Source organism: Pseudomonas sp. Sample_16, assembly GCF_004307665.1.
Taxonomy (GTDB): Bacteria; Pseudomonadota; Gammaproteobacteria; order Pseudomonadales; family Pseudomonadaceae; genus Aquipseudomonas.
This window is the reverse complement of the sequence record NZ_RCOB01000121.1, coordinates 1-43220: the sequence shown is the minus strand read 5'-3', so window position 1 is coordinate 43220 and position 43220 is coordinate 1. Positions and strand designations below refer to the sequence as shown.

The window sequence follows — 43220 nt, the reverse complement described above, 5'->3', positions numbered from 1 at the left end:
GCCGGTAACATTTTCGACCTGGTAGAAAAATTCGCCGGTTACGGCTTCAACAAATCCCACTCCGCCGCCTACGGCCTGGTGTCGTACCAGACCGCGTGGCTGAAAGCGCATTACCCGGCGCCATTCATGGCCGCGGTACTTTCGGCGGACATGCACAACACCGACAAGGTCGTGACCTTGATCGAAGAAGTGCGCACGATGAAGCTGCGCCTCGATGCGCCGGATGTGAACACCTCGGAGTTCAAGTTCACGGTGAACGACGAAGGCCGGATCATTTACGGTCTCGGCGCGATCAAGGGTGTGGGTGAAGGCCCGGTGGAGGCGATTACCGAAGCGCGTCAGCACGGCCCGTTCAAGGACCTGTTCGACTTCTGCGCCCGGGTTGACCTCAAGCGCATCAACAAGCGTACCCTCGACGGCTTGATTCGCAGCGGTGCGCTGGATCGTCTTGGCCCGTATTTCCATGATGAACAGAAAGCCTATCAGGCCAATATCGACCGCAATCGTGCGGTGCTGTTGACGGCCATGGAAGAAGCGATCAAGGCCGCCGAGCAAACCGCACGCACTCAGGACAGCGGTCACTCCGACCTGTTTGGCGGTCTGTTTGTCGAGGCAGACGCTGACGTCTACGCCAACCATCGCAAGGCCAAGGAGCTGACTCTCAAGGAACGCCTGAAAGGGGAGAAAGACACCCTCGGCCTGTACCTGACCGGCCACCCGATCGACGAATACGAAGGTGAAATCCGCCGTTTCGCCCGCCAGCGCATCATCGATCTGAAGCCGGCGCGCGACACCCAGACCGTCGCCGGGATGATCATCGCCTTGCGGGTGATGAAAAACAAAAAGGGCGACAAGATGGGCTTCATCACCCTCGACGACCGCTCTGGCCGGATTGAAGCCTCGCTGTTTTCCGAGGCGTTCCATGCTGCACAGTCGCTGTTGCAGACCGACGCGATGGTGGTGGTCGAAGGCGAGGTCAGCAACGACGACTTCTCCGGTGGCCTGAAGCTGCGGGTCAAGCGGGTGATGAGCATGGAAGATGCGCGCACCAACCTGGCCGAGAGCCTGCGTTTGAAACTGCACGCCAAGGATCTCAAGGGCGATCAGCTACGCTGGCTGGGTGAGCTGCTCAAACGTCACCGCGGCGCGTGCCCGATCACCATGGACTACACCAGTCCCGATGCGAAGGCCTTGCTGCAGTTCGGCGAAGGCTGGCGAATCGATCCGGCGGATGCGTTGATTCAAGCCCTGCGTGACCAGTTCGGGCGAGACAACGTCTTCCTCCAATACCGTTGACCGGCAGGTAATATCAGAACGCCTGCCCGCAACCTGAATTTTTAATCTCGACCTCAGCGCGCCTCTCCCTTAAGGTAGGGCGCGAATAGACAACCGGCCGGCCCAAGATCACTTGGGACTCGACCCAAGACGGACGCCTATGAACCCGAATTTTCTAGATTTCGAACAGCCGATCGCCGACCTGCAAGCCAAGATCGAAGAGTTGCGCTTGGTCGGTAATGACAATTCGCTGAATATCGGCGATGAGATCTCCCGCCTGCAGGACAAGAGCAAGACGCTGACCGAAGATATCTTTGGCAAGCTGACCAGCTGGCAGATCGCTCGTCTGGCGCGTCACCCGAAACGTCCTTACACCCTGGACTACATCGAACACATCTTCACCGAGTTCGACGAGTTGCACGGTGACCGCCACTTCTCCGACGACGCTGCAATCGTCGGCGGTATCGCTCGTCTGGACGACCAGCCGGTGATGATCATCGGCCACCAGAAAGGCCGTGAAGTGCGCGAGAAGGTTCGCCGCAACTTCGGTATGCCGCGTCCGGAAGGCTACCGCAAGGCTTGCCGCCTGATGGAGATGGCCGAACGCTTCAAGATGCCGATCCTGACCTTCATCGACACCCCGGGCGCCTACCCGGGCATCGACGCGGAAGAGCGCAACCAGAGCGAAGCGATCGCCTGGAACCTGCGCGTCATGGCACGCCTGAAAACCCCGATCATCGCCACTGTAATCGGTGAAGGTGGTTCCGGTGGCGCTCTGGCCATCGGCGTGTGCGATCAACTGAACATGCTGCAGTACTCGACCTACGCAGTGATCTCGCCGGAAGGTTGCGCTTCGATTCTGTGGAAAACCGCCGAGAAAGCGCCGGATGCCGCCGAAGCGATGGGTATCACCGCCGAGCGTCTCAAAGGCCTGGGCATCGTCGACAAGGTGATTGGCGAGCCTCTGGGTGGCGCCCACCGTGATCCGGCCGCTGCGGCTGCTTCGATCCGTGCCGAGCTGAGCTCGCAACTGGCAATGCTCAAGAAGCTTGATCACAAGGCGCTGCTCGACCGTCGTTACGAGCGCCTGATGAGCTACGGTCTGTAATCAGATCACGCTGTACCCATGTGGGAGCGAGCCTGCTCGCGATAAGGGTTTAACATTCAACAAATCTGTTGGCTGTTCTACCGCTATCGCGAGCAGGCTCGCTCCCACATTTGATTTGTGCAAAGGGACATATATGGATCGGCCCGGAATTGATTTGCCTTCCAGACTCTTGCTGAATCTGAAGCGCTGGCGCAACGCCTCCGCTTGGCGCATCGCCTTCTCTGGTGGTCTCGACTCCACCGTTTTGTTGCACCTTCTCGTACACCTCGCAAAAACCGAATCCCTGCCGGCGCTAAGCGCCATTCATGTTCATCACGGCCTTCAAGCTGTGGCTGATGCGTGGCCGGAGCATTGTCGGTCGGTTTGTGATGCCTTGGGTGTGCCACTACACGTCGTGCACGTACAGGTGCAACCCGGCGCCAGCCTGGAGCGTGCGGCCCGGGAGGCGCGCTATGCCGCCTTCAACCAGATCACTCAAGCCAATGAAATACTGCTGACCGCGCAACACCGCGATGATCAGGCGGAAACCCTGTTGTTCCGGTTGTTGCGTGGGGCAGGGGTGAGAGGGTTGTCGGGAATGCCGCGCCAGCGTGTATTGGGGAAAGGCCATCTACTGCGGCCATTGCTCGATGTCACGAGGGCCGGGCTGGAAGCCTATGCCAGCGAAAACCATTTGAGCTGGATCGAGGATCCTTCCAATCAGGATCGGCAGTACTCGCGCAACTACCTGCGCCATCAGGTGTTCCCGGTGCTGTCGGAGCGCTGGCCGCAAGCGATGGCGACCATGGCCCGCAGTGCTGCGCATCTGAGCGAGGCGCAGGGGTTACTCGATGATCTTGCGCAAATCGACTTGAGCCAGGCGATCACGCCAAGTGATTTCGATTGGCTGGGCTTGCCGTCTCTGGAGCTGGTAGCGCTGGAAAAACTATCCGCTGCCCGGCAACGCAACGCGCTCAGTCACTGGCTTGAGCCGCGGACAAGGTTGCCCGACAGTGACCATTGGTCGGGTTGGGACAATTTGCGTGATGCAGCGCACGATGCCCGACCGATCTGGCGCCTGGCGGATGGCGAATTGCATCGGGCGGGTGGGCGCCTGTGGTGGTTGTCGGGCATCTGGTTGAGGCCGGTGCCCGATGCCGGAAACTGGCCTGACCCCGCGCTGCCGTTGGCATTGCCCGGCAACGGCGTGCTCACGCTGACGGGGCAATTGCCCGATGGCCCTTTGCAGATCCGCTATCGTGAAGGTGGCGAAATCATGGAGTTACCGCACCGCGGTCATCGCGATCTCAAGCGTTTGCTCAATGAGCGGGGGGTGCCGCAGTTCGTGCGCGGCAGATTGCCGCTGCTGTTCAAGGGCGAGCAATTGCTGGCGGTGGCGAACCTTCAGGGCCTGGAGGGTGGCAAGGCAGGAGAATGGAAATTGCATTGGCAGCCGCCGATCGAAGATCAAGGTTTGAGCTGAAAGGGGCTTTCCGGTAGACTACGCTCCCTTCTTGATACAACTTCTGTGGATTCGCCTGAATTGCAGGAGTTGCCGATTACCAAGCAGTCTTTGCTGGGCGATTCCAAAAAATGTGTAGCGAGCAACGTACCGGTGTTTCATCTTCCGGTCTGTCCCAACGCGGCGGTTTTTTTGAAAGGTGCACTGTGATTAATGCAGGTGATCGGGGGCTTCGGCCTTCCTTCGCTTTCCCCGGCGGCTCGGACCGCTTTAACGCAGACTTCTAGGGTTTTTCATGACGCGCTACATATTCGTCACGGGCGGTGTTGTTTCTTCATTGGGGAAAGGCATTGCATCGGCATCATTGGCGGCCATCCTGGAGGCGCGGGGACTTAAGGTCACCATGCTGAAGCTGGACCCGTACATCAACGTCGACCCGGGCACCATGAGCCCGTTCCAGCACGGTGAAGTGTTCGTCACCCACGACGGCGCCGAGACCGACCTGGACCTGGGCCACTACGAGCGGTTCATCCGCACGACCATGACCCAGAACAACAACTTCACCACTGGCCGTGTCTACGAGCATGTGCTGCGCAAAGAGCGCCGTGGTGACTACCTGGGTGCAACCATCCAGGTGATTCCGCACATCACCGACGAAATCAAGCGCCGCATCATCAAGGGTGCAGGCGATGCCGACGTGGCAATGGTCGAGATCGGTGGCACCGTGGGTGACATCGAATCCCAACCGTTCCTCGAAGCCATCCGCCAGTTGCGTTTCGAAGTCGGCGCCAAGCGCGCGATGCTGATGCACCTGACACTGGTGCCGTACATCGCCACTGCCGGCGAAACCAAGACCAAGCCAACCCAGCACTCGGTCAAGGAACTGCGCTCCATCGGCCTGCAGCCTGACGTGCTGGTCTGCCGCTCCGATCACCCGATCGATGTCTCTTCCCGTCGCAAGATCGCGCAATTCACCAACGTTGAAGAACGTGCGGTGATCGCGCTGGAAGACGCCGACACCATCTACAAGATCCCGGGCATCCTGCACTCCCAGGGCCTGGACGATTTCGTCGTCGAGCGTTTCGGTCTGCAATGTGGCGGTGCCGATCTGTCCGAGTGGGAAGCCGTGGTCGACGCCAAGCTCAACCCTGAGCACGAAGTCACCATCGCCATGGTCGGCAAGTACATGGAGCTGCTCGATGCCTACAAGTCGCTGATCGAAGCGATGAGTCACGCCGGTATCAGCAACCGTACCAAGGTCAACCTGCGCTACATCGATTCCGAAGACATCGAAAACCAGGGCACCGCGCTGCTCGAAGGCGTCGACGCCATCCTGGTTCCGGGCGGCTTCGGCCTGCGTGGCGTGGAAGGCAAGATCACTGCCGTTCAATACGCTCGTGAAAACAAGGTTCCGTACCTGGGCATCTGCCTGGGCATGCAAGTGGCGGTGATCGAGTTCGCTCGTAACGTCATGGGCTGGAAAGACGCCAACTCCACCGAGTTCGATCGTGCAAGCGGTCACCCGGTCGTGGGTCTGATCACCGAGTGGGAAGACGCCACTGGCGCCGTCGAAACCCGTACCGAAGCTTCCGACCTGGGCGGCACCATGCGCCTCGGCGCGCAGGATTGCCTGCTGGAGCCGGGTTCGCTGGTTCACGGTTGCTACGGCAAGGACGTGATCGTCGAACGTCATCGTCATCGCTATGAAGTGAACAACAACCTGCTGCCGCAAATCATCGAAGCCGGCCTGAAAATCTCCGGTCGTTCCGGTGATGGCGCGCTGGTTGAAGTGGTTGAAGCACCGGATCATCCATGGTTCGTGGCTTGCCAGTTCCACCCGGAGTTCACCTCGACACCACGCGACGGTCACCCGTTGTTCAGCGGTTTCGTCAAGGCAGCGTTGGCTCAACACCAGAAGAAGGCGTAAACCGATGGCGCAGAAGATCATCCGCGTAGGCGATATCGAGATTGCCAACGACAAGCCAATGGTGCTGTTCGGTGGCATGAACGTGCTGGAAAGCCGTGACATGGCGATGCAGGTCTGCGAAGAGTACGTAAAGGTCACCGAAAAACTCGGTATCCCTTACGTGTTCAAGGCCAGCTTCGACAAGGCCAACCGTTCCTCCGTGACCTCTTACCGTGGCCCCGGCCTGGAAGAGGGCATGCGGATTTTCCAGGACATCAAGCAAGCCTTCGGCGTGCCGATCATCACCGACGTCCACGAGCCTGAGCAGGCCGCGGTCGTCGCTGAAGTCTGCGACATCATCCAGTTGCCGGCCTTCCTGTCGCGCCAGACCGACCTGGTGGTCGCAATGGCCAAAACGGGCGCCGTGATCAATATCAAGAAAGCCCAATTCCTCGCGCCACAGGAAATGAAACATATCCTGAACAAGTGCGTCGAAGCCGGTAACGATCAGTTGATCCTCTGCGAGCGTGGTTCGAGCTTCGGCTACAACAACCTGGTCGTCGACATGCTCGGCTTCGGCATCATGAAGCAGTTCGAGTACCCGGTGTTCTTCGACGTGACCCACGCGCTGCAAATGCCTGGTGGTCGCGCCGACTCCGCCGGCGGCCGTCGTGCCCAGGTCCTCGACCTGGCGAAAGCCGGCATGAGCCAGTCCCTGGCCGGCCTGTTCCTGGAAGCCCACCCGGACCCGGACAACGCCAAATGCGACGGCCCTTGTGCCTTGCGCCTGGACAAACTGGAGCCATTCCTGGCCCAGCTCAAAGCTCTGGACGAACTGGTTAAGAGTTTTCCGACGGTAGAAACCGCGTAATCCTCATTTCTCCGGTAAAGTACCGCACGAATTAACGCTCAGGCCCTCGGGCCTGAGCCTTATCGTCCGCAAGACTGCCCGCTGCACATCGCTTGCCGACGGTAAAAGATTTCCTCTAGCTGCGTCGTTTTCGTCAACTTTGGAGTGTTTACAACAATGGCTAAAATCGTCGACATCAAAGGTCGTGAAGTTCTCGACTCCCGTGGCAATCCCACCGTGGAAGCGGATGTGCTTCTCGATAACGGCATCATCGGCAGCGCTTGCGCGCCGTCCGGTGCTTCCACTGGCTCGCGTGAAGCGCTCGAGCTGCGTGATGGCGACAAGAGCCGTTACCTGGGCAAGGGCGTTCTCAAAGCCGTAGCCAACATCAACGGTCCGATCAAGGACCTGTTGAAAGGCATGGACCCAAGTGACCAGAAAGCCCTCGACCTGGCGATGATCAAGCTCGACGGTACTGAAAACAAGGCCACCCTGGGCGCCAACGCGATCCTCGCCGTTTCCCTGGCTGCGGCCAAGGCGGCAGCACAGGACCAGGACCTGCCGTTGTACGCCCACATCGCCAACCTGAACGGCACCCCGGGTGTCTACTCGATGCCGGTTCCGATGATGAACATCATCAACGGTGGCGAGCACGCCGATAACAACGTCGACATCCAGGAATTCATGGTTCAGCCGGTTGGCGCCAAGTCTTTCTCGGAAGGTCTGCGTATGGGCACCGAGATTTTCCACCACCTCAAAGCCGTACTGAAGGCCCGTGGCCTGAGCACTGCCGTCGGTGACGAAGGTGGTTTTGCACCGAACCTGGCTTCCAACGAAGACGCACTGAAAGTGATCTCCGAAGCTGTGGCCAACGCCGGCTACAAACTCGGCACCGACGTGACCCTGGCCCTGGACTGCGCGGCCAGCGAATTCTACGAAGACGGCAAGTACAACCTGTCCGGCGAAGGCCAGGTGTTCACCGCTGAAGGTTTCGCCGACTACCTCAAAGGCCTGACCGAGCGTTACCCGATCATCTCCATCGAAGATGGCTTGGACGAGTCCGACTGGGCTGGCTGGAAAATCCTCACCGACAAGATCGGCGAGAAGACCCAACTGGTAGGCGACGACCTGTTCGTGACCAATACCAAGATCCTGAAAGAAGGCATCGATAAAAAGATCGCCAACTCGATCCTGATCAAGTTCAACCAGATCGGCACCCTGACTGAAACCCTGGAAGCCATCCAGATGGCCAAGGCCGCCGGTTACACCGCCGTGATCTCGCACCGCTCGGGCGAAACCGAGGATTCGACCATTGCCGACCTGGCCGTGGGCACCTCGGCTGGCCAGATCAAGACCGGTTCCCTGTGCCGCTCCGACCGCGTGTCCAAGTACAACCAACTGCTGCGTATCGAAGAGCAGTTGAACGGCAAAGCCAAGTACAACGGCCGCAGCGAATTCCGCGGCTAAGTCGTACGGGTAAAAAAAGTCAGCGGATTGTGTCGGAAAAATCGCTACGGCGTGGTTTTTGCCACTAATCTGATGCCTTATCAGCACAAGCCTGGGTTTTCCAGGCTTCGTGCTATCAGTAGCTTCATGTTGTGGTGTGGCTGTCTTTTTTCACTGGATACCTGATATTCGATGCGCAGTCCCAATTGGTTGTTCCTCGTCTTGCTCCTGTTGCTGGCTGGCCTGCAGTACCGCCTGTGGGTGGGTAATGGCAGTCTGGCGCAAGTGGCCGAGCTGAAGCAGCAGATCGCGGATCAGCAAGCTGAGAATCAGGTGTTGCTTGAGCGCAATCGGGTGATGGACGCTGAAGTCAGCGAATTGAAAAAAGGCATGGAGACCGTTGAAGAGCGGGCTCGTCACGAGTTGGGCATGGTCAAGGACGGTGAAACCCTTTACCAGTTGGCCCAATGAACCCGACGTTACCGGCCTTCTGGGCCGTGATTCCTGCCGCGGGCATCGGTGCCCGTATGGCCGCGGACCGTCCCAAGCAATACTTGCAACTGGGCGGGCGCACAATTCTCGAACACAGCCTCGGCTGTTTCCTCGATCATCCATGCCTCAAAGGCCTGGTGGTCAGTCTTGCTGTCGATGATCCTTATTGGCCTAACCTGGCTTGTGCTGGCGATGCGCGTATAACGCGGGTCGAGGGCGGCGCCGAGCGTTCCGGTTCGGTACTCAATGCCCTGCTGCATCTGCATGCACAAGGTGCCGATGACGAAGATTGGGTGTTGGTTCACGATGCGGCGCGACCGAATCTCAGCCGTGACGATCTCGACAAATTGCTGGCAGAACTGGCTGACGATCCGGTAGGCGGGTTGCTGGCGGTTCCAGCGCGGGACACGCTCAAACGGGTCGATAAACACGGACGTGTCGTCGAAACCGTGGACCGCAGCGTGATCTGGCAAGCGTACACGCCGCAGATGTTTCGACTTGGTGCGTTGCATCGGGCGTTGGCAGACAGTCTGGTGGCGGATGCTGCGATCACTGATGAAGCGTCGGCTATGGAGTGGGCTGGTTCATCGCCACGCCTTGTCGAAGGGCGTTCCGACAATCTCAAGGTCACACGTCCCGAAGATCTTGAATGGTTGAGACAGCGCTGGGCCAATCGTCACTGATTGACTTGAATTCAGTATTGCCCCAATCGCCGGCAAGCCGGTCTCACTCCTACAAGGTTCATTGGTTTACACAAGATTTGTGTGTCTTCCCCGTCCACTGTAGGAGTGAGCCTGCTCGCGATTGCGGTAGTCCAGGCCCCCGATCTCTTGCTGGCACGCAGTTGAGCGTCTAGCTTCGGTACTCCGGCCTTTCAGCCAACCCTTCCTTCAAATAATCCACCAACTTGCGCACTTTCGGCGACAGATGCCGCTGCTGTGGATAAAGCGCCCACACTGCTGTGTTTGGCGGTTGATGCGCCTCTAGCAGAGAAATCAACGCACCGCTTTTCAGATGCTCCAGCACGTAGTAATCCGGCAACTGACACAACCCGACGCCTTGTAGCGCAGCATCCAATACCGCTTGCCCACTGTTGCAGCGCCAGTTTCCCTGCACCCGTTGCGAATATTCCCGCCCGTTCTGTTCCAGCTGCCACAGGTCAGAGCTGCCGATGAGGCAGTTGTGACGGCTCAGTTCCGACAAGCTGTGTGGGCGGCCGTACCGTTCAAGGTAGGACGGTGCGGCGCAGAGAAACATTCGCCGTGGTGCGAGGCGGGTGGCGACCAGTCTTGAGTCCTGCAAGCGTCCGAGGCGGATCGCCAGGTCGAGGCCTTCATGCACCAAATCGAGTTGGCGATTGCTCAATTCGATGTCAATCCGCAGTTGCGGATAAAGCCCCATGAAACGGGTAACCAGCGGCACGATAAAGCGTTCGCCGTAAGCCACCGCGCAGGTCATGCGCAACATGCCTTTGGGTTCGCTGGTCAGATCGCTGACCGCGCGCAACGCTTCTTCGCGTCCATCCTGCAGGCGTTGGCAATGTTGCAGAAAAGTCTGTCCGGCTTCGGTCAGTGTCACCCGCCGTGTACTGCGGTAAAGCAGTCGGGTTTGCACGCGCTCTTCAAGGCGTACGATCTGTCGACTGATGTGTGAGGAAGAAACGCCCAATCTCTCGGCGGCAGCGGTGAACTGGCTGCATTCAGCGACGGCGACGAATTCGTCGATGCCTTCCCAGCGGTTGTCGGACATCAAAGATTATCCCTGCATGGCAATAATGTTTTGCATTTGTCCTGATTATTCACCGTAAGGCGCTGTATTACACTCCTTGTCTCGTTTTTATTCACTGGAGCATCACCATGATCAAGTCGCGCGCTGCCGTTGCCTTCGAGGCCAAGAAACCTCTGGAGATCGTTGAGGTCGATGTCGCCATGCCCAAAGCCGGTGAAGTCTTGCTGCGCGTGGTGGCCTCGGGTGTCTGCCATACCGACGCCTACACGTTGTCGGGCGCTGATCCGGAAGGCATCTTTCCGTCGATCCTGGGTCACGAAGGCGGGGCGATTGTCGAAGCGATCGGCGAAGGTGTGACTTCCGTGGCGGTCGGCGACCATGTCATTCCGCTGTACACCCCGGAATGCCGCCAGTGCAAATTCTGCCTGTCGGGCAAGACCAACCTGTGTCAGGCGATTCGCGCAACCCAGGGCAAAGGCCTGATGCCTGACGGCACTTCGCGTTTCTCCTACAAGGGCGAAACGATTTTCCACTACATGGGCACCTCGACGTTTTCCGAGTACACCGTGCTGCCGGAAATCTCCGTCGCCAAAATTGCCAAGGAAGCGCCGCTGGAAAAAGTTTGCCTGCTGGGTTGCGGTGTCACCACCGGTATTGGTGCGGTGCTCAACACTGCCAAGGTGAAACCCGGTGATACCGTGGCCATTTTCGGCCTTGGCGGCATCGGTCTTTCTGCCATCATCGGTGCGGTGAAAGCCAAGGCTGGTCGGATCATTGCCATCGACATCAACCCGGCCAAATTCGAGATCGCCAAACAGCTGGGTGCAACCGATTGTGTAAACCCGAAAGACTTCGACCGTCCGATCCAGGAAGTCATCGTCGACATGACCGATGGCGGCGTCGACTTCTCGTTCGAGTGCATCGGCAATGTGCAACTGATGCGTGCTGCGCTTGAATGCTGCCACAAGGGTTGGGGCGAGTCGGTGATCATCGGTGTGGCCGGTGCCGGTCAGGAAATCGCCACCCGTCCGTTCCAATTGGTCACCGGCCGCGTCTGGCGCGGTTCGGCGTTCGGTGGCGTACGTGGCCGTACCGAGTTGCCAAGCTACGTGGAAATGGCTGAGACCGGCGAGATCCCGCTGGATACTTTCATCACCCACACCATGGGCCTGGAAGATATCAACAAGGCTTTCGACCTGATGCATGAAGGAAAAAGCATCCGCTCTGTCATCCATTTCTGAGGTCTGCCATGAGCCTGGAAAATATCTCCTGCCAGAAGAGTTTTGGCGGCTGGCACAAACGCTATCGCCATCGCTCCGAAGTGCTCGGCTGTGACATGGTGTTTGCCGTGTACCTGCCGCCGCAAGCGGAGCAGGGTGGCAAGCTGCCGGTGCTGTACTGGCTGTCCGGCCTGACCTGCACTGACGAGAACTTCATGCAAAAGGCCGGCGCCCTGCGCATGGCCGCCGAACTGGGGCTGATCATCGTCGCACCAGACACCAGCCCTCGCGGTCCTGATGTACCGGGGGATCCTGATGGTGCGTGGGACTTTGGTCTCGGTGCCGGGTTTTATCTGAATGCCACGCAGGAACCGTGGTCGCGGCACTATCGGATGCATGACTATGTTGTGCAGGAATTGCCCGCTTTGGTTGAGGCGCATTTCCCCGCATCCGAAAAGCGCGGCATCAGCGGTCACTCCATGGGCGGTCACGGTGCGCTGGTATGTGCCTTGCGCAATCCGGGGCGATATCTGTCAGTGTCGGCGTTTTCGCCGATCAACAATCCGATGGACTGCCCGTGGGGGCAGAAGGCCTTTTCCCGTTATCTGGGAGAGGACCGTTCGAAATGGCGCGAATGGGATGCCTGTGCCTTGATTGCCGAGGCTGACGAGAAGCTGCCGCTGCTGGTGGACCAAGGTGATCGCGACGATTTCCTCGCCACTCAGCTCAAGCCGCAAGCCTTGCAACAGGCGGCCAAACTGGCCGGTCATCCACTGACGTTGCGCCTGCAGCCCGGTTACGACCACAGCTATTTCTTCATCGCCAGCTTTATCGATGATCACTTGCGGCATCACGCGCATGCTCTAGCAGGTCAATAGCAGGTAGAATCACGCCCTGACAAAAATCGGGGCGTTTTTTTATGCGTATTGGCCACGGCTATGATGTGCACCGTTTCGCTGAAGGCGATTTCATTACTCTGGGCGGCGTGCGCATCGCACACAGCTTCGGGCTGCTCGCTCATTCCGACGGTGACGTCCTGCTGCACGCCTTGAGCGATGCCTTGCTCGGCGCTGCTGCGCTGGGTGATATCGGCAAGCATTTCCCGGACACCGACCCGCAATTCAAGGGTGCCGACAGCCGTGCGCTATTGCGTCATGTCGTCGCACTGATCCACGCCAAAGGCTGGAAGGTTGGCAACGTCGATAACACCATCGTCGCCCAGGCGCCGAAAATGGCTCCGCATATCGAATCGATGCGTGCGCTGATTGCCGCGGATCTTCAAGTTGAGTTGGATCAAGTGAACGTAAAAGCTACCACCACCGAAAAGCTCGGCTTTGTCGGTCGCGAAGAAGGCATCGCCGTGCATTCCGTTGCCTTGTTGCTGCGCGCATGAACGAACTGCAATTGCTTGGCCCGCGCGCCTACGGTGAGCCCTTGGGCACCGCGGTACTGAAAGCCATCGCTGAAGATTTCCAGGTCGACGAAGTCCTTGATATTCCCTTGAGTGGCGACGGCGAACACCTGTGGATCTGGGTGGAAAAGCGCGGTCTGAATACTGAAGAGGCGGCACGACGGATTGCCAAGGCAGCAGGTGTACCTTTGCGCACGGTCAGTTATGCCGGGCTCAAGGATCGCCAGGCGCTGACGCGTCAGTGGTTCAGCGTGCAACTGCCGGGCAAGGCCGATCCAGATCTGTCGGCCGCAGAAAACGACACGCTGAAAATTCTCAAGACCAGCCGGCACAAGCGCAAGCTGCAACGCGGTGCGCACTCGGCCAACGGTTTCACGCTGCGGCTTACCCAGTTCGCCGGTGACAAGGCTGCCATCGAACAGCGCCTGCAACTGATCACCCGGCAGGGCATCCCCAATTATTTCGGTGCGCAGCGCTTCGGGCATGACGGCGGTAACGTGGTTGACGCCCGTGCCTGGGCCGCACGCAAGGCCTTGCCGGAACAACGCAACGTGCGTTCGCGTCTGCTGTCCACGGCCCGCAGTTTTCTGTTCAACCAGGTCTTGGCCGCGCGTGTCGCCGACGGCACCTGGCAGCGTGCACAGGTCGGTGACTTGCTGGCGTTCACCGATAGCCGCAGTTTTTTTCCGGCAGGTGTTGCCGAGTGCAGCGACCCGCGCCTGGCGATTCTTGACTTGCATCCGACAGGGCCGCAGTGGGGCGAAGGTGACTCGCCGGCCACGGGCGTTGTCCATGAACTGGAGCAGGCAATCGCTGCGCGCGAGGCAGATCTTCGCGATTGGTTGATTAACGCCGGTATGAGCCACGAACGTCGCATCCTGCGGCTGCCCATTGGTGGGTTGACGTGGCATTATCCCGAGCCTGACATTCTGCAACTGGAATTCGTCCTGCCGGCCGGATGCTTCGCCACTGTATTGGTGCGCGAGCTTGTTGATCTGGTGCCGGTGGGGCAGACGGACAGCCCATGCGTATTCTGATTTCTAACGACGATGGGGTAACCGCACCCGGTCTCGCCGCGCTTTATGCTGCGCTGGCGGATTACACCGAATGCGTGGTTATCGCCCCGGACCAGGACAAAAGCGGCGCCAGCAGTTCGCTGACGCTCGACCGGCCGTTGCACCCGCAGACGCTGGCCAACGGTTTTATCAGCATCAACGGCACTCCGACCGATTGCGTGCACCTGGGCCTCAACGGCTTGCTGGACCGTGAAGCGGATATGGTGGTTTCCGGAATCAACCTGGGCGCCAACCTGGGTGACGATGTGTTGTATTCCGGCACGGTGGCGGCAGCGTTGGAAGGGCGTTTCCTGGAGCGTCCTGCGTTTGCCTTTTCGTTGGTCTCTCGTCAGGTCGATAACCTTCCCACGGCGGCGTATTTTGCGCGCAAGCTGGTCGAGGCCCACGTCGATCTCGACCTTCCACCGCGCACGGTACTGAATGTGAACATTCCCAACTTGCCACTGGAGCACATCCGCGGCATCCAGCTGACCCGCCTCGGGCATCGCGCCCGCGCCGCTGCGCCGATGAAAGTCGTCGACCCGCGCGGCAAGTCCGGTTACTGGATCGCCGCTGCCGGAGATGCCGAAGACGGCGGTCCGGGCACCGATTTCCACGCGGTAATGCAAGGCTACGTGTCCATCACGCCACTGCAACTGGATCGCACCTTCAATGATGCCTTCAGAAGTCTCGATGGCTGGCTGGAGGGGCTGCGCTGATGACTCGCGGACAAGACGATATGCTGCATCGCGGCATAGGCATGACCTCGCAACGGACCCGCGAGCGGCTTATCCAGCGACTTTATGAAGAAGGGGTTTCCAACGCCAAGGTGCTGGAAGTCATCCGTCGTACGCCACGTCACCTGTTCGTCGACGAGGCACTGGCGCACCGGGCCTATGAGGACACGGCGCTGCCGATCGGCCATAACCAGACCATCTCCCAGCCTTACATGGTGGCTCGCATGAGCGAGTTGCTGCTCGAAGCCGGACCTTTGGACAAGGTCATGGAAATCGGCACCGGTTCCGGCTACCAGACGGCGGTACTGTCGCAACTGGTGGAGCGGGTGTTTTCCGTCGAGCGCATCAAGGTGCTGCAGGACCGGGCCAAGGAACGCCTGGTCGAGTTGAACCTTCGCAACGTGGTGTTTCGCTGGGGCGATGGCTGGGAGGGCTGGCCAGCGTTGGCGCCATACAACGGCATCATCGTGACGGCGGTGGCCACCGATGTCCCTCAGGCCTTGCTCGACCAACTGGCACCCGGGGGGCGTCTGGTGATTCCGGTCGGCTCTGGAGAGGTTCAACAATTACTGCTGATCATCAGGGAAGAACAGGGCTTTTCCAGACGCGTTCTGGGGAATGTACGCTTCGTTCCCTTGCTCAATGGGCCACTGGCCTGAGCATTTGTTTCGATGCGCTGAATTCTCTTCGATTGCCTCTGTCTTACAGCGGCGTCGAATGGTTAAACGGGTTGTTTTGTCGAGCAGCAAACGTGTGCGCAAACCCAAATCGCTTCAATAAGGGTAAAGCCTGCACGGCCCGTTATACTGGCGACACAGCATGCCGGATCACGGCAAATCACATTTTCAGCCACCACAAAGGGAGCGGCGGGTGAGTCTCACAGTCATTGCGCAGCGTATGGGTACAACGAGCTTTCAGCGCCTGGTGACTGGCCTTGTTTTGAGCACCTTGCTGGCGGGGTGTTCCAGCACCAAATCCAGTGATGTCCGCGTTGTCGATCGCAACAATGCCGCGCCCCAGCGCCCGGCCGTGACAACCGGTCAGTACGTGGTTCGACCAAAAGACACCCTGTTCTCGATCGCCTTCCGCTACGGGTGGGACTACAAGGCTCTGGCGGCACGCAACAACATTCCTGCGCCTTACACCATTCGCCCGGGTCAGACGATTCGCTTTGACGGTCGTACCGGTTCAACGCCGACGGCGGTAGTGAGTTCGACCAGTTCATCGCCGTCGTCCTCGAGTAAAACCACGGTCATTCGGCGTCCGGTTGACGGTTCCACCCCGACCACGACCACGGTTGTACCGTCCGTCGCCAACAAGCCGACACCTGCTCCATTGCCTCCAGCCGGGCCAGCCCCGACCGGCTGGGGATGGCCATCCAATGGCATTTTGATTGGAAAATTCTCTTCAAACGGTAGTTTGAATAAAGGAATTGATATCGCCGGAGATTTGGGACAGCCTGTTTTAGCTGCGTCTGATGGGACGGTGGTATACGCCGGGAGTGGCTTAAGGGGCTACGGCGAATTAGTCATCATCAAACACAGTGAAACCTACGTCAGTGCCTACGGACATAACCGCAGGCTGTTGGTTCGGGAGGGGCAGCAGGTCAAGGTCGGACAGACAATTGCCGAAATGGGGTCCACGGGTACAGACCGGGTGAAACTGCATTTTGAGATTCGCCGCCAGGGTAAACCTGTAGATCCGCTGCAATTCCTGCCACGCCGTTGATCGCTACCAGCCTGTTCCGTCGCGTAGAGGGGACAGGCTCCAGCGTTGCCAAGGATAAAGGCGCCGCTTGAGCTTGAGGTCGAACTCACCAAAGGACTATAACAATGGCTCTCAGTAAAGAAGTGCCGGAGTTTGACATCGACGATGAGGTTCTCCTGATGGAGACCGGCATCGGGACGGATTCGATGTCGAATGATGAAGGGGCGGCTCCACCTTCCGTTCGTGCCAAATCCAAACACTCCGCTACGTTAAAGCAACACAAGTACATCGATTACACGCGGGCACTCGATGCCACGCAGCTGTACCTCAACGAAATCGGCTTTTCCCCATTGCTCTCCCCGGAAGAAGAAGTTCATTTTGCGCGCTTGTCGCAAAGTGGCGATCCGGCCGGGCGCAAACGCATGATTGAAAGTAACTTGCGGCTGGTGGTGAAAATCGCCCGGCGTTATGTCAATCGTGGGTTGTCGCTGCTGGACCTGATCGAAGAGGGCAACCTCGGCCTGATCCGGGCGGTGGAGAAGTTCGACCCTGAACGCGGCTTCCGCTTTTCGACCTATGCGACCTGGTGGATTCGTCAAACCATCGAACGCGCGATCATGAATCAGACCCGGACCATCCGGTTGCCGATCCATGTGGTCAAAGAGCTCAATGTGTACCTGCGGGCTGCACGGGAGCTGACGCAAAAACTTGACCATGAACCCTCACCCGAAGAAATCGCCAACCTGCTGGAAAAACCGGTAGCGGAGGTCAAGCGCATGCTGGGTCTCAACGAGCGGGTTTCTTCGGTCGACGTCTCGCTGGGGCCGGATTCGGATAAAACCCTGCTGGACACTCTCACCGATGATCGTCCAACCGATCCATGTGAACTGTTGCAGGATGACGACCTGTCCCAGAGCATCGATCAATGGCTCTCCGAGCTCACCGACAAGCAGCGTGAAGTGGTGGTACGCCGCTTCGGTCTGCGTGGCCACGAGAGCAGCACCCTTGAAGACGTAGGCCTTGAAATCGGCCTGACCCGGGAACGGGTCAGACAGATTCAGGTTGAAGGCCTGAAGCGTCTGCGGGAAATCCTGGAGAAAAACGGCCTTTCCAGTGAGTCGCTGTTCCAATAAGCGCTTCCCGTGCAGATAACCAAAAGCCCCGAATGTTCGGGGCTTTTTGTTATCTGGATATTCGAATTTCAGTGAGAAGAGTAATACCGCAGGTTTGTCGTCTGGTGATGTAAGTCTTTGCTTACTCTTGCGTAAGTGTTCAGTTTTTTTACACCGCGCCAGACAGCCATGATTGTCCTCATGCCTGGTTATCGTGTTGATAATAAATGGATTATTTTTAAGTTGACGGAATATGACAGGGAATTTCAGCGCAGAAGGGCCATTGCTCTTGGCGAGGAACGCTCTAGTATCGGGGTTGTGTCGACGGACAGACACGCCCTTCAAGGACGAGGGGAATGGACATCGCAGGACGCGATTCATCAGGACGATGAAAGGGAACACAGGGAATAAGGAAAAAAATGGGCGGGTCAAACCGCCCCTTTTTTTGCCTGCAGAAAAGCAAAAAGGCCCTTGTGGGGCCTTTTTTGGGAACGCGGGGGTAATCAGCGTTCTAGGTGTTCGAGCTTGCCCGGCTTGCCATCCCAGTCAGCCGAATCCGGCAGCGGATCTTTGCGTTCGGTGATATTTGGCCAGACTTCGGCCAATTCCATGTTCAGCGCAATGAAGTTTTCCATACCGGCAGGCACTTCATCTTCGGAGAAGATGGCCACGGCAGGGCATTCAGGTTCGCACAGTGCGCAGTCGATGCACTCATCCGGGTGAATCACCAGGAAATTCGGGCCTTCGTAAAAGCAGTCCACCGGACAGACTTCTACGCAGTCGGTGTACTTGCACTTGATGCAGTTGTCGGTGACGACGAAGGTCATTTCTAATTTTCTCCTCAGGCGCGGCTTGCTGCGCCCCTTCACGTGGGGGTCGCAAGGTTTGGGAGCGATAGTCTGCAGGCCAGGCTATAGCGTGCAGCATCCCAAACCGCGCGAGATTCTAACAGCTTGCAAGGCTATGCGTTAGATCCGTGTCTTTAGTGTATAGAGCATTTCGAGTGCACGACGTGGCGTCATGTCGTCCAGATCGAGTTTGGCCAGTTCATCCAGCACCGGGTGCGGCAGGCTGGCGAACATGTCGCTCTGCTGCGGCGCGGCCGGTTTGCCTTTGACAGGTTTCGGCGCTTCATGGGGCAGGGCGGTGTCTTCGAGTCGGCTCAGATGCTCGCGGGCGCGGACGATCACTTCGCTGGGCACACCAGCCAACTGTGCCACGGCCAGACCGTAGCTCTGGCTCGCAGGTCCCGGCAGCACGTGGTGCAGGAAGACGATGCGTTCGTTGTGCTCGGTGGCATTGAGGTGCACGTTGGCCACTAGAGGTTGCGCTTCCGGCAGGACGGTCAGCTCGAAGTAGTGGGTGGCGAACAACGTATAGGCACGCAAATGCGCGAGACGCTCGGCGGCGGCCCAGGCCAGGGACAAACCGTCGAAAGTACTGGTGCCGCGTCCGACTTCGTCCATCAGCACCAGGCTGCGCTCGGTGGCGTTATGCAGGATGTTGGCGGTCTCGCTCATTTCGACCATGAAGGTCGAGCGGCCACCGGCCAGGTCATCGCTGGAACCGATCCGGGTGAAGATGCGGTCGACCAGCGACAGTTCGCAACTGGCCGCCGGCACGAAGCTGCCGATATGCGCCAGCAGTACGATCAACGCCGTCTGGCGCATGTAAGTGGATTTACCGCCCATGTTCGGACCGGTGATCACCAGCATGCGCGTGTTGTCGTCGAGGCTCAGATCGTTGGCCACGAACGGCGTGGTCAGAACCTGCTCGACCACCGGATGACGACCCTGGGTGATGCGCATGCACGGCTCGCTGACGAACCGCGGGCAGTTCAGGTCGAGGTTCAAGGCACGCTCGGCCAGGTTGCTCAAAACGTCCAGCTCGGCCAGGGCGCCGGCGGTGTCTTGCAAGGGTGGCAATTGCGAGATCAGGTCTTCGAGCAAGGCTTCGTAGAGCATTTTTTCACGAGCCAGGGCACGGCTCTTGGCCGACAGTGCCTTGTCTTCGAAAGCCTTGAGTTCCGGCGTGATAAAGCGCTCGGCACCCTTGAGGGTCTGACGACGGATGTAGTCGGCCGGTGCCGATTCAGCCTGCTTGCTCGGCAACTCGATGAAATAACCGTGAATGCGGTTATAGCCGACCTTGAGGTGCGACAGGCCGGTGCGGGCCTTTTCGCGGGCTTCGAGGTCGATCAGGAATTGTCCGGCGTTTTCACTGAGCGATTGCAGCTCGTCGAGTTCACTGTCGTAACCGGTCTTCAACACGCCGCCATCTCGGATCACCGCAGGCGGATTATCGATAATGGCTTTGTCCAGCAGCGCGGCCAGTTCCGGGTAGGTGCTGGTGATCGTCGCCAGTTGCTGCAGGTGCGGGGCTTCAAGTTCGGTCATTGCCACTTGCAGCGCCGGCAGTGCACCGAGGGCATCGCGCAGGCGCGCAAGGTCTCGCGGGCGCGCGTTGCGCAAGCCGATTCGGGCGAGAATCCGCTCGATGTCACCGATTTCCTTGAGTTGCGGTTGCAGCTTTTCGAAACGGTAGCCGTCGAGCAGGCAGGTGATCGAGGTCTGGCGTGCCAGCAAAACCGTCAGGTCGCGCAATGGGCGGTTCAACCAGCGGGTCAGCAGGCGGCTGCCCATGGCGGTCTGGCAACGATCGACCACCGATTGCAGCGTATTGTCGCGACCGCCCGCCAGGTTGGTGTCCAACTCCAGGTTGCGCCGACTTGCACCGTCCAGCACCACGGTATCGTCCAGACGCTCGTGGCGCAGGCTGCGCAAGTGGGGCAGGGCGGTGCGCTGGGTTTCTTTGGCATAGGCCAACAGACAACCGGCGGCACCGATGGCCAGGGTCAGGTTTTCGCAGCCGAAACCTTTGAGGTCCTGGGTGGAAAACTGCTGGCAAAGACTTTTCAGCGCCGAGTCGCGTTCGAAATCCCACGGTGCACGACGACGAACCCCACGGCGTTTTTCCGCCGGCAGGTCTTTTGGCCAGTCGTCCGGAATCAACAGCTCCACCGGATTGACCCGCTCCAGTTCCGCCAACAGATTTTCCCAGCCCTTGATTTCCAGCACGCTGAAATTGCCGCTGGTGATATCCAGCACCGCCAGGCCGAACAGGCGCTCATCGCCCAGCACGGCTGCGATCAGGTTGTCACGACGCTCGTCCAGCAGCGCTTCATCGCTCACCGTCCCCGGCGTAATGATCCGCACCACCTGACGCTCTACCGGTCCCTTGCTGGTGGCCGGGTCTCCGACCTGCTCGCAGATCACCACCGACTCGCCAAGCTTCACCAGTTTCGCCAGATAACCTTCGGCGGCATGGTAAGGAATCCCGCACATCGGAATCGCCTGCCCGGCCGACTGGCCGCGAGCGGTCAGGGTGATGTCCAGCAACTTGGCGGCCTTCTTCGCGTCTTCATAGAAGATCTCGTAGAAGTCACCCATGCGGTAGAACATCAATTGGTCCGGGTGCTGGTTTTTCAGGCGCCAGTACTGCTGCATCATCGGCGTGTGGGAGGACAGGTCGGAGAGTGCTTTATTCATTGGGGATCGGAAAACTCGTCGAAAGGTGTGGGGCAAAAGTGGGGCATTGGCCCGGCTTTTCCGCAATGGGCGCAAGATTAACATGGGCGGTCTGCCGGACGCAGGCACGAACGCCACGTGGTCTGTTTCTGTTGGTTTACGCGCTATTTATGCGTCTTCAATGCAATTCTGCATTTGCCTCTCGCGAAAAGAACAAGCACTATGCGCGTTATGCAAAAACGCAATGTTTCTACCGTATTAAGAGAGCTGCTCGATCAGCACGGGATCTCCCCCACGGAGCTTCACCGGCGTACCGGCGTGCCTCAATCCACACTTTCGCGGATTCTCAGCGGCAAGATCGTTGACCCGTCGGATAAACACATTTCGAAGATCGCCGAGTACTTCGCCGTCAGTACTGACCAATTGCGTGGCCGCGTCGAAGTCGCGCCGCTTGCCGCTGGTGGACGCGATGTACTGCATTCGGAACTCAAGGATATAAGCCTGTGGGACGACGATACCCCCGTCGATGATGACGAGGTGTCGGTGCCGTTTCTTCGCGAGGTTGAATTGGCTGCGGGATCAGGAAGATTCGTCATCGAAGAAAGCGAGCGCTCCAGCCTGCGCTTTGGCAAACGCAGCTTGCGCCATAACGGTGTGCAGTTCGACCAGGCCAAATGCGTGACCGTGCGTGGCAACAGCATGCTGCCAGTGCTGCGTGACGGTGCCACGGTCGGGGTCAATGCCGGCAAATGCGGAATTGGCGACATCATCGATGGCGACCTTTATGCAATCAACCATAACGGCCAGCTACGGGTAAAACAGCTTTATCGCCTGCCCACCGGCATTCGCCTGCGCAGCTTCAATCGAGATGAACACCCGGACGAGGACTACACCTTCCAGGAAATGCAGGAAGAGCAGATTGTCATTCTGGGTCATGTTTTCTGGTGGGGTATGTACGCCCGTTAGTCCGTTTGACAGTCCGATAAAACCGCTCATTTGAGCGGTTTTTTTGTCTGTCGAATGCATGGGGGTGATCGCGATTCATGCATTGATGCATTGACTGTCTATGCATAAATGCATATTCTTCTTGCTCATTTGGTGGGCTGTCATCCAAGGAGGCGTGAAATGACCACGGAGCATTATGCGTTGTTGGACATGCCTCTCTGGCTATTCATCACCCTGCCTCTGGTTGGCGGAATCGTCGGCGAAATGTGGCGCGCTGATAAAGAAGGGGTTACTGGCAGACCTCTTCTCCGGCGTCTGATCATGCGGTCTGGCTCCAGCGTGGTCTGCGGTGCTTCGGCGATCATGCTGCTGCACGCTGCCAATGTTTCGATTTGGGCCGTATGCGCAGGAGGGTGCCTGACAGCGATGGCCGGGACGGACGTGGTTTTGGGGCTTTATGAACGCTGGGTGGCCAAAAGGCTGGGCGTGCGCGATGTCCTGCCCGATGAAGCTGAGGACTGATTAGCAGCTAAACCAGGCACCGGCATTCATCCCTTACACATTGATCGTCCCGATAACTTGCAAGTGCGATGGGCTGGTGTACGGTTAGTCTCATTCCGCCCGATCAGGAGATGACCGTGAAAGCAATCACCCAACTGGCCGATGACCTTGGCAGGCAGTTGCAGCTTCTAAATGCCCATGTGTCCACCGCCGAGTCATGTACCGGTGGCGGGATCGCCGAGGCGATCACCCGGATTCCCGGCAGTTCGGCATGGTTCGAGGCCGGTTATGTCACCTACTCCAATCTGCAGAAGAACCTGCAATTGAACGTCCCGGTGGAGTTGTTCACTTCGGTGGGGGCGGTCAGTCGCGAGGTGGTCGAGGCGATGGCCAAAGGTGCGCAGGAAAAAAGCCGTGCGTTTTTTTCCGTGGCGGTCAGCGGCATTGCCGGGCCTGATGGTGGTTCGAAAAGCAAGCCGGTGGGCACGGTATGGTTGGCCTGGGGCGTTGGCGAACGGGTATTCAGTGAAGTGCAGCACTTTGCCGGTGACCGTGACGAGGTCCGCCGACAAACGGTAAAGGCCGCACTAGAGGGGCTGCTGCGCTACACCAAGGCAGAAATCTCAAATCAGGGGTAGGCGATCCGGAATCGCTGTGGAATAATACTGGCTACTTATACAGGTGTTGGCCGTCAGGCCTTATTGATTACGTGAGGACTTTAATGGACGACAACAAGAAGAAAGCCTTGGCTGCGGCCCTGGGTCAGATCGAACGTCAATTCGGCAAGGGTGCCGTAATGCGTATGGGCGATCAGGACCGTCAGGCGATCCCGGCCATCTCTACTGGCTCTCTGGGTCTGGACATCGCTCTCGGCATCGGCGGTCTGCCAAAAGGCCGTATTGTTGAAATCTACGGTCCTGAATCTTCCGGTAAAACCACGCTGACCTTGTCCGTGATCGCCCAGGCTCAAAAAGCCGGCGCGACCTGCGCATTCGTCGACGCCGAACACGCCCTCGACCCTGAGTACGCCGGCAAGCTGGGCGTCAACGTCGATGATCTGCTGGTTTCCCAACCAGACACCGGTGAGCAAGCCCTGGAAATCACCGACATGCTGGTGCGCTCCAACGCGGTTGACGTGATCATCGTTGACTCCGTGGCGGCACTGGTGCCGAAGGCTGAAATCGAAGGCGAAATGGGTGACATGCACGTTGGCCTGCAAGCCCGTCTGATGTCCCAGGCGCTGCGTAAAATCACCGGCAACATCAAGAACGCCAACTGCCTGGTGATCTTCATCAACCAGATCCGTATGAAAATCGGCGTGATGTTCGGCAGCCCGGAAACCACCACCGGTGGTAACGCACTGAAGTTCTACGCATCGGTACGTCTGGACATCCGTCGCACGGGTGCGGTGAAAGAAGGTGATGAAGTCGTCGGTAGTGAAACCCGCGTCAAGGTTGTGAAGAACAAAGTAGCTTCGCCGTTCCGTCAGGCCGAGTTCCAGATTCTTTACGGCAAGGGCATCTACCTCAACGGTGAGATGATCGACCTCGGCGTGCTGCACGGTTTCGTCGAGAAGTCCGGTGCCTGGTATGCCTATAACGGCACCAAGATCGGTCAGGGCAAAGCCAACTCGGCCAAGTACCTGGCGGATAACCCGGACGTCGCCGCAACGCTCGAGAAGCAACTGCGTGACAAGTTGCTGTCCCCGGCGTCGGTAGCGGACGCCAAGGCTTCTGCGGTCAAAGAGACCGAAGACGATCTGGCTGACGCTGATATCTGATTGATCCGATGACCGCCGTACTCGATACACTCGTCGCGGTGCGGCGAACCGCAATGGACCTGCTCGCACGACGCGAGCACGGTCGGGTTGAGCTGGCGCGTAAACTGCGCCAGCGCGGCGCCCTCCCTGAAATGATCGATACAGCGCTCGACCGGCTGACGGAAGAGGGTTTGTTATCCGAATCCCGTTACCTCGAGAGTTTTGTTTCCTACCGAGCCCGTTCCGGATATGGCCCTTTACGGATTCGTGAAGAATTGAGCCAGCGTGGTCTGCAACGCAGCGATATCGAACTGGCCTTGCGCGAAAGTGGCATCGATTGGCAGGAGCAACTGGCAGACACCTGGCGGCGCAAGTTCTCCGGGCAGTTACCGATCGACGCGCGGGAACGAGCCAAGCAGGGCAGGTTCCTGGCGTACAGGGGATTCTCCATGGAGATGATCAGCCGCTTGTTCAGCGGCCGAGGGATGGACGATTAACTGAAACGGCTCGCTATTTCGATAGCGGGCCGTTTTTTTTGCATTACGTGATCTTGGACGGCGTTCGTGTGCGTTGTTGTGCCTGAGGTTGGGATTGTGCCCAGTTTTCCGGCAGGTTGATGTAGTCCACCAGCGCTCGCAACCGACCGTGATCACGTGCGTTGAAGGTGAAGGCCAGGCGCGCCAGGTGGCTGAACTGTACTTCGTCGTGTTCCTCGCCACTGTACGCATGCTGATGGAAGTGATCGCTCAGGCACAGATCAGCGAATGCCTTCTGCATATGTTCGAGGGCGCGCTCACTGAGCGTATGGTTCATGCGGATCACGAACTGATGCTTGAGCCAGCGACTGGAGTGGAAGTTGCTGTAGAACTGGTTGATGTGCTCCACGGCTTCCTCGGCGGTGTAGACCAGTTTCACCAGATTCATGTCGGTCGGCAGGATGTAACGGTTTTCCTCCAGTTGTTGCTGGATGAACTCCAGCGCTGCATGCCAGAACTTGCCGCCCGGCGCGTCCAGCAGTACCACGGGGACCAGCGGGCTTTTGCCGGTCTGGATCAGCGTCAACACTTCCAGCGCTTCATCCAGCGTGCCAAAACCACCTGGGCACAGGACAAGAGCGTCGGCTTCCTTGACGAAGAACAACTTGCGCGTGAAGAAAAAGTGGAAGGGCAGCAGGTTGGTTGTGCCCTGAACAGTGGGGTTGGCATGCTGTTCGAAGGGCAGGGTGATGTTGAATCCCAGGCTGTGTGCGAGGCCGGCGCCTTCGTGAGCGGCGGCCATGATGCCTCCACCTGCGCCGGTGATCACCATCATGTCCGAGCGCGCCAGGGTGGCACCGAGTTCCCGGGCGAGACCATATAGCGGGTGTTCGATGGGCGTGCGGGCAGAACCGAAGACCGTGACCTTGCGCCGGCCCTTGAACTGTTCCAGCACGCGAAAGGCTTGTTCCAGTTCGCGCAAGGCTTGCAGTGTGATCTTGGCATTCCAGCGATTGTGGTCTTCCTGGGCCATGCGCAGCACGGTCAGGATCATGTCGCGGTAGATTGGGATGTTCGGGCTGTTGGGGGAAACAAGGCTGAGTTGCTCTTCGACCTTGCTGATGAGATCGTGGCCGCTTTCTTCAAAATGACGGCTCAGGAGGTCATTCGGTTGGTAAGGCATTCAACTTCTCCTTCTGCACAGAGCCCACGGCGGCGACTACGCAATCGTCGATGCCACGACACTTCATGTGTCGCTGTCTGCCCCAGGCCCGTGCCTGGGCGATCCACTTGGCCCGAAAGTCACCGGGCCATCCAAACAGGCTCTGTTTGTCCCTTGGATGAAAGAAACGTTCGCACAACACAATACGTAACGGGCGGCCCCTTTTCCTGCCCTGACAAGTGAGTGTGGATAAGTAGAATCTAGACCTTCGCGGTGATTTTCGCTGCATTGATCATTGCGCCGCAAAGTCTTGCCTGGCAACCGCTTATTGATGATTTGCAAGGTGGTTTCACCGCTCGTCAGAACGCAAGCCAAGTGTCATGCACTCTGATTTACTAAGTTACAGGTGTGATACGACAACTTTGCGTCAACGGCAGGGCGCACGGTACAAGCAGTTAAAGGATTTTTCGCTCAACGCGAGTGAGGTGCAAGGAGGCGGGAAACCATGGCCAGAGTCATTCTGGAGATCGATACGCAGCTGTATCGATTGTTGAAATCATCGGCCGAGACCAATCATTTGAGTCTCGAGGAGGAGTGCTGCCGGCGTCTTGTAGGCACGGAGCGTCGATCACGTTACTTGCAGGCACTGCTGGCAGAGTTGCGCGCCGAAGATGAACAGCGACGCGCAAAGTCTCATTGATTACTTCTTCTTCGGCACCGCTTTCGGGCAATCCGATTCCTGGTAGCTGGCAGAACCCACCGCGCGGTTGGTCTTCACTTCGGTGAAGTCGTAACGCATCACTGCACCCTTGGCCATCAATTTACGGTAGGACGGGTTGTTGCAGACCGAGGCGCCCAGCTGGAAGTACACGGCTTTGGGATCGGCGCGCATCTTGTTGGCGTGGCTGCTTTGCACGCTCAGGTGGTTGATCAGGACATTGCCTTCGACGGTGTAGCCTTGATCGAGAATGTCTTCATTGATCGCCCGAGGAGTGCCGACGCTGCTTTGTGCGGCGACGTTGCGCAGTTCTCTGTTCAGATTCTGCTCGCTCAGGGATGCAGCCTGAGCGTTGAAGGTCGAAGCCAGCAGAATGGCAGCGGTGGGAACGATAAGGCGCAGCATGAAACTCTCCTGGGGCAGTGATGGGTGGTTTGACCCGTCACGTGACTGTGCGTTCAGTGGCGGCGAATTATAGGGGAGGCGGCCTGGACGGTACAGGCTTGCTCCTGTCGGTCTGGTAAACTGCCGGTACTTTTTGCCTTGCCGAGTGTTTTTCGTGTCGACTCCTCTTTCCCGCTGGCGTTGCCTGCCATGAGCCATGCCCCCAATGCAGTAGCCCGCCTGCGCGATCAGCGCGAAGACGAAGGCATCAAGCCGCTTCAGGCCCGTGGCTGGCGCGCAACCCGTTGCCGTGCCTGCCGCGTGATCGAGAGTCACTGCCTGTGCGCCTGGCGCCCGCAGGTCGAGACCCGCTCCGGTGTGTGCCTGATCATGACCAGCAAGGAAGTGTTCAAACCGAGCAATACCGGTTGGCTGATTGCCGACGTGGTGCGCGATAACCACGCGTTCATCTGGTCGCGTACTGAAACCGACCCACAGATGCTGGCGTTGTTGTCCGACCCGCAATGGCAGCCTTATCTGGTGTTTCCAGGGGAATATGTCGCACCCGAGCGCGTCACCCACAGCGTGGCGGTGGATGGCAGCAAGCGGCCGTTGTTCATTCTGTTGGACGCGACCTGGACCGAAGCCCGGAAGATTTTCCGCAAGAGCCCGTATTTCGACTCGCTGCCGATCCTCAGCCTGTTGCCCGAAAAACTGTCCCGTTATCAATTGCGCCGATCCACCCGCAGCGAGCACCTGTGCACCGCGGAAGTCGCGGCGTTGTGTCTCGATCTGGCGGGCGATGAGCAGGCGGCATCGGCACTGGAGGCTTATTTCGATGTGTTCAGCCAGCATTATCTCGGTGCCAAGCGTCAGCTTGAAATGAACGTCGAAACGCCGGCACACGCCGAGTTGTTGCCGTTCGTGCAGAAAATCGCTGCGGGCGGGGATTGATTGTCGCTCATACTGCAAAAGACTGTAGTGGCCATGTAGCTTGACCACCCCGGTTTCGCTGGGCATGCTTGGCGCCGATCAGTGCGCGGCCGAAGTTTGATACGCCTATTCTGTGCCAACGAGAATAGTCATGTATCGGCGTTCAATGTGCCCCGGGTACCGCTCTCTGGCTGTACCTTGAGTTGCTGGAAAAACAGGATCATTTGAACAATGGCCACATACGAAATCCTGATTGCCGATGACCACCCACTTTTCCGTTCCGCCTTGCATCAAGCGTTGAGCCTTGGGCTTGGTCCCGATGTGCGTCTGGTGGAAGTGGCGAGCATTGCCGAACTGGAAACCCGCCTGACCGAAAAAGCCGATTGGGATCTGGTCCTGCTGGACCTCAATATGCCTGGGGCGTACGGTTTTTCAGGCTTGGTGCTGTTACGTGGCCAATACCCGCAGATTCCAGTGGTGATGGTTTCCGCTCAGGAAGAGGCGACAATCATGGTCAAGTCTCGTGAGTTCGGCGCCAGCGGGTTCATTCCCAAATCCAGTGACCTGAGCGTGATCCAGAAAGCCGTGCGTGCGGTGCTCGATGGCGATGTATTCTGGCCGCCGCAGGCATTCGAAGCCGTCAGCGTATCCGATGAGGCCAAGGCTGCCAGCGAAGGGCTTGCCAGCCTGACGCCGCAGCAGTTCCGGGTATTGACGATGGTTTGCGAAGGTTTGCTGAACAAACAGATCGCCTATGAACTGAGCGTTTCCGAGGCGACGATCAAGGCGCACGTGACGGCTATTTTCCGTAAGTTGAATGTGCGGACCCGGACTCAGGCAGCGTTGCTTCTGCAACAACTTGAGTCAATTTCGAGCCACTGAGGGTTGGCTTCTTCACGCTTTTTTGACTTTGGTTAATCTAGCTTTCCCACTCCTTTTTGGTCAGTTGCCTACTCTATGTCACCTTTCAAAGGCCAGACCGGCCTTAAACGTATTCTCAACGCCTCCGGCTATTCGCTGGACGGCCTGCGCGCAGCCTTCACCGGGGAAGCTGCGTTTCGGCAGTTGGTATTGCTCAATGTGATCCTGATCCCGCTGTCGTTCTTCCTGAACGTCAGCCGGGTCGAGCAAGCCTTGCTGATTGCCGTCTGTTTACTGGCACTGATCGTCGAGTTGCTCAACTCGGCGGTGGAAGCGGCCATCGACCGTATTTCCCTGGAGTTGCACCCGCTGTCGAAAAACGCCAAGGACATGGGCAGCGCCGCGCAATTGGTGGCGCTGACCATGATTGCGCTGGTGTGGGCCGTGATTCTGCTTTAAGCGATCGTGGGCAGTACGATCTCGTCGCTGCGCTGAACCCCTGCGGTGAAAGCGCGGCACAGATCGAGGAATTCGCGCATCGCCGATGTCTGGTATTTCTGTTTGTGCCAGATGAAGTAGAACTGTCGCGCCAGGTCCAGATCCGGTGTTTCCACCGCTACCAGGCTGCCGCGACGGAATGCGTCCCGTAGCGCCAATCGCGATATGCACCCAATCCCCAGGCCGGACTCCACTGCGCGCTTGATCGCTTCCGTATGCTCGAGCTCCAGGCGGATATTCAACGCGCTGCGGTGATGGCGCATGGCCTGATCAAATGTCAGGCGCGTGCCTGAACCTTGCTCACGCAGAATCCAGGCTTCGTGGCTCAGTTCATCCATGCTTGCCGTGCCGCGTTTGGCCAAAGGATGTTGCGGCGCGCAGAACACCACCAATTCATCTTCGACCCAGCTCTGCACTTCGATGTCCGGGTGGCTGCAATCGCCTTCAATCAGACCCAGGTCAATTTCATAGTGGGCTACTTGTTGCACGATATTGGCAGTGTTCTGCACGTGCAGCTTCACCTGGCTTTCCGGGTGGCGCTGCATGAAGCTGCCAATCAGCAGGGTAGCCAGGTAGTTGCCGATGGTCAGGGTTGCGCCTACCGCCAATGAGCCGAAACCGGACTTGCCGTTGAGCAGGTCTTCGATTTCCTTGGCCTGATCAAGCAGCGCTACCGCTTGCGGCAACAACTGCTTGCCAAGGGCGTTGAGGCTCAGGCGTTTGCCGGCACGGTCGAACAACTGGCAGCTGCACTGACGCTCCAGTTCGGTGATTGAGGTGCTTGCCGCCGACTGCGAGAGGTTGAGCAGGCCCGCAGCACGGGATACGCTTTCCTGCTGGGCGACAGCGACGAAGACTTGAAGTTGACGGAGAGTAAATCGCATATCGATATAACCGATAACCCTTATCTTAATAATCCAGTTAACAGATATTGTCGTCGCTATTAGAATGCGATGCAATTGCGCACCCCGGCTCTGTTCATGCAAGAGCGAGCGCAGACCAATCTCCAGGAGTCCCACGTACATGAGCAACATGAACCACGAGCGTGTCCTCAGTGTTCATCACTGGAACGACACTCTGTTCAGCTTCAAGTGCACCCGTGATCCGGGCCTGCGCTTCGAGAACGGTCAGTTCGTGATGATCGGCCTGCAACAGCCCAACGGCCGCCCGCTTATGCGCGCTTACTCGATCGCCAGCCCGAACTGGGAAGAGCATCTCGAGTTCTTCAGCATCAAGGTGCCAGATGGTCCGCTGACTTCCCAGTTGCAGCATTTGAAGGAAGGCGACGAGATCATCATCAGCAAGAAGCCTACCGGCACGCTGGTGCTGGATGACCTCAAGCCTGGCAAACATTTGTACTTGCTCAGCACCGGTACCGGTCTGGCGCCGTTCATGAGCGTCATCCAGGACCCGGAAACCTACGAGCGTTTCGAAAAAGTGATCCTGTGCCACGGCGTACGTTACGTCAACGAAGTCGCCTACCGCGAGTTCATCACCGAGCACCTGCCGCAGAACGAGTTCTTCGGCGATGCGCTGCGTGACAAGTTGATCTACTACCCGACCGTGACCCGCGAACCGTTCGAGAACGAAGGTCGCCTGACCGACCTGATGCGCAGCGGCAAGCTGTTCAGCGACATCGGTCTGCCGCCGATCAACCCGCAGGACGACCGCGCCATGCTGTGCGGTAGCCCGAGCATGCTCGACGAGACCAGCGAAGTGTTGAACAGCTTCGGCCTGAAAGTTTCGCCGCGGATGCGCGAGCCGGGTGATTACCTGATCGAGCGTGCATTCGTCGAGAAGTGACCGCAGGTCACGTGTAGGAGTCGGCTTGCTGGCGATAGCGCCTTTAAGATCGCCATCGCCAGCAAGCCGACTCCTACAATAGATTCGCAGCGCATCCAAAAAGCCCGCATGACCCCGGACGGTCATGCGGGCTTTTTCGTTTTTGGCGTTCAGGCTTTCGCGGGAATGACTTCGAGAACGCGGATCAGGTCAGGGGTCGGGTAATGCCAACGCACATCCACATCCCAGAACTGCGCGCCGTATTCCCGTTCCGGCGCAGGTGTCTGATAGGCCGGGCGTGGATCCTGCGCCAGGCATTGCTCGATCAGCTCGACCAAAGGCTCTGCAAGGCGCTGGGCGTGGCCATTAGCCTGGTGCAGCGCAGCATCCGTCCACTCTACGGCAATCAACTGCGGCGCGGCGCTGGCGATAGTGTTGGCGGCGCTGTCGATGATATCGGCGTAGGGCACGTAAGGTTTGATGTCGAGAACCGGCGTGCCGTCGAGCAAATCGATACCGGAAATCCACAACCGACCGGCTTCAACCTTGTCCAGTTTGACCACTGACTGGCCAATGCCATTGGGGCGATGGGTGGCGCGGGTGGCAAACACGCCCATCGATTTGTTGCCACCGAGTCGGGGCGGGCGAACTTTCAGGCGGGGCTTTTCTTCCAAGGCCTGGTGAAACAGGAACAGCAGCCAGACATGGCTGACGTGCTCCAGGCCCTGCACGGCATCACCCTGATCGAAAGGTGCGACCAGTTCCAACACGCCGCGCGCGGCCGGGGCCAGTTGCGGTTGACGCGGAATGGCGAACTTCTCCTTGAAGCAGGAGCGCACGAAGCCGATGGGGGAAACGCTGTAGGTCATGGTTTACGGTCGAGGCGGGGTGAGGGTGGGCATGATAACCCGATCAACCATGATCATTCCCACGCTCTGCGTGGGAATGCCTCAATGGACGCTCTGCGTCAGCTCTTGGGACGCGCAGCGTCCCGCGCTGCATTCCCACGCGGAGCGTGGGAACGATCATAAGGAGAAGATCAGAGGCTGAACCCACCATCCAATGGGATGATATTCCCGGTCATGTAAGCCCCCGCCGTACTCGCCAGGCTGATCGCCAGCGCCGCCATCTCTTCCTCGCGCCCCCAACGCTTCATGGGGATCAGCGCCGTATCCTCGGCCAATGCCTGCTTATCATTGCCGATATGCTGGGTCATCTTGCTCGGGAACCGTCCCGGTGCGATCACGTTGACGTTAATGTGCTGGCTGACCAGCTCCCGCGCCAGGATCCGCGACAATTGGTGCAGTGCGGCTTTGCTGGGGCCGTAGGCGTAGGCCTGTTCGCCGAAGGAAGAAATCCCCGCCACCGACCCGATGTTGATGATCCGCGCCGGGTTCGCTTCGGAACCTGCCTTGCGCAGCAGCGGCAGGAACTGCTGGATGCAGTTGAACACCGAAGTCACGTTGAGCTGCATGACCTTTTCCCAGCCCTTGATGGGATAGCTTTCCAGTGGCGCGCCCCACGTGGTGCCGGCATTGTTCACCAGAATGTCGAGATGGGTGATCTGCTCGCCCAGGCGTGTGGCCAGTTGTTGCACGCCTTCTTCCGTCGCCAGGTTGGCAGCTACGGCATGGCAGCGCCCAAGGGCACCGAGTTCGTCAGCGGTTTGCTGGCAAGCTTCGGCATCGCGGGCGCAGACATACACGGTCGCGCCAGCCTCGACATAGGCCTTGGCAATCATTTTGCCGATACCACGAGTGCCGCCGGTCACCAGAGCGGTGCGGCCTTGCAGGGAAAAGTAGGGGTGCATGGCGAATCCTGAGAACTTAAGGGTCTCTACACCCTAGTCGTCAGCCGTGAGAAGCGGAGCCACTATTTTTGCGAGGAATGAGCATCCATACAGGACTGCCCTTTCTTTTGCAGGCGCACATCTTGCTGGCGATAGCGTCCTCAAGATCGCCATCGCCAGCAAGCTGTGCTCCTACAGGGAGTGAGCATCCATACAGCTTTGTGACGCCATCCCTTGTAGGAGCAAAGCTTGCTCGCGATAGCGCTTTCGAAATCGCCATCGCCAGCAAGCTTTGCTCCTACAGGGACGCGGGCGGGCGATTACTGCGGACGCACGCGCAGGGTCAGGCCCTTGAGGAAATTGCGCAGCAACTGGTCGCCGCACGGGCGGTAGTTGGTGTGGCCGAATTTGCGAAACAGCGCGCTCAGCTCAGGCTTGGACACCGGGAACTCGGCGGCCTTGAGGATCGCGTGCATGTCGTCTTCCTTGAGTTCGAAGGCCACGCGCAGTTTTTTCAGGATGATGTTGTTGGTCACCGGCACTTCGATCGGCTGCGGTGGACGGCTTTCGTCCTTGCCACGCTTATAGATCACCAGGCCGTCGAGGAAATGCGCCATGACTTCGTCCGGGCAGCGTACGAAACCTTCCTCGTCCTCCTCTTTCTTGTCGAGCCAGGTCACCAGGTCTTCGAGCTTCACATCCATGCCACCGAGCTTGATGATCTCGATGACTTTCTTGTCGCTGATGTCGAGCATGTAGCGCACGCTGCGCAGTACGTCGTTATGAATCATGTGGGCAGTCCCGATTTTCAACTGTGGGCGTCGCAACCAGGCGCGACGCCGAAATGTGTGACGGCGTGAAAAGCCTTAGAACTTCTCTTTGCCGGACAGGTAGCGCCATTGTCCCAACGGCACTTTACCGATGGATACGCCACCGATGCGGATCCGGCGGATACCTACGATCTTCAGGCCGACGGCCTGGCAGAACAGGGCGATAACACCCGGTTGCGGGTTTTTCATGGCAAAGCGCAGGCGGTTTTCGTTCTGCCAGCTGGCCTTGACCGGCGGCAATTCCTTGCCCTTGTAGGTCAGGCCGTGTTGCAAGCGATTGAGACCGTGCTCGACCATGTCGCCTTCGACTTCGACCACGTATTCCTGCTCGATCTTGTTGGAGTCGGCGGTGAGTTTGCGCAGGATCTTCCAGTCCTGGGTGAACACCAGCAAGCCGCTGGCGTTAGCCTGCAGGTCAGTGCTGGCGGTCAGGCGCTGGAAGTGGCCCTTGAGCGGACGTTTGCCGTAACGGTGTTCTTCGCTCAGCGTCTCGGCGCTGATGGTCGCCATGGCGGTGTCCGCGTCCATGCCGGCGGGCACGTTGAACAGGATGGTTACCGGTTCCGGGGCAGTGGCCTTGGCTTCTGGATCCAGCTCGACTTTTTGTGCGCCGACTTTGAACTGCGGCTCGTCGATGACTTCGCCGTCGACGGTGACCCAGCCGCCTTCGATGAACAGCTCAGCCTCCCGACGGGAGCAGCCGACGAGTTCGATGAGGCGTTTGGAGAGACGAATCGGGTCAGTCATGACAGGGCCGTAACAAAAAAGGGGTGGGCATTGTACCTGCCTGGCGCCGGTTAAGCCCGGTTCCATTTGAGGTCGGTCGCAATTCCTGTGGGCGCTGGCTTGCCAGCGATTGCATCACCTCGGTGTATCTGGCTTGACCGCAGCGTCCGCATCGCTGGCAAGCCCCACAGGGTTAATCTGGTGTGTCAGCCATGTTGTGAGCGTTGCTGGACCTGGCGCATTCGCATATGCAACAACGGATAGGGCTGTCCCATGCCATCGACTTCCGAGCGGCCGATCACCTCAAACCCTTGCTTGAAGTAAAACCCCAGGGCTTGCGGGTTCTGTTCGTTCACGTCCAGTTGATCGGCGTTGAGGTTTTCCAGGGCATAACGCAGCAATTTCTTGCCCAGGCCCTGACCGCGGTGTTGCGGGTCAATAAAGAGCATTTCGACCTTGCCCGCCGCGACCCCGGCGAATCCGGTAATGCGCTGGTTGGCGTCCTTGGTGCAGATCAGCATGACGGCATCGAGGTAGCGGGTCAGCACCAGATTCTTCAACAGATTGATGTAACTGTCTGGCAGAAAGTCATGGGTGGCGCGGACCGAGTCCTCCCAGACCCGGGTCAGTTCTTCATAGTCACTCTGTTTCGGTGTGTGGATGACCGAATGTTGGCGCATGCCCGCCTGCTCCTTCTTTTAGCTACCGACTGTAAAAAGTGAGATTCCGTTCTTCACCAAACGATAGCCGTAAAAAAGCCCCGCATCTCGTCAAGAGAGCGGGGCTTTGCATAATTTTTGCGTTTAGATCTGTTCAGCCCACAGATCGTATTCGTCGGCGTCGGTCACCTTGCACCAGACTTTATCGCCCGGCTTCAGGTTGCTGCCATTGTCGATGAATACGTTTCCGTCGATTTCCGGAGCATCGAAGAAGCAACGGCCGACCGCGCCTTGCTCGTCGACTTCATCGACCAGCACTTCGATTTCACGGCCGATGCGCATTTGCAGGCGGGCCGAGCTGATCGCCTGCTGGTGCGCCATGAAGCGCTCCCAACGATCCTGCTTGACGTCATCTGGAACCACTTCCAGGTCCAGGTCGTTGGCCGGCGCGCCGTCGACCGGCGAGTACTGGAAGCAACCGACGCGATCGAGCTGGGCTTCGGTCAGCCAGTTCAGCAGGTATTGGAAGTCTTCTTCAGTCTCGCCCGGGAAACCGACGATGAAGGTCGAGCGGATGATCAAATCTGGGCAGATTTCGCGCCAGTTCTTGATCCGCGCCAGGGTCTTGTCTTCGAACGCCGGGCGTTTCATCGCCTTCAACACTTTCGGGCTGGCGTGTTGGAACGGGATGTCCAGGTACGGCAGGATCTTGCCGGCGGCCATCAGCGGGATCAGTTCGTCAACGTGCGGGTACGGATAAACGTAGTGCAGGCGAACCCAGACGCCGAGGGTGCTCAGGGCTTCGCAGAGTTCGGTCATGCGGGTTTTCACCGGCGCGCCGTTCCAGAAACCGGTGCGGTATTTCACGTCGACGCCATAGGCGCTGGTGTCTTGCGAGATCACCAACAGCTCTTTGACGCCCGACTTGACCAGGCGCTGGGCCTCGTCAAGGACATCACCGACCGGACGGCTGACCAATTTGCCGCGCATCGACGGGATGATGCAGAAGCTGCAGCTGTGGTTGCAGCCTTCGGAGATCTTCAGGTAGGCGTAGTGGCGTGGGGTCAGTTTGATCCCTTGCGGCGGCACCAGGTCGATCAGCGGGTTGTGATCCTGACGCGGCGGCACGACTTCGTGCACGGCGTTGACCACTTGCTCGTACTGCTGCGGACCGGTCACGGCCAGCACGCTCGGGTGCACGTCGCGGATGTTGCCTTCTTCGACGCCCATGCAGCCGGTGACGATGACCTTGCCGTTTTCCTTGATCGCTTCGCCGATCACTTCCAGAGACTCTGCCTTGGCCGAATCAATGAAGCCGCAGGTGTTGACCACCACGACATCGGCGTCCTGATAGGTGGACACGACGTCATAGCCTTCCATGCGCAGCTGGGTAAGGATGCGCTCGGAGTCGACCAGTGCTTTGGGGCAACCCAGGGATACGAAGCCAACCTTTGGATTGGCCGGCGCAGGAGTGGTGGACATGTCTAACCTCGGTGTTTTGTGACGCCGCTTGCCGGGCTGGGCAAAACCGACGGACGGGCGCTTGAACTGCGCCTCTGATCAAAAAGTGCGCAATTCTAGCGGTGAGACGTTCACTTGACCAGCTTTATGCGGGGAAATACGACGAGTGCTGCGCTATGCTTCGCGCGGTTGGGCTTTACGGATTTTTTACAGTCAACAAAACGTCTGTAACGTAAAGTAAAAAAGCGCATGCTGCAGAAAAGTGCTTCATTCAAGAAGCCGGGTTTTGGTAATCAGGAGTGGTGGATGGGGCACGCAAGTAGTCAGGCAGGAGCGACCGGGCATTCGGCGGCCAAACCGATCGGCATGCTGGTTGCGGCAGTCGGGGTGGTTTATGGCGATATCGGCACCAGTCCGTTGTACACCCTCAAAGAAGTGTTCTCCGGCGCGTATGGTGTGCCGGTCAATCACGATGGCGTGTTGGGTATTCTGGCGCTGATTTTCTGGTCGTTGATCTGGGTCGTTTCGATCAAATACATGATGTTTGTCCTGCGCGCCGACAACCAGGGCGAAGGCGGGATCATGGCCCTGACCGCGCTGGCACGGCGAGCGGCGTCAGGGCATGCCAAGCTGCGTGGCCTTCTGGTGGTATGCGGGCTGATCGGTGCGGCGTTGTTCTATGGCGACAGCATGATCACCCCGGCCATCTCCGTATTGTCGGCAATCGAAGGCCTGGGATTGGCATTCGAGGGGATCGACCATTGGGTGGTGCCGTTGTCGTTGATCGTGCTGGTGGCGCTGTTCCTGATTCAGAGTCACGGCACCGCACGGATCGGCATCCTGTTCGGGCCGATCATGGTCACCTGGTTCCTGGTGCTGGGAGCGCTCGGTGTCTACGGCATCGTTCAGCACCCGGAAGTCCTGCAAGCGATGAACCCGGTTTGGGGTGTGCGTTTCTTCATCGTGCATCCGGGCATGGGCGTGGCGATTCTCGGCGCCGTGGTGCTGGCATTGACCGGTGCCGAAGCGCTCTACGCGGACATGGGCCACTTCGGTCGCAAGCCGATTGCCCGCGCCTGGTTCATCCTCGTGCTGCCGGCGTTGGTGCTCAACTATTTCGGCCAAGGCGCCTTGCTGCTGGGTGACCCGGAAGCCGCTCGCAACCCGTTCTACTTGCTGGCGCCAAGTTGGGCGTTGATCCCACTGGTCGGCCTGTCGACCCTGGCCACGGTGATTGCCTCGCAAGCGGTGATTTCCGGTGCGTTCTCCTTGACCCGTCAGGCGATCCAGCTCGGCTACATCCCGCGCATGCATATCCGGCACACCTCGAGCGCTGAACAGGGCCAGATCTACATCGGTGCAGTGAACTGGGCACTGATGGTCGGCGTGATTTTGCTGGTGATAGGTTTCGAATCCTCCGGCGCCCTGGCTTCCGCCTACGGTGTGGCGGTGACGGGCACCATGCTGATGACCACTATTCTGGTGTCGGCGGTGATCCTGCTGCTGTGGAAGTGGCCGCCGATCCTTGCGTTGCCGATCTTGCTTGGTTTCCTGTTGGTGGACGGTCTTTACTTCGCTGCCAACGTACCGAAAATCGTGCAGGGCGGGGCATTCCCCGTGATTGCCGGTCTCGCATTGTTTGTCCTCATGACCACCTGGAAGCGCGGCAAGCAGTTGCTGGTCGATCGCATTGATGAAGGTGGATTGCCGTTGCCGATCTTCATCAGCAGTATCGCCGTGCAGCCCCCGCATCGGGTCCAGGGTACCGCTGTGTTCCTCACCGCCCGGCCGGACGCCGTGCCTCACGCTCTGTTGCACAACCTTCTGCATAATCAGGTGCTGCACGAGCAAGTGGTGCTGTTGACGGTGGTGTACGAAGACATCCCGCGAGTGCCGCCGAGCCGGCGCTTCGAAGTCGATTCCTACGGCGAGGGTTTCTTCCGGGTAATCCTGCATTTTGGCTTCACCGATGAGCCGGACGTGCCGAAGGCGCTGAAACTGTGTCATCTCGATGAACTGGACTTCAGCCCTATGCGCACCACCTACTTCCTCAGCCGCGAAACCGTCATCGCTTCCAAGCTCGAAGGCATGGCCCGCTGGCGCGAGGCACTGTTCGCCTTCATGTTGCAGAACGCCAACGGCAACCTGCGCTTCTTCAATCTGCCGTTGAACCGGGTGATTGAGTTGGGGACACAGGTGGAGATGTAAGACTGCAAGATCAAAAAGCCCCCGTTGCCTTGCGGCAGCGGGGGCTTTTTATGACGTATCCAAAGGCAGCGATAAACCCTGTGGGAGCGGGCTTGCCCGCGATGGCAGCGTGTCAGTCGACAGAGATGTCGGACGTTATGCCCTTATCGCGGCAAGCCTGCTCCCACAGGGATTTGTGTCGAGTTCAAGTAACGGTCATGAAAAAGCCCCCGTAACCGAAACGCTGCGGGGGCTTTTTTGCAAACGCTGCTCAGATCACTCCTGAGCCTCGGTTTCCTGCGCCTGGAGTTTCTTGATCACCCCCACCAAACGCTGGGCCAGCGCCGGGTAGTTTTCGTCGAAGTGGTGGCCGCCGGGCAATTTGATGACTTCGCCCACGGCGCTCTTGTCGGTGCAGCCACTTTCATCGACTTCTTCTTCACCGTAGATGCACACCACTTTAGCGGCTGGCAACCTGGCCATTTCCGGGCCGGTGGCGGCTTCCTTGCCGGCGTTGCCGAGCCAGCCTTCGACTTCGATTTCGAAGCTGCCGGTACGGGCGAAAGCCAGCAGGATGATTGCGTCGACGCGATTCTGTTCCGATTCGGCCAGGCGGTTGTAGATCGCTGGCAGCACGTCGGCACCGAACGAGTAACCGGTGAGAATGAAGCGCTTGGTGCCCCATTTCTGCCGGTAGTGCTGCATCAGTTCTGCCAGGTCCAGGGCGCTCTGTTCCGGACTCTTGTGCTGCCAGTAGTAACGCAAGGTGTCGATGCCGACCACCGGGTAACCGATCTTGGCCATTTCGCCGGCGACATCGCGGTCCAGATCGCGCCAGCCACCGTCACCGGAGAGGAACAGGGTGACCGTGTCCCGGGCCTGGCCTGCGGGCACTTCAACCACCGGAATCTGCAGGCCGCCTGCCGCTTTGTCGCCGCCGACGAGGATCTTGCGCAGTTCGTTGTTCAGCACTTGCGGCAGGTTGATGTCGTAGTCGCTGATGCTGGTTTCGGCGTTCGGCTGGTCACGCACGAAGCCGGCACTGGTGTCGTCCGGGTTGTCGTTCCATGCCACCAGCCAGTGGCCGTGGGCGGCGCTTTTGGGCAACAGGTGTGTGCAGCTACCGGGTTTTTCCAGGGCCAGATCCACGGAAACGGCATGGGCCTTATCGTTCTTCTGTTCCGACAACCAGCGCCAGGCCAGCACCGCGCCCGGGCCGATGCCGCTGACCAGCGTGGCCGGCCCCTGCAGTTCACGCAGGCCCGCTTGCAAGGCGCGGCTTTGCAGCAGGCAATCCTTGGGCAGAATCACCTGAACGATCTGCGCCGAGGCGCTGCGGCTCAGGGTGGTCAGTTGCTTGTCATTGAGTTTCTGATCATCGTTGACCGCCACCAATACCTGGGCCTTCGGCGTGGTGCCGGGAATGACGCGGGTCATGGCTGCGCCATCGGCCGGTGTGAGCTGTTCGAGGGTCGGTTCTGGTGCCGGGCGTTTGAGGTACCAGAAACCGCCGCCGAGAATCACGGCCAGCACGATCAGTGCGGCCAGGATGTATTTCAGGGAGCGTTGAATCATCAGCGTTTCACCAATCCAGTCAAGCCGCCCGCGATCAGGGCAGCAGTGTCGGCCAGCGCAACCAGCGGATCGAGTCCGGCGGGCACGGCCATATAACGGGGTTCCCAGTCAGGCTGGAATTTGTCTTTGAAGCGGCGCAAGCCTTGGAAGTTGTAGAGCTGCTCACCACGGCGGAATACCATCGAGCCCAAGCGCTGTGTCAACGGTGCGCCGCGACGGGGTTGCAACCCCGACAACGGCACCATGCCCAGGCTGAAGCGCGCGTATCCATGATTTTTATAATGTTGAATCAGGCCGACCATCATGAATTCCATGGTCAGCTTGGGGGCGTCCGGGTGCGCGCGCATCAGGTCGAGGCTGGCCAGGTCATGGCTGTAGGTCTCGAGCAGGTTGGCGAATGCCACCGGGCGCCCCTCGAAACGGATCACCGCTATACGGAAATGCTTGAGGTAGTCATCACTGAACCGCCCCAGGGAGAAGCCTTTCTCACGCACGTTCTTGCCAGTCAGCCAGGCATCGGAAATCACCTTGAGCTCATCCATCGGCGCCTGGCCCGGTTCGTGGATTTCCAGCGACAAGCCATCGCGGGTGCCACGGTTCCAGGTGTAGCGCAGGTCCTTCATCTCCTTGCCCTTGGCTTCGAGATCAAAACGCTTGAGATCGACCCGGGCTTCTTCACCGAGCTTGATCGCGGTCAGGCCGATGTCCATGTAGTACGGCAGGTTCTCCGCGCGCACTTGATAGAACACCGGACGGGCGTGGTGGATGTCACACAGGTCACGGAACTGCCAGATCATTTCCGCTCGTTGCTGGGCAGGGCCAATCGGGTCATACAATGCCACAAGGCTGCGGCCACGACGGGCATACATCAGGAACGCCTCGTCGTTGGGGTGGAACAGCAGCGCCTTGTCGCCGGTGAGGGCTAGGCCGCCGTCCGGTTGGGCGGACGCCATGAGGATCTTGCTGGCGCGCTCCAGTTCATCGGGCGTCGGCAGATGAATCACCGGGCGGGCCGTGCGCAGCAGCCAGGTCAGGGATACCACCACCAGCAGCACCGCGGCGCCGAGCAGCGAGCGCAAGCCACGGGGAGCATCGGCGTCCAGGGTGAACTGCCACCACAGCTGATGGCTGTAGGGAACGTCCTGATAGGCGAACAGCAGCAGCCACATCGAAGCACCGAGTACGCACAGGCTGGCCACCAGGTACAACGGCGAAAACGGCAGTTCGGTCAGACGGCTCGGACGGTAGAACGAGCGGCGGAAAACCCCGAGCAGGCTCGCGGTCAAGACCATCAGGCTGGCTTCTTCCCAGTCGAAACCCTTGAGTAGAGAGAGCAGGGCGCCGACCAGCAGCAGAATGGTGGTGAGCATCCACGCTGCCGACAGTCGCCGACGCAAACCCTGGGCGAGCAGCAGGCACAACACGCCGATCAGGCTGGCGCCCAAGTGCGAGGCGTCGACCAGTCGATGCGGAATCAGAAAGCCGATGTGTTCCAGGCGGGTGTCGATTTCCGGCGTTGCTCCGGAAAACAACAGCACTACCCCGGAAAGAAACACCAGCACCGCGAGAATCGGCGCTGCCAGGCCAGACGCGGCACGCAGCGTCTGACGGGTCTGGAACAGGCGCTGCCCTTCGTTGATCAACAGCAGCAGGCAAGCCACCAGCATCGGCAGCACCACGTAGATCAAGCGATAAAGCAGCAGGGCGGCGGCCAGTGGCGCGGCGCCGAGCTTGTCGGAAAAGGCCGCGAGCAAGATCGCCTCGAACACCCCGACGCCGCCGGGCACATGACTGAGCACGCCCGCCGCCAGCGCCAGGAGGTACACCAGCAGGAATGCGCCGAAGGGCGGAGCTTCGGGCAGCAGGAGATACAGCACGGTCGCGGCGGCGGCCACGTCCAGAGCGGTGATGAGCAGTTGCAGGAACGTCAGGCGGCGCCCGGGCAGGCGCAAGGTGCGACGACCAATCTTGACCAGCAGGTTATCGGCGTAGGGTTGTTCCGGCAGGCGGCGACGGTACAGTCCGATGGCCAGCACGCTGAACAACAGCAGTACGCCGGCAGCGATGGCACCGAGCAAGATCTCTGAGAGCCCCAGGGCCGCAGAGGCCGCGGGCAGATTGCTGAGTGTCGCCAGTGCCGCCAGTGGCGGCAGGGCGCAACCGAGCGACAGGCTGGCAAACAGCGTCATGTGCGCAACCTCAGAAGCCCCCAGGCCATGACGCGCATATAAACGGTAGCGAACCGAGCCACCCGACAGCATCGACAGGCCGATGGCATTGCCAATGGCGAAAGCGCTGAAACCGCCCAGGGCCACGGTGCGCGCGGGCAGGCTCACACCGGCATAGCGACTGGCTGACCATTCATAGCCCAGCAATAGGATGAAGCCTGCCACGGTCGCGCCCAGTGCACCGAGCAATGCCGGTTTTGGAACCTCGAGAATCGAGTCGTGCAGAGCGTCCAGGTCAAGTTCGCTCAGCAGGTGACGACAGGCAATCAGCGCGATCGCGAACAACAGCAGCGTGACCGCAAGACCTATGGGCTGACGGTATTTACTGACGCGATCAAGCAAGCGCAGTCGCTCGGCTTTGATCGGTTGTGTCGCTGTGACGGTGTCTTGTGAATCAGACGAGTTGGCGCGCATCAATCACCTCTTGGATTGTGCGCGACAGGATGGAGGTATCCAGCCAAGTTACCAATCCCTGTAGAAAAAAATAATCACAAATATTAACGCCTCTCACCGGTTGGCGGCGATGGCATGTCATTGGGCATAGAGGGTTCTGTCTGCGATTCAGCATAGTCTGAACCCGCAGCCAGGGTGATCCCGAACGCTTCACTACACAGTGACAGGTCATTGTTGCGAAAGGACTTTTTCAACAGATACAAAAAAGGCCACTCTTTCGAGTAGCCTTTTTTGATGTTTGGTTGCGGGAGCCGGATTTGAACCGACGACCTTCGGGT

Annotated in this window: 41 protein-coding genes; 27 read left to right on the top strand and 14 right to left on the bottom strand. The window is 58.9% G+C overall.

The window, feature by feature from the left end; genetic code table 11:
- The 8 genes from D8U69_RS17055 to ispD form a co-directional block, all read left to right on the top strand.
- A partial coding sequence (locus D8U69_RS17055) for an OB-fold nucleic acid binding domain-containing protein (protein ID WP_241668666.1) occupies positions 1 to 1296 on the top strand: 1296 nt, incomplete at its 5' end.
- A 139-nt stretch (positions 1297 to 1435) separates the two neighbouring features.
- On the top strand, positions 1436 to 2383 hold the full coding sequence (locus D8U69_RS17050) for an acetyl-CoA carboxylase carboxyltransferase subunit alpha (RefSeq protein ID WP_056856237.1): 948 nt from the start codon (positions 1436 to 1438) through the stop codon (positions 2381 to 2383).
- 133 nt (positions 2384 to 2516) lie between these two features.
- A complete protein-coding gene (gene tilS / locus D8U69_RS17045; protein ID WP_130907773.1) occupies positions 2517 to 3845 on the top strand; it encodes a tRNA lysidine(34) synthetase TilS in 1329 nt (442 codons plus the stop codon).
- Between the two features lie 274 nt (positions 3846 to 4119).
- The gene (locus tag D8U69_RS17040) at positions 4120 to 5751 is read left to right on the top strand and encodes a CTP synthase (protein WP_056856235.1); all 1632 of its coding nucleotides are present in this window, start codon (positions 4120 to 4122) and stop codon (positions 5749 to 5751) included.
- 4 nt (positions 5752 to 5755) lie between these two features.
- On the top strand, positions 5756 to 6601 hold the full coding sequence (gene kdsA / locus D8U69_RS17035; RefSeq protein WP_130907772.1) for a 3-deoxy-8-phosphooctulonate synthase: 846 nt from the start codon (positions 5756 to 5758) through the stop codon (positions 6599 to 6601).
- 156 nt (positions 6602 to 6757) lie between these two features.
- Complete coding sequence (gene eno, locus D8U69_RS17030; RefSeq protein ID WP_056856234.1) at positions 6758 to 8047, top strand: phosphopyruvate hydratase; 1290 nt, start codon at positions 6758 to 6760, stop codon at positions 8045 to 8047.
- A gap of 171 nt (positions 8048 to 8218) precedes the next feature.
- Positions 8219 to 8497, top strand: a complete 279-nt coding sequence (gene ftsB / locus D8U69_RS17025; protein WP_056856233.1) for a cell division protein FtsB — start codon at positions 8219 to 8221, stop codon at positions 8495 to 8497.
- The gene (gene ispD, locus D8U69_RS17020) at positions 8494 to 9201 is read left to right on the top strand and encodes a 2-C-methyl-D-erythritol 4-phosphate cytidylyltransferase (protein WP_130906370.1); all 708 of its coding nucleotides are present in this window, start codon (positions 8494 to 8496) and stop codon (positions 9199 to 9201) included. Before ftsB ends, ispD begins: the two co-directional genes overlap by 4 nt.
- 169 nt (positions 9202 to 9370) lie before the next feature.
- Here the strand turns inward: ispD and D8U69_RS17015 are convergent, their stop codons facing one another.
- Positions 9371 to 10267: a LysR substrate-binding domain-containing protein gene (locus D8U69_RS17015; protein WP_130906369.1), complete on the bottom strand. Its 897-nt coding sequence runs from the start codon at positions 10265 to 10267 to the stop codon at positions 9371 to 9373.
- Between the two features lie 107 nt (positions 10268 to 10374).
- Between D8U69_RS17015 and D8U69_RS17010 the strand changes: the two genes are divergently transcribed.
- From D8U69_RS17010 to rpoS, 8 genes are all read left to right on the top strand, one after another.
- Positions 10375 to 11487 (top strand): S-(hydroxymethyl)glutathione dehydrogenase/class III alcohol dehydrogenase, encoded by a 1113-nt coding sequence (locus D8U69_RS17010; protein ID WP_056856230.1) that lies wholly within the window; start codon positions 10375 to 10377, stop codon positions 11485 to 11487.
- Positions 11488 to 11495: 8 nt separating this feature from the next.
- Entirely contained in the window at positions 11496 to 12344 is an 849-nt protein-coding gene (gene fghA / locus D8U69_RS17005) for an S-formylglutathione hydrolase (protein ID WP_056856229.1), read from the top strand.
- A 41-nt stretch (positions 12345 to 12385) separates the two neighbouring features.
- Positions 12386 to 12859 (top strand): 2-C-methyl-D-erythritol 2,4-cyclodiphosphate synthase, encoded by a 474-nt coding sequence (gene ispF, locus D8U69_RS17000; RefSeq protein WP_034149878.1) that lies wholly within the window; start codon positions 12386 to 12388, stop codon positions 12857 to 12859.
- The gene (gene truD, locus D8U69_RS16995) at positions 12856 to 13914 is read left to right on the top strand and encodes a tRNA pseudouridine(13) synthase TruD (protein ID WP_056856228.1); all 1059 of its coding nucleotides are present in this window, start codon (positions 12856 to 12858) and stop codon (positions 13912 to 13914) included. Before ispF ends, truD begins: the two co-directional genes overlap by 4 nt.
- Positions 13902 to 14651 carry a 5'/3'-nucleotidase SurE gene (surE, locus tag D8U69_RS16990; protein WP_056856227.1) on the top strand — a complete coding sequence of 250 codons (750 nt, stop codon included), beginning with the start codon at positions 13902 to 13904 and terminating at the stop codon, positions 14649 to 14651. Before truD ends, surE begins: the two co-directional genes overlap by 13 nt.
- Positions 14652 to 14692: 41 nt before the next feature.
- Positions 14693 to 15328, top strand: a complete 636-nt coding sequence (locus tag D8U69_RS16985) for a protein-L-isoaspartate(D-aspartate) O-methyltransferase (protein WP_177336601.1) — start codon at positions 14693 to 14695, stop codon at positions 15326 to 15328.
- Between the two features lie 211 nt (positions 15329 to 15539).
- Positions 15540 to 16397: a peptidoglycan DD-metalloendopeptidase family protein gene (locus tag D8U69_RS16980; RefSeq protein ID WP_056856225.1), complete on the top strand. Its 858-nt coding sequence runs from the start codon at positions 15540 to 15542 to the stop codon at positions 16395 to 16397.
- 104 nt (positions 16398 to 16501) lie between these two features.
- Positions 16502 to 17509, top strand: a complete 1008-nt coding sequence (gene rpoS / locus D8U69_RS16975) for an RNA polymerase sigma factor RpoS (RefSeq protein WP_046816537.1) — start codon at positions 16502 to 16504, stop codon at positions 17507 to 17509.
- Between the two features lie 482 nt (positions 17510 to 17991).
- Here rpoS and fdxA read toward each other — a convergent pair whose 3' ends face one another.
- Both fdxA and mutS read right to left on the bottom strand, forming a co-directional pair.
- Positions 17992 to 18315, bottom strand: a complete 324-nt coding sequence (fdxA, locus tag D8U69_RS16970; protein ID WP_056856222.1) for a ferredoxin FdxA — start codon at positions 18313 to 18315, stop codon at positions 17992 to 17994.
- Positions 18316 to 18456: 141 nt separating this feature from the next.
- On the bottom strand, positions 18457 to 21036 hold the full coding sequence (gene mutS, locus D8U69_RS16965; protein WP_130906366.1) for a DNA mismatch repair protein MutS: 2580 nt from the start codon (positions 21034 to 21036) through the stop codon (positions 18457 to 18459).
- A 210-nt stretch (positions 21037 to 21246) separates the two neighbouring features.
- Here mutS and D8U69_RS16960 point away from each other — a divergent pair, with 210 nt between their 5' ends.
- The 5 genes from D8U69_RS16960 to recX all read left to right on the top strand — a co-directional run bounded on the left by D8U69_RS16960 (position 21247) and on the right by recX (position 24717).
- Complete coding sequence (locus D8U69_RS16960; protein ID WP_130907774.1) at positions 21247 to 21981, top strand: XRE family transcriptional regulator; 735 nt, start codon at positions 21247 to 21249, stop codon at positions 21979 to 21981.
- Between the two features lie 159 nt (positions 21982 to 22140).
- On the top strand, positions 22141 to 22482 hold the full coding sequence (locus D8U69_RS16955) for a phage holin family protein (protein ID WP_056856171.1): 342 nt from the start codon (positions 22141 to 22143) through the stop codon (positions 22480 to 22482).
- A 116-nt stretch (positions 22483 to 22598) separates the two neighbouring features.
- A complete protein-coding gene (locus tag D8U69_RS16950; protein ID WP_130906365.1) occupies positions 22599 to 23099 on the top strand; it encodes a CinA family protein in 501 nt (166 codons plus the stop codon).
- Between the two features lie 83 nt (positions 23100 to 23182).
- Positions 23183 to 24241 carry a recombinase RecA gene (recA, locus tag D8U69_RS16945; RefSeq protein WP_056856170.1) on the top strand — a complete coding sequence of 353 codons (1059 nt, stop codon included), beginning with the start codon at positions 23183 to 23185 and terminating at the stop codon, positions 24239 to 24241.
- A gap of 8 nt (positions 24242 to 24249) precedes the next feature.
- Positions 24250 to 24717 carry a recombination regulator RecX gene (gene recX / locus D8U69_RS16940; RefSeq protein WP_130906364.1) on the top strand — a complete coding sequence of 156 codons (468 nt, stop codon included), beginning with the start codon at positions 24250 to 24252 and terminating at the stop codon, positions 24715 to 24717.
- Positions 24718 to 24760: 43 nt separating this feature from the next.
- Here the strand turns inward: recX and D8U69_RS16935 are convergent, their stop codons facing one another.
- Complete coding sequence (locus D8U69_RS16935; RefSeq protein ID WP_130906363.1) at positions 24761 to 25879, bottom strand: TIGR00730 family Rossman fold protein; 1119 nt, start codon at positions 25877 to 25879, stop codon at positions 24761 to 24763.
- Positions 25880 to 26363: 484 nt separating this feature from the next.
- Between D8U69_RS16935 and D8U69_RS16930 the strand changes: the two genes are divergently transcribed.
- Positions 26364 to 26558 (top strand): hypothetical protein, encoded by a 195-nt coding sequence (locus tag D8U69_RS16930; RefSeq protein ID WP_056856167.1) that lies wholly within the window; start codon positions 26364 to 26366, stop codon positions 26556 to 26558.
- On the opposite strand, the gene D8U69_RS16925 is transcribed toward D8U69_RS16930, so the two are convergent.
- On the bottom strand, positions 26559 to 26981 hold the full coding sequence (locus tag D8U69_RS16925; protein ID WP_056856166.1) for a PA3611 family quorum-sensing-regulated virulence factor: 423 nt from the start codon (positions 26979 to 26981) through the stop codon (positions 26559 to 26561).
- Between the two features lie 189 nt (positions 26982 to 27170).
- Here D8U69_RS16925 and D8U69_RS16920 point away from each other — a divergent pair, with 189 nt between their 5' ends.
- From D8U69_RS16920 to D8U69_RS16910, 3 genes are all read left to right on the top strand, one after another.
- Entirely contained in the window at positions 27171 to 27914 is a 744-nt protein-coding gene (locus D8U69_RS16920) for a tRNA-uridine aminocarboxypropyltransferase (RefSeq protein WP_130907771.1), read from the top strand.
- 210 nt (positions 27915 to 28124) lie between these two features.
- Positions 28125 to 28775 carry a response regulator transcription factor ErdR gene (gene erdR / locus D8U69_RS16915; RefSeq protein ID WP_056856164.1) on the top strand — a complete coding sequence of 217 codons (651 nt, stop codon included), beginning with the start codon at positions 28125 to 28127 and terminating at the stop codon, positions 28773 to 28775.
- A 75-nt stretch (positions 28776 to 28850) separates the two neighbouring features.
- Positions 28851 to 29213, top strand: a complete 363-nt coding sequence (locus D8U69_RS16910; protein WP_008060649.1) for a diacylglycerol kinase — start codon at positions 28851 to 28853, stop codon at positions 29211 to 29213.
- On the opposite strand, the gene D8U69_RS16905 is transcribed toward D8U69_RS16910, so the two are convergent.
- A complete protein-coding gene (locus D8U69_RS16905; protein ID WP_056856163.1) occupies positions 29210 to 30136 on the bottom strand; it encodes a LysR family transcriptional regulator in 927 nt (308 codons plus the stop codon). The two genes, D8U69_RS16910 and D8U69_RS16905, sit on opposite strands and share 4 nt — an antisense overlap.
- Positions 30137 to 30275: 139 nt before the next feature.
- Here D8U69_RS16905 and fpr point away from each other — a divergent pair, with 139 nt between their 5' ends.
- On the top strand, positions 30276 to 31055 hold the full coding sequence (gene fpr, locus D8U69_RS16900; RefSeq protein WP_008054100.1) for a ferredoxin-NADP reductase: 780 nt from the start codon (positions 30276 to 30278) through the stop codon (positions 31053 to 31055).
- A 149-nt stretch (positions 31056 to 31204) separates the two neighbouring features.
- Here the strand turns inward: fpr and tsaA are convergent, their stop codons facing one another.
- From tsaA to rimO, 6 genes are all read right to left on the bottom strand, one after another.
- A complete protein-coding gene (gene tsaA, locus D8U69_RS16895; protein WP_130907770.1) occupies positions 31205 to 31903 on the bottom strand; it encodes a tRNA (N6-threonylcarbamoyladenosine(37)-N6)-methyltransferase TrmO in 699 nt (232 codons plus the stop codon).
- Between the two features lie 170 nt (positions 31904 to 32073).
- Positions 32074 to 32844 carry an SDR family oxidoreductase gene (locus D8U69_RS16890; RefSeq protein WP_056856162.1) on the bottom strand — a complete coding sequence of 257 codons (771 nt, stop codon included), beginning with the start codon at positions 32842 to 32844 and terminating at the stop codon, positions 32074 to 32076.
- Between the two features lie 299 nt (positions 32845 to 33143).
- Positions 33144 to 33614, bottom strand: a complete 471-nt coding sequence (locus tag D8U69_RS16885) for a DUF1456 family protein (protein WP_056856161.1) — start codon at positions 33612 to 33614, stop codon at positions 33144 to 33146.
- A 75-nt stretch (positions 33615 to 33689) separates the two neighbouring features.
- Positions 33690 to 34400 carry an rRNA pseudouridine synthase gene (locus D8U69_RS16880; RefSeq protein WP_056856160.1) on the bottom strand — a complete coding sequence of 237 codons (711 nt, stop codon included), beginning with the start codon at positions 34398 to 34400 and terminating at the stop codon, positions 33690 to 33692.
- A 185-nt stretch (positions 34401 to 34585) separates the two neighbouring features.
- Positions 34586 to 35059, bottom strand: a complete 474-nt coding sequence (locus tag D8U69_RS16875; RefSeq protein WP_056856159.1) for a GNAT family N-acetyltransferase — start codon at positions 35057 to 35059, stop codon at positions 34586 to 34588.
- Between the two features lie 123 nt (positions 35060 to 35182).
- Positions 35183 to 36520 carry a 30S ribosomal protein S12 methylthiotransferase RimO gene (gene rimO, locus D8U69_RS16870; RefSeq protein ID WP_003222282.1) on the bottom strand — a complete coding sequence of 446 codons (1338 nt, stop codon included), beginning with the start codon at positions 36518 to 36520 and terminating at the stop codon, positions 35183 to 35185.
- A gap of 285 nt (positions 36521 to 36805) precedes the next feature.
- Here rimO and D8U69_RS16865 point away from each other — a divergent pair, with 285 nt between their 5' ends.
- On the top strand, positions 36806 to 38707 hold the full coding sequence (locus D8U69_RS16865) for a potassium transporter Kup (protein ID WP_130907769.1): 1902 nt from the start codon (positions 36806 to 36808) through the stop codon (positions 38705 to 38707).
- A gap of 255 nt (positions 38708 to 38962) precedes the next feature.
- Here D8U69_RS16865 and D8U69_RS16855 read toward each other — a convergent pair whose 3' ends face one another.
- Together D8U69_RS16855 and mprF are read right to left on the bottom strand one after the other, a co-directional pair.
- Positions 38963 to 40261, bottom strand: a complete 1299-nt coding sequence (locus D8U69_RS16855; RefSeq protein WP_130907768.1) for an AcvB/VirJ family lysyl-phosphatidylglycerol hydrolase — start codon at positions 40259 to 40261, stop codon at positions 38963 to 38965.
- Entirely contained in the window at positions 40261 to 42903 is a 2643-nt protein-coding gene (gene mprF, locus D8U69_RS16850; protein WP_130907767.1) for a bifunctional lysylphosphatidylglycerol flippase/synthetase MprF, read from the bottom strand. The genes D8U69_RS16855 and mprF overlap by 1 nt, the downstream gene beginning before the upstream one ends.
- Positions 42904 to 43220: the final 317 nt, after the last annotated feature.

Bases quoted from the DNA above. Each gene is read 5' to 3' on its own strand.
- recA (WP_056856170.1), top strand. From the start codon at position 23,183: ATGGACGACAACAAGAAGAAAGCCTTGGCTGCGGCCCTGGGTCAGATC.
- D8U69_RS16930 (WP_056856167.1), top strand. From the start codon at position 26,364: ATGGCCAGAGTCATTCTGGAGATCGATACGCAGCTGTATCGATTGTTG.
- fghA (WP_056856229.1), top strand. From the start codon at position 11,496: ATGAGCCTGGAAAATATCTCCTGCCAGAAGAGTTTTGGCGGCTGGCAC.
- truD (WP_056856228.1), top strand. From the start codon at position 12,856: ATGAACGAACTGCAATTGCTTGGCCCGCGCGCCTACGGTGAGCCCTTG.
- D8U69_RS16885 (WP_056856161.1), bottom strand. From the start codon at position 33,614: ATGATTCATAACGACGTACTGCGCAGCGTGCGCTACATGCTCGACATC.
- kdsA (WP_130907772.1), top strand. From the start codon at position 5,756: ATGGCGCAGAAGATCATCCGCGTAGGCGATATCGAGATTGCCAACGAC.
- D8U69_RS17010 (WP_056856230.1), top strand. From the start codon at position 10,375: ATGATCAAGTCGCGCGCTGCCGTTGCCTTCGAGGCCAAGAAACCTCTG.
- D8U69_RS17050 (WP_056856237.1), top strand. From the start codon at position 1,436: ATGAACCCGAATTTTCTAGATTTCGAACAGCCGATCGCCGACCTGCAA.
- mprF (WP_130907767.1), bottom strand. From the start codon at position 42,903: ATGCGCGCCAACTCGTCTGATTCACAAGACACCGTCACAGCGACACAA.
- D8U69_RS16925 (WP_056856166.1), bottom strand. From the start codon at position 26,981: ATGCTGCGCCTTATCGTTCCCACCGCTGCCATTCTGCTGGCTTCGACC.
- recX (WP_130906364.1), top strand. From the start codon at position 24,250: ATGACCGCCGTACTCGATACACTCGTCGCGGTGCGGCGAACCGCAATG.
- D8U69_RS16880 (WP_056856160.1), bottom strand. From the start codon at position 34,400: ATGACTGACCCGATTCGTCTCTCCAAACGCCTCATCGAACTCGTCGGC.
- mutS (WP_130906366.1), bottom strand. From the start codon at position 21,036: ATGAATAAAGCACTCTCCGACCTGTCCTCCCACACGCCGATGATGCAG.
- ftsB (WP_056856233.1), top strand. From the start codon at position 8,219: ATGCGCAGTCCCAATTGGTTGTTCCTCGTCTTGCTCCTGTTGCTGGCT.
- surE (WP_056856227.1), top strand. From the start codon at position 13,902: ATGCGTATTCTGATTTCTAACGACGATGGGGTAACCGCACCCGGTCTC.
- rimO (WP_003222282.1), bottom strand. From the start codon at position 36,520: ATGTCCACCACTCCTGCGCCGGCCAATCCAAAGGTTGGCTTCGTATCC.
- D8U69_RS16855 (WP_130907768.1), bottom strand. From the start codon at position 40,261: ATGATTCAACGCTCCCTGAAATACATCCTGGCCGCACTGATCGTGCTG.
- D8U69_RS16960 (WP_130907774.1), top strand. From the start codon at position 21,247: ATGCAAAAACGCAATGTTTCTACCGTATTAAGAGAGCTGCTCGATCAG.
- D8U69_RS16955 (WP_056856171.1), top strand. From the start codon at position 22,141: ATGACCACGGAGCATTATGCGTTGTTGGACATGCCTCTCTGGCTATTC.
- tsaA (WP_130907770.1), bottom strand. From the start codon at position 31,903: ATGACCTACAGCGTTTCCCCCATCGGCTTCGTGCGCTCCTGCTTCAAG.
- fdxA (WP_056856222.1), bottom strand. From the start codon at position 18,315: ATGACCTTCGTCGTCACCGACAACTGCATCAAGTGCAAGTACACCGAC.
- eno (WP_056856234.1), top strand. From the start codon at position 6,758: ATGGCTAAAATCGTCGACATCAAAGGTCGTGAAGTTCTCGACTCCCGT.
- D8U69_RS16875 (WP_056856159.1), bottom strand. From the start codon at position 35,059: ATGCGCCAACATTCGGTCATCCACACACCGAAACAGAGTGACTATGAA.
- tilS (WP_130907773.1), top strand. From the start codon at position 2,517: ATGGATCGGCCCGGAATTGATTTGCCTTCCAGACTCTTGCTGAATCTG.
- erdR (WP_056856164.1), top strand. From the start codon at position 28,125: ATGGCCACATACGAAATCCTGATTGCCGATGACCACCCACTTTTCCGT.
- D8U69_RS17040 (WP_056856235.1), top strand. From the start codon at position 4,120: ATGACGCGCTACATATTCGTCACGGGCGGTGTTGTTTCTTCATTGGGG.
- D8U69_RS16920 (WP_130907771.1), top strand. From the start codon at position 27,171: ATGAGCCATGCCCCCAATGCAGTAGCCCGCCTGCGCGATCAGCGCGAA.
- fpr (WP_008054100.1), top strand. From the start codon at position 30,276: ATGAGCAACATGAACCACGAGCGTGTCCTCAGTGTTCATCACTGGAAC.
- D8U69_RS16890 (WP_056856162.1), bottom strand. From the start codon at position 32,844: ATGCACCCCTACTTTTCCCTGCAAGGCCGCACCGCTCTGGTGACCGGC.
- ispD (WP_130906370.1), top strand. From the start codon at position 8,494: ATGAACCCGACGTTACCGGCCTTCTGGGCCGTGATTCCTGCCGCGGGC.
- D8U69_RS16865 (WP_130907769.1), top strand. From the start codon at position 36,806: ATGGGGCACGCAAGTAGTCAGGCAGGAGCGACCGGGCATTCGGCGGCC.
- D8U69_RS16935 (WP_130906363.1), bottom strand. From the start codon at position 25,879: ATGCCTTACCAACCGAATGACCTCCTGAGCCGTCATTTTGAAGAAAGC.
- ispF (WP_034149878.1), top strand. From the start codon at position 12,386: ATGCGTATTGGCCACGGCTATGATGTGCACCGTTTCGCTGAAGGCGAT.
- rpoS (WP_046816537.1), top strand. From the start codon at position 16,502: ATGGCTCTCAGTAAAGAAGTGCCGGAGTTTGACATCGACGATGAGGTT.
- D8U69_RS16985 (WP_177336601.1), top strand. From the start codon at position 14,693: ATGACCTCGCAACGGACCCGCGAGCGGCTTATCCAGCGACTTTATGAA.
- D8U69_RS16910 (WP_008060649.1), top strand. From the start codon at position 28,851: ATGTCACCTTTCAAAGGCCAGACCGGCCTTAAACGTATTCTCAACGCC.
- D8U69_RS16905 (WP_056856163.1), bottom strand. From the start codon at position 30,136: ATGCGATTTACTCTCCGTCAACTTCAAGTCTTCGTCGCTGTCGCCCAG.
- D8U69_RS17015 (WP_130906369.1), bottom strand. From the start codon at position 10,267: ATGTCCGACAACCGCTGGGAAGGCATCGACGAATTCGTCGCCGTCGCT.